This window comes from Paenibacillus sp. J22P90 (assembly GCF_059692195.1).
On the sequence record NZ_JCAUAY010000014.1, the window covers coordinates 57672 to 115342 of the forward strand.

General features: G+C 47.1%; 48 protein-coding genes (2 of these 48 cut by a window edge). 37 read left to right on the forward strand and 11 right to left on the reverse strand.

Annotated features, from left to right (window positions below; all coding sequences use genetic code 11):
- From AC58UX_RS30145 to AC58UX_RS30180, 8 genes are all read left to right on the forward strand, one after another.
- Positions 1–240 carry the 3' portion of a YjcN family protein gene (locus tag AC58UX_RS30145; RefSeq protein ID WP_497259730.1) on the forward strand. The gene continues 39 nt to the left of window position 1, outside the view, so 240 of the gene's 279 nt are visible here — the last part of the coding sequence; the start codon falls outside the window, past its left edge; the stop codon is at positions 238–240.
- A gap of 224 nt (positions 241–464) precedes the next feature.
- A complete protein-coding gene (locus tag AC58UX_RS30150; RefSeq protein ID WP_497259732.1) occupies positions 465–2831 on the forward strand; it encodes a bifunctional diguanylate cyclase/phosphodiesterase in 2367 nt (788 codons plus the stop codon).
- A 27-nt stretch (positions 2832–2858) separates the two neighbouring features.
- Positions 2859–4193, forward strand: a complete 1335-nt coding sequence (locus AC58UX_RS30155; RefSeq protein ID WP_497259734.1) for an ABC transporter substrate-binding protein — start codon at positions 2859–2861, stop codon at positions 4191–4193.
- Positions 4194–4343: 150 nt separating this feature from the next.
- Positions 4344–4871: a hypothetical protein gene (locus AC58UX_RS30160; RefSeq protein ID WP_497259736.1), complete on the forward strand. Its 528-nt coding sequence runs from the start codon at positions 4344–4346 to the stop codon at positions 4869–4871.
- Between the two features lie 12 nt (positions 4872–4883).
- Positions 4884–5390 carry a DUF402 domain-containing protein gene (locus AC58UX_RS30165; protein WP_497259738.1) on the forward strand — a complete coding sequence of 169 codons (507 nt, stop codon included), beginning with the start codon at positions 4884–4886 and terminating at the stop codon, positions 5388–5390.
- Positions 5391–5443: 53 nt separating this feature from the next.
- The gene (locus tag AC58UX_RS30170) at positions 5444–6235 is read left to right on the forward strand and encodes a Nif3-like dinuclear metal center hexameric protein (RefSeq protein WP_497259740.1); all 792 of its coding nucleotides are present in this window, start codon (positions 5444–5446) and stop codon (positions 6233–6235) included.
- A 62-nt stretch (positions 6236–6297) separates the two neighbouring features.
- Positions 6298–6639 carry a DUF1801 domain-containing protein gene (locus AC58UX_RS30175; protein WP_497259742.1) on the forward strand — a complete coding sequence of 114 codons (342 nt, stop codon included), beginning with the start codon at positions 6298–6300 and terminating at the stop codon, positions 6637–6639.
- Positions 6639–6842 carry a hypothetical protein gene (locus AC58UX_RS30180; protein ID WP_497259744.1) on the forward strand — a complete coding sequence of 68 codons (204 nt, stop codon included), beginning with the start codon at positions 6639–6641 and terminating at the stop codon, positions 6840–6842. Before AC58UX_RS30175 ends, AC58UX_RS30180 begins: the two co-directional genes overlap by 1 nt.
- 106 nt (positions 6843–6948) lie before the next feature.
- Here AC58UX_RS30180 and AC58UX_RS30185 read toward each other — a convergent pair whose 3' ends face one another.
- The 3 genes from AC58UX_RS30185 to AC58UX_RS30195 form a co-directional block, all read right to left on the reverse strand.
- On the reverse strand, positions 6949–7479 hold the full coding sequence (locus tag AC58UX_RS30185) for a hypothetical protein (RefSeq protein ID WP_497259746.1): 531 nt from the start codon (positions 7477–7479) through the stop codon (positions 6949–6951).
- A 107-nt stretch (positions 7480–7586) separates the two neighbouring features.
- Positions 7587–8930, reverse strand: a complete 1344-nt coding sequence (locus AC58UX_RS30190) for an FtsW/RodA/SpoVE family cell cycle protein (protein ID WP_497259748.1) — start codon at positions 8928–8930, stop codon at positions 7587–7589.
- Entirely contained in the window at positions 8927–9259 is a 333-nt protein-coding gene (locus AC58UX_RS30195; protein WP_497259750.1) for a PadR family transcriptional regulator, read from the reverse strand. Before AC58UX_RS30195 ends, AC58UX_RS30190 begins: the two co-directional genes overlap by 4 nt.
- Before the next feature lie 296 nt (positions 9260–9555).
- Between AC58UX_RS30195 and AC58UX_RS30200 the strand changes: the two genes are divergently transcribed.
- From AC58UX_RS30200 to AC58UX_RS30240, 9 genes are all read left to right on the forward strand, one after another.
- Positions 9556–10554 (forward strand): ABC transporter substrate-binding protein, encoded by a 999-nt coding sequence (locus tag AC58UX_RS30200; RefSeq protein ID WP_497259752.1) that lies wholly within the window; start codon positions 9556–9558, stop codon positions 10552–10554.
- A 69-nt stretch (positions 10555–10623) separates the two neighbouring features.
- A complete protein-coding gene (locus tag AC58UX_RS30205) occupies positions 10624–11634 on the forward strand; it encodes a FecCD family ABC transporter permease (protein WP_497259754.1) in 1011 nt (336 codons plus the stop codon).
- Entirely contained in the window at positions 11631–12674 is a 1044-nt protein-coding gene (locus AC58UX_RS30210; RefSeq protein ID WP_497259756.1) for a FecCD family ABC transporter permease, read from the forward strand. The genes AC58UX_RS30205 and AC58UX_RS30210 overlap by 4 nt, the downstream gene beginning before the upstream one ends.
- An 11-nt stretch (positions 12675–12685) precedes the next feature.
- Positions 12686–13534: an ABC transporter ATP-binding protein gene (locus AC58UX_RS30215; protein WP_497259758.1), complete on the forward strand. Its 849-nt coding sequence runs from the start codon at positions 12686–12688 to the stop codon at positions 13532–13534.
- Positions 13515–14093, forward strand: coding sequence for a nitroreductase family protein (locus AC58UX_RS30220; RefSeq protein ID WP_497259760.1), 579 nt, complete (start codon positions 13515–13517; stop codon positions 14091–14093). Before AC58UX_RS30215 ends, AC58UX_RS30220 begins: the two co-directional genes overlap by 20 nt.
- A 98-nt stretch (positions 14094–14191) precedes the next feature.
- Complete coding sequence (locus tag AC58UX_RS30225) at positions 14192–14563, forward strand: iron chaperone (RefSeq protein ID WP_497259762.1); 372 nt, start codon at positions 14192–14194, stop codon at positions 14561–14563.
- Positions 14564–14666: 103 nt separating this feature from the next.
- Positions 14667–16247, forward strand: coding sequence for a helix-turn-helix domain-containing protein (locus tag AC58UX_RS30230; protein WP_497259764.1), 1581 nt, complete (start codon positions 14667–14669; stop codon positions 16245–16247).
- A 122-nt stretch (positions 16248–16369) separates the two neighbouring features.
- Entirely contained in the window at positions 16370–17179 is an 810-nt protein-coding gene (locus AC58UX_RS30235; protein WP_497259850.1) for a DUF2935 domain-containing protein, read from the forward strand.
- 136 nt (positions 17180–17315) lie between these two features.
- Positions 17316–18446 carry a glycoside hydrolase family 88 protein gene (locus AC58UX_RS30240; RefSeq protein WP_497259766.1) on the forward strand — a complete coding sequence of 377 codons (1131 nt, stop codon included), beginning with the start codon at positions 17316–17318 and terminating at the stop codon, positions 18444–18446.
- A 9-nt stretch (positions 18447–18455) separates the two neighbouring features.
- On the opposite strand, the gene AC58UX_RS30245 is transcribed toward AC58UX_RS30240, so the two are convergent.
- Positions 18456–20474 carry a Na+/H+ antiporter gene (locus AC58UX_RS30245; protein WP_497259768.1) on the reverse strand — a complete coding sequence of 673 codons (2019 nt, stop codon included), beginning with the start codon at positions 20472–20474 and terminating at the stop codon, positions 18456–18458.
- A 579-nt stretch (positions 20475–21053) separates the two neighbouring features.
- Between AC58UX_RS30245 and AC58UX_RS30250 the strand changes: the two genes are divergently transcribed.
- The 10 genes from AC58UX_RS30250 to AC58UX_RS30295 all read left to right on the forward strand — a co-directional run bounded on the left by AC58UX_RS30250 (position 21054) and on the right by AC58UX_RS30295 (position 38334).
- On the forward strand, positions 21054–22013 hold the full coding sequence (locus tag AC58UX_RS30250) for an ABC transporter permease (RefSeq protein WP_497259770.1): 960 nt from the start codon (positions 21054–21056) through the stop codon (positions 22011–22013).
- Between the two features lie 15 nt (positions 22014–22028).
- Entirely contained in the window at positions 22029–22910 is an 882-nt protein-coding gene (locus AC58UX_RS30255) for a carbohydrate ABC transporter permease (RefSeq protein ID WP_497259772.1), read from the forward strand.
- 112 nt (positions 22911–23022) lie between these two features.
- Positions 23023–24588 (forward strand): extracellular solute-binding protein, encoded by a 1566-nt coding sequence (locus AC58UX_RS30260; RefSeq protein ID WP_497259774.1) that lies wholly within the window; start codon positions 23023–23025, stop codon positions 24586–24588.
- Between the two features lie 122 nt (positions 24589–24710).
- Positions 24711–31004, forward strand: coding sequence for a fibronectin type III domain-containing protein (locus AC58UX_RS30265; protein ID WP_497259776.1), 6294 nt, complete (start codon positions 24711–24713; stop codon positions 31002–31004).
- A gap of 180 nt (positions 31005–31184) precedes the next feature.
- Complete coding sequence (locus tag AC58UX_RS30270) at positions 31185–32975, forward strand: cache domain-containing sensor histidine kinase (protein ID WP_497259778.1); 1791 nt, start codon at positions 31185–31187, stop codon at positions 32973–32975.
- 18 nt (positions 32976–32993) lie between these two features.
- Positions 32994–34082 (forward strand): response regulator, encoded by a 1089-nt coding sequence (locus AC58UX_RS30275; protein WP_497259780.1) that lies wholly within the window; start codon positions 32994–32996, stop codon positions 34080–34082.
- 129 nt (positions 34083–34211) lie between these two features.
- Entirely contained in the window at positions 34212–35555 is a 1344-nt protein-coding gene (locus AC58UX_RS30280; protein ID WP_497259782.1) for a glycoside hydrolase, read from the forward strand.
- Positions 35556–35637: 82 nt separating this feature from the next.
- Positions 35638–35868 (forward strand): hypothetical protein, encoded by a 231-nt coding sequence (locus tag AC58UX_RS30285; RefSeq protein WP_497259784.1) that lies wholly within the window; start codon positions 35638–35640, stop codon positions 35866–35868.
- A 514-nt stretch (positions 35869–36382) separates the two neighbouring features.
- Entirely contained in the window at positions 36383–37096 is a 714-nt protein-coding gene (locus AC58UX_RS30290) for an ABC transporter ATP-binding protein (protein WP_497259786.1), read from the forward strand.
- A gap of 17 nt (positions 37097–37113) precedes the next feature.
- A complete protein-coding gene (locus AC58UX_RS30295; RefSeq protein ID WP_497259788.1) occupies positions 37114–38334 on the forward strand; it encodes an ABC transporter permease in 1221 nt (406 codons plus the stop codon).
- Between the two features lie 56 nt (positions 38335–38390).
- On the opposite strand, the gene AC58UX_RS30300 is transcribed toward AC58UX_RS30295, so the two are convergent.
- Entirely contained in the window at positions 38391–39023 is a 633-nt protein-coding gene (locus AC58UX_RS30300) for a DUF2306 domain-containing protein (RefSeq protein WP_497259790.1), read from the reverse strand.
- A 237-nt stretch (positions 39024–39260) separates the two neighbouring features.
- Between AC58UX_RS30300 and AC58UX_RS30305 the strand changes: the two genes are divergently transcribed.
- The 3 genes from AC58UX_RS30305 to AC58UX_RS30315 all read left to right on the forward strand — a co-directional run bounded on the left by AC58UX_RS30305 (position 39261) and on the right by AC58UX_RS30315 (position 43289).
- Complete coding sequence (locus AC58UX_RS30305) at positions 39261–40547, forward strand: hypothetical protein (protein ID WP_497259792.1); 1287 nt, start codon at positions 39261–39263, stop codon at positions 40545–40547.
- A 5-nt stretch (positions 40548–40552) separates the two neighbouring features.
- Positions 40553–41428 (forward strand): sugar phosphate isomerase/epimerase family protein, encoded by an 876-nt coding sequence (locus AC58UX_RS30310; protein WP_497259794.1) that lies wholly within the window; start codon positions 40553–40555, stop codon positions 41426–41428.
- 367 nt (positions 41429–41795) lie between these two features.
- Complete coding sequence (locus AC58UX_RS30315; RefSeq protein WP_497259851.1) at positions 41796–43289, forward strand: protein adenylyltransferase SelO; 1494 nt, start codon at positions 41796–41798, stop codon at positions 43287–43289.
- A gap of 51 nt (positions 43290–43340) precedes the next feature.
- Here AC58UX_RS30315 and AC58UX_RS30320 read toward each other — a convergent pair whose 3' ends face one another.
- Both AC58UX_RS30320 and AC58UX_RS30325 read right to left on the reverse strand, forming a co-directional pair.
- A complete protein-coding gene (locus tag AC58UX_RS30320) occupies positions 43341–44741 on the reverse strand; it encodes a glycosyltransferase family 4 protein (RefSeq protein ID WP_497259796.1) in 1401 nt (466 codons plus the stop codon).
- A 125-nt stretch (positions 44742–44866) separates the two neighbouring features.
- Positions 44867–45967 (reverse strand): glycosyltransferase, encoded by a 1101-nt coding sequence (locus AC58UX_RS30325; RefSeq protein ID WP_497259798.1) that lies wholly within the window; start codon positions 45965–45967, stop codon positions 44867–44869.
- Between the two features lie 374 nt (positions 45968–46341).
- Here AC58UX_RS30325 and AC58UX_RS30330 point away from each other — a divergent pair, with 374 nt between their 5' ends.
- The 4 genes from AC58UX_RS30330 to AC58UX_RS30345 are packed head-to-tail and all read left to right on the forward strand — an operon-like array spanning position 46342 to position 50103.
- Positions 46342–47334, forward strand: coding sequence for a sulfonate ABC transporter substrate-binding protein (locus AC58UX_RS30330; protein WP_497259800.1), 993 nt, complete (start codon positions 46342–46344; stop codon positions 47332–47334).
- Between the two features lie 38 nt (positions 47335–47372).
- The gene (gene ssuD, locus AC58UX_RS30335; protein ID WP_497259802.1) at positions 47373–48557 is read left to right on the forward strand and encodes an FMNH2-dependent alkanesulfonate monooxygenase; all 1185 of its coding nucleotides are present in this window, start codon (positions 47373–47375) and stop codon (positions 48555–48557) included.
- Complete coding sequence (ssuC, locus tag AC58UX_RS30340; RefSeq protein ID WP_497259804.1) at positions 48526–49308, forward strand: aliphatic sulfonate ABC transporter permease SsuC; 783 nt, start codon at positions 48526–48528, stop codon at positions 49306–49308. The genes ssuD and ssuC overlap by 32 nt, the downstream gene beginning before the upstream one ends.
- Before the next feature lie 15 nt (positions 49309–49323).
- Positions 49324–50103 (forward strand): ATP-binding cassette domain-containing protein, encoded by a 780-nt coding sequence (locus tag AC58UX_RS30345; RefSeq protein WP_497259806.1) that lies wholly within the window; start codon positions 49324–49326, stop codon positions 50101–50103.
- Positions 50104–50447: 344 nt separating this feature from the next.
- Here AC58UX_RS30345 and AC58UX_RS30350 read toward each other — a convergent pair whose 3' ends face one another.
- Together AC58UX_RS30350 and AC58UX_RS30355 are read right to left on the reverse strand one after the other, a co-directional pair.
- Positions 50448–51926 (reverse strand): oligosaccharide flippase family protein, encoded by a 1479-nt coding sequence (locus AC58UX_RS30350; protein ID WP_497259808.1) that lies wholly within the window; start codon positions 51924–51926, stop codon positions 50448–50450.
- 250 nt (positions 51927–52176) lie between these two features.
- Positions 52177–54519, reverse strand: a complete 2343-nt coding sequence (locus AC58UX_RS30355; protein WP_497259852.1) for an immune inhibitor A domain-containing protein — start codon at positions 54517–54519, stop codon at positions 52177–52179.
- Between the two features lie 563 nt (positions 54520–55082).
- On the opposite strand from AC58UX_RS30355, the gene AC58UX_RS30360 reads away from it, so the two are divergent.
- Both AC58UX_RS30360 and AC58UX_RS30365 read left to right on the forward strand, forming a co-directional pair.
- Entirely contained in the window at positions 55083–55565 is a 483-nt protein-coding gene (locus AC58UX_RS30360; RefSeq protein WP_497259810.1) for a GNAT family N-acetyltransferase, read from the forward strand.
- A 20-nt stretch (positions 55566–55585) separates the two neighbouring features.
- Positions 55586–56089 (forward strand): dihydrofolate reductase, encoded by a 504-nt coding sequence (locus tag AC58UX_RS30365; RefSeq protein ID WP_497259853.1) that lies wholly within the window; start codon positions 55586–55588, stop codon positions 56087–56089.
- A 40-nt stretch (positions 56090–56129) separates the two neighbouring features.
- Here the strand turns inward: AC58UX_RS30365 and AC58UX_RS30370 are convergent, their stop codons facing one another.
- Positions 56130–56732, reverse strand: coding sequence for an ABC transporter substrate-binding protein (locus AC58UX_RS30370; RefSeq protein WP_497259812.1), 603 nt, complete (start codon positions 56730–56732; stop codon positions 56130–56132).
- Entirely contained in the window at positions 56711–56917 is a 207-nt protein-coding gene (locus tag AC58UX_RS30375) for a hypothetical protein (RefSeq protein WP_497259814.1), read from the reverse strand. Before AC58UX_RS30375 ends, AC58UX_RS30370 begins: the two co-directional genes overlap by 22 nt.
- Before the next feature lie 121 nt (positions 56918–57038).
- Here AC58UX_RS30375 and AC58UX_RS30380 point away from each other — a divergent pair, with 121 nt between their 5' ends.
- Positions 57039–57671, forward strand: the 5' end (the start) of a protein-coding gene (locus AC58UX_RS30380; RefSeq protein ID WP_497259816.1) for a golvesin C-terminal-like domain-containing protein. 2244 nt of this gene lie beyond the right edge of the window; 633 of the gene's 2877 nt are visible here — the first part of the coding sequence; the start codon lies at positions 57039–57041; its stop codon lies beyond the right edge, outside the window.

Below are 57671 nucleotides of genomic sequence, written 5' to 3' on the forward strand. Positions count from 1 at the left end.
TCACTCCTGTTTATTTATGTGTTTATTTTACCGCTCCCAACAGCGGATTTAGTGGTACGAAGAAATGTTTTGATCGGCTTGCATCCCATCCATGCTATCCGTGCGGAGGTTAAACAGACAGGCAGCACGTCGTTTGGGGGAGCTAAGTTGTACTATGTAGGCGAAATATCGCGATCCAATATTTGGGTGAAGAAATCTTGGTTAGGCTATCGTGTGATAGCGGATGGAACTGGACCCTAGCAAGTGAGGGCTGCCCGATCGGGGCAGTCCTTTTTTTGTTCCAGTGAAATCCTTTTCTAGGAGGACAAAGGTAGGAAAGGCAGTCATGCTAATACATTATTAATTCTTTTCTATAAAGTTACTAAACATTTTAGGTGTATCATGAATTGTGACGATCAAATAGCTGTAAATCGGGATCATACTAAAGTGCAGTATTCGTAGCGTAGACAGGAGTGGACTATCCTTTGATACATATCATATCCAAGCTGGCCAAACAATGGAGGCACTATTTCAAATTGTTTCGCAAGGACCCAAACGTGCAGGCGGTGGGTCTTAAGCTGTTTGTCTGGGCGGTTGGTGGCTCTGCGATTCTCTTCGTTGGCTTCAGCTTTTTCTCCTATTCGCATTCGCAGCAGCTTGTCATAGATAAAATGACTTCAGCAACCAAGCAAACCGTAGCGCAATCAAGAGACACGTTAAATATTATTTTCCGCAATTATGAGGATTTAACGTTCAGTATTTTGACAGACGAGGAAATGCTGAATCAACTCCAGATCTATGGAAGTCAGACAACGAATCAGACCGAGAAATTTGTGGCTAGGAATAAAATTGTGGAGAGCTTCGCGATTCGGTTCTTTAGCAAGAGTGATATTACGAGTATTCATTTGATTCCCCTTGACACGAAGCTCAAAGAAATCACAACGGATACACTCCACGCCGAAACCATTGAATACAACAAAGAAGAGTGGTTTCAGAGGGCTGTTATTGCGAATGGTGAAATCGGATGGCTCGAGACGAAAAGATACGGCTACTCCAATTTAGGCCAGCCTTCATTTGCCATTAACAGACTGATTAAATTGAGTTCGGGAATGAAATATGTACTCCTTATTGAGATCAGCTCCGATGTACTCAAGCGTGCCGTAAGCGATATTCAAAATGGTGAAATGGTCATTCTGAATCCTGATAACCAACTACTAACGAGAACAAAATTGGAAGTAGAAGGGGATTTTTATCATATCCCTAATTTGTTTCAGGACAATCCAATTCATGGTGGACATCCTTCTGCAAGTAAAACGGCCAAGGTCAATGGCGAAATGCAAATGGTTGTTGCGGAGAAAATTGCAGCAAGCGACTGGATTGTACAAGCCGTAATACCAGGCTCGGAATTGTTTAGAGATGCGAATACCATAGGCAATAGTATGCTGATCAGCATGGTAGGAATCGCCATTCTTACCTACTTGTTTAACTACTATTTGCAAAGGCGTCGCAATGCTGCGAAAATCCGATACATGGCCTATCATGATCATTTGACCGATTTGGCAAACCGCAAATTGTTTATGGAGGTTATCGAAAAGGAAATTCAACTCGCTCAGCAAAATAAGCTAACGTTTACCGTTCTGTTCCTGGATTTGGATCGATTTAAAATTATTAATGATACTTTTGGGCATGAGGCTGGCGACAAGCTGCTTATAGAAACGGCCCGTAGACTAGAGAACCTTCTAGATAAGTCTTGTACGATCGCTCGTTTTGGCGGGGACGAATTTTTAATCCTGATGCCGAATGCTGGGAACCCCGAAGCCATATTGTCAACGATTCAGCAAATCACACATCAGATTCAAAAGCCTGTGCCTTACGAAGGGAAAGAGCTCCATGTTTCTGTTAGTATAGGCGTTAGTATGTATCCGCAAGATGGTGTTAATATCCAAAGCTTGACCAAAAATGCCGACACCGCGATGTACAATGCCAAGGAAAGCGGTAGAAATAATCACAAATTTTATAACAGCACGATGGAAAAAAACTCGTATGAAAAGCTTTCTTTAGAAAGAGATTTGCGCAATGCGATAGATCGTGATGAATTGCTGCTGTATTATCAGCCTCAAATTGATTTGAAATCAGGCAGAGTGATTGGCGTCGAAACGCTAGTTAGATGGAATCATCCTAAGCATGGCTTCATCCCTCCCTCCGAATTTATTCCGATTGCTGAGTACTCACGTCTCATTATTCCAATTGGCAAATGGATTCTCTTCACGGCATGTAAACAAAATAAAGCTTGGCAGGATGCAGGGCTTCCTAAGGTGCACGTTGCCGTCAACTTATCGATTCATCAATTCCAAGACTCCGAGATCATCCAGACAGTTGCCGACGTGTTACATAAAACAGGTCTGGATCCACAGTATTTAGAGCTGGAAATTACCGAATCCATTGCGATGGAAGATGTGGAAAAGGTTATTTTTACATTACAGGGACTTCATGCATTAGGTGTGAAAATTTCGATCGATGATTTTGGCACGGGTTATTCGTCCTTAAACTATTTAAAAAACTTTCCGATTCAACGGTTGAAAATTGACAAGACGTTTTTAGATGAGATCGTATCCAGCGAGAAAGAACGCGCTATCGTCGGGGCGATCATTATTATGGCACATAGTTTGAATTTGCAAGTGACAGCCGAAGGTGTAGAGTCTATGGAGCAGGTGGCCTTGCTGCAAGCATGTAATTGCGATGATATTCAGGGTTATATATACAGCCGTCCCATTCCGTCTAGTGAATGCGCAGAACTATTGGCAGAAAGAAGAGTGTATGATACAACTGGGAAACTTTTACAGAATGGCTAACCAATTGAGCGCGAGGGGGAAACCATGATGAGAACGAGACAACGAGAAAGGAAACATTGGATTGTATCAATCGTATTGATTTTACTTGTTATAAGCCTGGTGGCGTGTTCCAGCCAGGAAACGGGGCCGTCACCATCCGCGCCATCCAATGACAACAAAGTGACGCTGCGTATGATCGAGAGCTTAACGAATCCGAATCGAACGGCGATTATAAAAGGACAGATAGCCCAATTTGAGAGTATGAATCCCAGTATTCAAGTGGAGCTCATATCACCTCCCTTTTCACAGGCGGATATTACCATCAAAACGATGCTAAATGTGAAACAAGAGCTCGATATTCTGGAAGTCAGAGATGTGAATGTTGCGGATCTGGCAAGCCAAGGCAATATTGCCCCTTTAAACGAGTACATGGTTTCCTGGGATCAAATAGGCACGCTGACTCGAGCAGCCAAATCGATCTCTGTTGTCGGTGGAAAGTCTTACTTTATCGCGAACGGATTGTACCAACGGCAAATGTTCTACCGGAAGGATTGGTTTGATGCTGCAGGGCTTAAGCCGCCTTCAACGTGGGAAGAAATTTATGAATCGGGTAAAAAGCTGACTGATCCCGCCAAGAATCATTACGGCTTTTCCTTCCGCGGCGCGAAGGGCTCCGTATCCAATTTGGATACGTTGCTACTTGCTTATAATGGCGATTTCGTGAATCTGAATGATGGCCCATTTTTAAATGACGGATCCACCATTTACTCTTCGCTGGAAGCGGTTAAAGCGATGGAAATGTATATGAAATTATATAAGGAAGTCTCGCCGCCGGACTCCATTTACTGGGGATTCCAAGAGCAGGTAGAGGCCTTCACCTCCGGTTCGACAGCGATATTGCTGCAGGATCCAGATGTCATTCAAACGATACAAGACAAAATGCAGCAAGGAACGTGGGCTACAGCACCCATACCTACAGGACCCAGAGGGACCGCACTTGTCAGTGTTGGCGGCGCTGGTTGGGGAATCGCCTCTCATTCCAAACATAAAGCAGAAGCCTGGAAGCTGATTTCATATCTTTCTGACGCCAAGCAAAATACCGAATTATCCAAAAAGTACGGTTTAGTTCCGATTCACACATCCGCGGTATCGGATCCATTTTTCCAAACAGGTCCCTATAAAACCTTGCTCGACATGACACTCAAGCCGGATATATTCCTGCTCTACAAGCCTCCGTTTCAATATCCTGGGAATAGCAATTGGGACAAGGTAGCGATGGAAGCGGGACAAGCGATGTTGTTAGGGAAAGTAACGATTCAGGAGACGTTAAGCAAGATGGATATATTCTGGAAGGAACAGAAGCGCACATCCGGATTGAATTAAATAGCCATGGCTAAAAAGCAGTCTTCCCCTATGGGAAATGATTGCTTTTTTCATTTGCGATTTGCGAAATGCGAAACCAAATAGTATGGTTAGCGTCTATATACGTAGAATAGAAGCAAATGATACATTTGCTGAAAAAGGAGAGCCAAGGTGAATCCAGATCGTAGCAGTTTAATTGCTGTAACTGAAAAATTAAGTGGAGCCGACATTAGCTACTCCTTGGGTGGAAGTGGTTTAATGCTTAGCTTGGGTTTAACCGATGCGGTTGGGGATTGGGATGTCATGGTCGAAGCCCCAAAAGATCAAGTGATGCAAGCTCTACAACACGAGCGAATCGAAGAAAAGAAAAGCGGTGACTATCCATTTGGAACCAAGTACAAGCTGGTCGTGCATAGTGATGGACCCCAAGTGGAGATTATTTGCGGGCTCTCGATCTATACCGATAAAGGCTTATGCAGCCTGTCAGCTAGCCCGAGCTTTACTTGGGAAGGCATTCAAGTTGGCAGTCCTGAGGTATGGTATGCCGCCTATTCGTTAATGAATAGAAGCGAAAAAGCCGCCAAATTACTCGCTTATTTGAAGGAAGTCGGAGCGAATCCACATTTTCTTAACCTACTAGTGAAAGAGCCACTCCCGGATGAAATTATGGGGGGAATTAAGTCTCTAATCGACACATAAAAGGACGACATAATGAACAATCAGATAACGATTCAAGCTTTAAAATATGGCAATCGCCAGCATTATGAATGGAATACAACCTTATTGAAAAAGACGGATTCACATATCGTTGTTTTAGGGGAGTATGGAAGGCAGCTGCATCATTATACAAAAGGCAGTGTATTTACCGTCGAAAATTGGACGATTGAGTTTTTCTCCTTTGATTCGTGGTTCACGGTTAGTGCTGATGTGGTCGATGGAAAGCTAAACGAATTTTATTGTAATATTAACCAGCCGGCCGTGATGAAAGGGAATACAGTTTCCTTCGTCGATTTGGATCTCGATTATGTGCGGCGTGGTGGTGTCTGGCAGGTTATTGATGAAGATGAATTTGCGAGCCATTCGGTTAAATTCGGATATCCCGATGAGCTGATCCTTCAAGCCGAGCAAGCGTTGAGAGACTTACAGGACAAGGTTAGCAAAAAGGAATTCCCGTTTGATGGCTATCTCGACAAGTTTATCGATTGTATTCCTAAGTAAATTCCTAGGTAACGAAGCAATGATTACGAAACTTATGGGAGGTTTCATTTATCATGATTACGGTACAGATGGTGTTAGAACGCCTTATCGAGCCTGTCGGACCCTTGAATAATACCGTGGATACGCTGAAAAGCGGACGCATGGATGTGGAAGTTCGGAAAGTGGCTGTCGTTTTTATGACGACTTATGCGGCAATTAAGCAAGCGGTGGAAGCAGGCGTCGATCTCATCATCACCCACGAACCAACGTATTACAACCACCTGGATGAAGGCGAGTGGCTCAGAGGTAATCCTGTTTACGAAAAGAAGCGTGCGCTCATCGAGGAATCTGGCATTTCTATTTTCCGATTGCACGATTACGTACATAAATATAAGCCGGATGGCATTCTTACGGGGATGTTGAGACAGCTGGACTGGCAATCCTACGCAAATCCAGAGCGGATGAACCTGCTGACGCCGCCTCCAGATGAGGTGCACACGGTGCGCACGATTGCCGCCCATCTGAAAAGTAAGCTTGGCATCGAAAGTGTGCTTGTTGCCGGGGATCCGGATCTGAGTGTGAAGCGTTTCGGCCTGATGCCTGGTGCATCCGGTGGTAACGCTCATATCAAATTCTTGGGGACTCAGGAGATCGACCTGTTAATCGTTGGTGAGACGAATGAGTGGGAGACGAACGAATATGTGAGGGACGCCGCGGATATGGGACTTAAGAAAGCACTGATCGTTACTGGTCATCAGAAGAGTGAGGAAGCTGGTATGTTTACCGTCGTGGAGATGTTGCGGGAAGCTTTTCCTGAGGTTGACGTGGCGTTCATGGAGTGCCGGCTTGCGGTACAGCGGATTTGAAGATTGATGAAATAGAAGCAGTCTAAAACAATCTAACAAACCATCTAAAGGAGAGTATGCGAATGAGCCAGGAAGTCATCGATTTTATTGAAGCTTTAAAGGAACCATGGCAGCAAGAGCTGTCTACACAATTGCGTCAGGTGGTGCTGCAGGCGATACCGGATGCTGCGGAGCGTATACAGTATAAGAAGCCTCATTTTTTAAAAAATGGAAAATACGCCGCCGTTATTTCAACGTCTAAGGACGCTGTAAGCTTCACGATCTTTAATGCCAGCGGACTTTCGTTCCCTGAGCCATTGTTCGATGGTCCTCCAGAAAGAAAGACCTTGAAGCTGCGGCAAGGACAAGCCGTCGATGCTGCACAACTGCAGTCACTGCTAAGTCAGGCGGCTGCGACACTTTAATGACAATTCTCACATTTCTTATCATTGGTTGGATACTCAATTGGTTTAAATTCGAGAAGTTAATCATTCAAGCTTTTAAGGAGCTTTTCAACAAAGATGTATCCAAGGCTACATACTACTTCTTGTTTTTTAGTGTTGGCGTATTTGGCGACGTTGTGCTGATTATCCAAGGTGCATACTATGACTATTTTTTGAATAAATGAGACTAACTCGAGTGCGGCAAGGGGTTTGGAGATAATGGATTTTCACTTGCCACGGCAGTGAGGCCAAAAGCAAAAGAGCTAAGCGATCGCTTAGCTCTTTTTTATGCTACTTCTTCTTACGCTTCTTGCTAGCCAATGTATTTGAAGCTTTTCCATTCCCACCGACAGCGTCCTGCTGCTTTGTACCCGGACTGTCGATGGCTGAGTTCGTCCCGCTCGTGCTGTACTTGCCAGCGCCGCTTGCCACTTGGGTAGCCGAGGCATTCTTAGCATGTTTGGGGAGCTTCACGATTTGATCGTTAATGACAACGACGATTTCTTTGCCTTTGCGACGTATCTCGGAAAGGTATTTGCTTTCAAGCAATCTGCCTTTTGCGCCGCCTTTCACCAATTTGTTCCTCGCTTTGCCGCCAGCCCCAACGCTTTGCTGTTGCTGACTATGCGGAGATTTAATAGCGGCGTTGCTACCAGATGCGCTGCTTCGACCTGCGCCACTTGCGAGCTGCGTCGTGTTAGGAGCATTCGTAAATTGATGGTTGATAACGAATACCAACCTATTAACACCATGAATGGGCGATTGCGCAATGATACGTTTTTTCCCTTTTTCTATAATAATCGTAACGCGGTCTGATTTCATAGCACACAAATCCTCCCTATTGGGTTCTCTCTTAAGTATATGTCCATAGGACAAATTGGTAAGGGATAGTGGCTGAGTGGCTGAAAAAAGAGGTGCGATCTCTAAGCCTATGTAAACTGTGAAGTGCCGAGGTCTTTGCGTCGATAGACACTAAGCATGATGCCGATGGCTATAAATTGAAAAATAACGAGCGAGCCGCTATAGCTAATGAAAGGGAGTTGAAACGAGCTATAGGGAGCCAGTCCCATCGACATAAGGATGCTCCAAATGTACTGTGTGATCAACAAGGTTAATAACCCAGATACTAAAGCTTTTCCGTAGGGATCTCTCACCTTCCGCGAGACGCCAACTGTTTGCTGGACGAACAGCGTGATCATCATCACCAAAGCAATACCAGCCCCCCAACCGAAACAATAGATGAGAAAAGGGAACATCATTTCAGCTTGAAACTCAGGCAACGTGTTGAGGGGAGTTCCAAATCCATGCCCCAACCAACCGGCGGATTGCATCGCTAATTTGGACTGGATGACTTGATAATTCATGCCTAGCGGATCTTCTTGTGGATGTGTAAAAGCGAAAAGACGTTGAGCTTGATAGGATTGATAGCTTAATTTTAAAATAAATAGACCAAAGGCAGCAGCAGCTAGACTGAAATGAGCAATGAGAATGGTTCGCTTCTTTTTCAAAACCAGTAACAAAGTCAAACATCCTATAAAGAAAAGAACGAAATTCGCGATAGAATATGTATTTAAAATGAGCAAACTTGGCAGCCAAACGCTTCCTAAGTTGATCCAACATTTACGGAATAATGTACGCAGGAGGGATTCGTTGATAACGATTCGTTGTGGTGAACTCCAAATTCCAGCTAAAGCGATGAGAAGCAAGTAGGGGGAGAGTGCAGGGATATTTAGTTGGACAGGCCCCCAATTCATATAGCCGCTACGTCCATTCATCACAGGTCCAAATAGTAAAACAAAGCTAAGCAATGTTATTGTAGCCGCAAAGAGGCCCCAGGAGTACCTAGCTAACTTGCTATAGTTGCTAAAGCCAATGATCAGCATCAAGCACGAGCCTGCACCCAAATACACTAGTTGTTTCAGCCCGAAAGAAGTAATATTGGGATGATTGGACAGCGCAGCTTGAGCCGAAAATATAGCGATTAACCCAATCGCCATAAGTATTACGATAATAGCAAGCAGCCCCCAGTTAAAACGAGGCCGATGGGCAAGATGAAACTGCCGCCCGATGACAACCGGCGTTCCCATTTGAACAATCGACTCCTTAACAGCTGCATCCAAATCAACCCCAGTAGTGAGCTTCTCCTCAATTAACTCCTGCAGATGACTTTCAAGCTCCAGCCGAACTTCCGCATGAACCTCTCTGGCTTTGATTTCGCGACAAACCTGCTTCAGGAACGTAGTAATCTCCTCATGATGACGAAAGTTGCTCATACCCCGTCCTCCCCAAGTACACGATCTACTGTATTGCGAAAAAGGGACCATTCCTGTTTCTTTACGCCCAATTCACCCTTGCCTGCCTTCGTGATGCGATAATTTTTGCGTTTCCGTCCTTCTTTCTCATCCCAATAAGCTTCAACATAGCCCTCAGACTCAAGCGTATGCAAAATGGGATAGAGCGTACCCTCCTTTAAGGTGAATACGCCATCGGAGTGTTTCTCCATTTCTTTGGTCATCTCGTAGCCATACATGTCTTTGCGATCCAAGAGGGTCAAGATCAAGATGACCGTGCTACCTTTCATCAACTCTTTATTAATTTTCATGGATAGCTCAACTCCTCTCATGACTATAGAATTACGATGCATCGAATATCTAGGTATAGTATAGTACGGGAAAAGTTTTTTAGCAACATTTTCCACTAAACGCGCATTCAAACTTCACACTATGATAAATTCACGCCATGAATCGGATAAAATCGGATATGTACAATGGTTTTGTACCCACTTATAATTGAGACTGAGAATTATTATCAATTATAAAAATAGGGAGTCAGCATCCGCATTCTAAATAGATGGCTTGTTCATCGTGTGTGCTTTGCTGTACAAGGAGGAAGAAACCGATGAAAGCTTTAAAAATGATGGTCGTGCTGTTACTCGCACTTGCCGTTACGGCGTGTGGCAGCTCAAAAACAACAGGTGGCAATGCGAGCAGCACGAGCAGTGCAAGCGCATCACCAGAAGCCGCTAAAGCTACAGCTGCAGCAGCAGTTGAGAAAACAATCAAGCACGCGATGGGTACAGTTACTTTGAAGAAAAAGCCGGAGCGGGTAGTCGTCCTGTTCAATGGTATGACGGATATTGTTACACACTTAGGCGTTAAGCCTGTCGGTTCGGTTGAATCCTGGGAAGAGAAGCCTTGGTACAACTATTTGAGAGCCAACATGGAAGGCGTTAAAAATCTAGGTGAAGAAACACAGCCAAACGTAGAAGCAATCGTGTCTTTGAAGCCAGATTTGATCATCGGTACAAAAACGCGTCATGAGAAGATTTACCCGCAGCTGGAAAGCATTGCGCCAACGATCATTACAGAAGAGATTTTCGATTGGAAAGCGAATTTGAAATATGCTTCGGATGCTCTTTATAAGGAGCAAGAAGGTGTGAAGATTATAGCGGATTGGGATAAAGGGGTTGCGGAGTTTAAACAAAAAGCAGGAACTAAACTGGCGACATCCGAGGTTTCGATTATCCGTTTTGAGAGAGATGGCAGTGCTCGTTTTTACGCAACAGGGTTCGCTGGAACGATCTTCAAGGAACTCGGCTTACCGCGACCGAAGGCGCAAATTGTTGAAGGTAAAGCTGTAGTCAACATTACTTCAAAAGAGCAAATGTCCCAGTTGGACGGGGAGTATATCTTTGATATCACGCGTCTGAACGCAGAGGAACCAGCCGTAGAGAAATCGCTCAACGATTGGACGTCTCACCCGCTTTGGAAAAATCTAAAGGGCGTGAAGAACGGTAAGTACTTTAAAGTAGATACGATTACTTGGAACTTAGCGGGAGGCTCGATGGCAGCGAAAGCGATGCTTGCGGATCTCTACAAATATTTTGATATCAAATAGTTGAAACACGCAGGAATGAACGATATGTTCATTCCTTTGTGGATTCCGGATTCCAAGGAGATTGTCAGCATGAATCTTATGAATACAAGCGTATGGAAAACCGCCGGGCTGTTCACGCTGGTCCTGATCCTGCTGGGGAGCTTTGTCTCCAGCATTCTTTTCGGGGCGACGCAGTTTGACTGGCATACGGCATGGGCTTCCATCTTTCATTACGATGAGAATATCAATGATCAAATCATTCTTCGCACAACGCGCGTGCCTAGAGCGTGCATTGCTGCTGCCATCGGCGCTAGCTTGGCCATCGCGGGTACGTTGATGCAGACGCTCACGCGCAACCCGCTGGCATCGCCGAGCGTACTCGGGGTCAACGCAGGAGCAACGTTGTTCGTCGTCCTTGCGGCGGTCGCTTTATCGATCTCATCGATGCAAGCGTTGATGTGGATCTCTTTTATCGGAGCGGCAGTCGGCGCCTTGTCCGTGTATATTTTGGGCTCTTTTGGCCGAGATGGCTTGACCCCACTCAAAATCGTGCTCGCAGGCGCAGCCATGACCGCGATGTTCTCTTCTTTTACACAAGGCATTCTGGTATTAAATCAACAAGGTCTGAGTACGGTGCTGTTCTGGCTGACGGGTACGATTGCCGGACGATCTCCAGATATGTTAATCACAGTAATTCCCTTCATGGCCGTATGCTGGGTAGCTGCATGGTTCATTGCACGGGATATGAATTTACTTCTCATGGGTGAGGATACAGCGAAAGGCTTGGGTCAAAAGACGATCTGGGTTAAATCAGCCGCAGGCCTTCTTATTGTCGTACTGGCGGGTTGCTCCGTGTCTGTCGCAGGTCCTATCGGGTTTATTGGCATCGTGATTCCGCATATCTCGCGTTTTTTTATCGGTGTTGATCATCGTTGGGTCATTCCCTATTGTGCCGTGCTAGGTGCGATTCTGCTCATTCTGGCGGATTTGGCTGCAAGATTTATTATGATTCCTGAGGAAATGCCTGTCGGCGTTATGACGGCCATTATTGGTGCCCCGTTCTTTATTTATATTGCACGAAGGGGGCTTATCAAATCATGAAGGGTCACGTTCCAGTTCGATTGCGGCGCGGTGAGATTTCTTTTTTAGTCGAAAAAAAAGCATTCATCATCTCCCTTGCCCTCCTGATCGTTTGCATACTCATTGCGATTGTAAGCACAGGGATGGGCGAGATGTACATATCTCCGATTGATGTTGTGAAAAGCATTATTGGCACGGGTGCTGACGATCACACCATGGTCGTTCAAAAGCTGCGTCTACCGCGCATTGTCATTTCCATGTTAGTAGGCGCTGCGCTGGCTGCGGCAGGTGCGATCATGCAGGGGATTATTCGAAATCCATTGGCATCCCCAGACATGATGGGCGTAACCGGCGGAGCTTCGGTGGCTGCTGTCACATTCCTTACCTATTTCAATGGCATGATCAGCATTCGGTGGCTGCCGGTCTCGGCGATGCTGGGCGCTGCAGTTGTTTCTGTTATTTTGTATTTGCTAGCTTGGAAAAAAGGGGTCACACCGATCCGCCTCATTCTGGTCGGCATCGGGATGTCCTCGCTGATGTCGGCTGCGACGACGATGATGATTGTTTTCAGTCCGAAAAATGATCCTGGCACAGCTTACTTATGGCTGACAGGCTCGGTTTACGCGGCGAACTGGGAAAATGTGATCACCGTTCTGCCATGGACGGTTATCTTGATTCCGCTTGCCTTTCTCTTAGCTCGCCATGTCAATATCGGACAGCTCGGGGATGATGTGGCAGCAAGTGCGGGAAGCGCAGTGGAGGTCAACCGCTTATTATTGCTGCTCATCAGTGTGGCGCTGGCGGGTTCTGCCGTTTCCGTGGCTGGCGCGATCGGTTTCATTGGGTTAATTGCTCCGCATATGGCGCGCAAATGGGTTGGTTCAAGCTTTGACAGCCTTTTACCCGTCTCAGCTTTACTCGGAGGGGCTATCGTGATGTTGGCTGATCTAGCGGGAAGAGCGTTCTTCCTGCCGTTGGATGTGCCAGTCGGTGTATTTACGGCAGCGGTGGGGGCACCCTTTTTCATCTACTTGCTGTACACCAAGCGAAATTCAAGATAGGAGTGAAGAGAGTGCCAACTTTGGAGACCCGAAATTTAAATTTGACCTATGGCAACGAAAATATTATAGAGCAGCTGAATCTGTCGATTCCCAAAGGCAAGATTACCGTATTGATTGGTTCAAATGGCTGCGGGAAATCCACACTCCTGCGTGCGATGGCACGCTTATTAAAGCCTGCCGATGGCCAGATCATTCTCGATGGCAAGCATATCACGGAAATTCCGACAAAAGAGATCGCGAAGCGCTTATCGATCTTGCCGCAAGGTCCGATTGCCCCGGAAGGGTTAACGGTATTTCAGTTGGTAAAACAAGGACGGTATCCGTACCAGAATTGGCTAAAAGCATGGTCGGATGAAGATGAGCGCCAAGTGAATGAGGCCTTAGCGGTTACCAAAACAACCGAACTGGCGGAAACCTCCGTTGATTCCTTGTCCGGCGGCCAGCGCCAGCGGGCGTGGATCGCGATGACTCTCGCGCAAGGGACCCAAACGATCCTGTTGGATGAACCTACCACGTATTTGGATATGGCTCACCAAGTGGATATTTTGGATTTGTTGTTTGAACTAAATGAACGAGAACAGCGAACGATTGTCATGGTTCTTCATGATCTCAATCTAGCTTGTCGATATGCGCATCATCTCGTGGCGATTAAAGATAAATCGGTTTTTGCCCAAGGAAAACCAGAGGAAGTTATCAACTCGGAGCTAGTTCGGCATGTATTTGGTATGGAATGCGACATTATGGAGGATCCGTTCTTCGGTACACCGATGTGCATTCCGAAAGGGAAGGGTCGAAGGGCTGAGAAGCCGAAAGCTAAGAAAACAGAGGAGGAAGTGAAGCATGAGCTCATCCGAAGTTAAACAAGTGGCAACAGTTGCCGATGTGATTAAAGAAAGAAGAACGATTCGCGAGTTCAAGCAAGACCCTGTTTCAGATGCGTTGCTGCTCGAGCTGCTAAATGTAGCCGTATGGGCGCCGAATCATGGGAACAGACAGCCTTGGCGGTTTATTTTGTATAAGGGAGAAGGACGGGAAACATTAGCTGATGCGATGCTCCAATGCTATGATGACGTGGAGATGAGAGCCAAACACGGGAAGCCCAAATGGGAGTACTTCCTGAAGGTACCCGCGCATCTTGTTGTCATTCTGAAGGAAGACACGCGCCAAAAGCAATGGGATGAAGACTACGGTGCCGTCTGCGCCCTCATCCAAAACTTCCAACTCGCAGCCTGGGAGCAAGGGCTCGGTGTCGTGTGGAAAACGAACAATTATAACTATGAGACCGAGTTTCAACAGGTAGTTGGCTTGGAGTCCGATGAGAAAATCGTCGGTGTCCTGCATGTTGGCTACCCAGCATCGATCCCAGCCGTTCAGCCACGGAAGTCGGCGGAGGAGATGCTGACGATTATAGAATTATAAATAGTCATTTACATATGCGCACGAATCACTTTTGGGGATTCGTGCGCTTTTTCTGTTACAATTGGAGATACTAGGAATATTAGTCAGGAGGGAATCATATGGAAGCTTTTGCGGAATATTTAGCGAAGATTGATAACTTACAACATCGGGACCGAACGGAAGAAGTTCTGACTTGGGTTACGAAGAAATTTCCAAATTTAGTGCCCAAAATTGCGTGGAATCAACCTATGTTTACCGATCATGACACATTTATTATTGGCTTTAGCGTATCCAAACGTCATCTGGCTGTTGCCCCTGAGAAGGCAGGTATGCATCAATTCTCTGCTGACATTGTGCAGGCAGGCTATGAACATACGAAGGAGTTAGTACGTATTCCGTGGGATCGTCCGGTTGATTTTTCATTACTGGAGAAAATGATTGACTTCAACATTTTGGATAAGGCAGATTGTTCAACTTTTTGGAGAAAATAACAAGATTAGCAAAAAAACTTTTCAAGTAAATGGAAAGCATTTATACTGAGTTTTATGGTAATGAGAATCGTTATCAATAAAATTCAGGAGGTGGAAGCTTCATATGCTGCCGATTCCGGTTTCAGTTCAGGAATATTCCCTTCTTATGCTCACATCCATACGTAAACGTCGATTCCATAAGCGAAATACGCTGCATAGAAAAAAAATCCCCGGAGATATGCTCATTGTTGTAACCCTAGGCAAAGGCATTCTCTGTGTCGATAATCAGGCTGTGCCAATCAAGCCCAACCAGACTTACTATTTAACGCAAGGCAAGCCGATTGAAGTGATGCTTGAGTCGGATTATTTAGAGTTCTACATTTTGAATGTAAGAAGCGTCTCATTTTCGAAACTGAAGGGTAGCTTTCATTGCACTCCTGCTGCGTCGCAGCCCTCGCTTTTTCCAACAGGCAAGCTTCAAATCAAACAAGTTAAGCAACACGTCGAGGCTATAGAGCAGCTCTATGAAGAAAGTCGATCCAAGTCAATCAAGGATCCCAGAATTCAGCTCAAGTTTCAAAGTCTAATTCATGCGATACCGCAGGAAGTGCCTGCTTCGATTGATAGCGAGGATGCGTCGAAGGGGATTGATCAAAGTATCACGTATATGTACAAGCATTTTTCTCATAAAATCAAATTGGAAACTTTGTCGGACATCGCCGGATTAACGCCGACTTCGTATTCAAGGAGCTTCAAGAAAGCGAAGTCGATGTCTCCGGTTGAATATTTAAATCACATTCGCATTGATTCATCGAAAGAATTGCTGCAACAGCCCGATCCCTCGATCAAAGATATTTCAACGGCGGTGGGCTTCGGGAATGAGTTTTATTTTAGCCGCATGTTTAAGAGCAATGTAGGTATTTCTCCCATGATGTATGTAAAAAGGAGACATTTAAAGGTCGCCGTTGCCTCCTGTTTTGGGTATCTGGATTGTTTGCGGACCCTTGGTGTGGAGGACGCTTTTGCATTGAATGGGTTTCGCCAGTTGGAATTAGGTGTCGAGGAAAATCAAAGGCACATTGGGGTCCAGTTGGCGGGCATGCGTAACTACCAGCCGGAGTTAATTATCGCTGATTACAGACACATTCCGCTTCTTGATCAGCTGAAGCAAATAGCACCAACCGTCATCGTAGATTTCTCGATGGATTGGCGAAAGTACTATATGCGAATAGCGGAATTGGTTGGACGGGAGAAAGAAGCGCAGCAATGCCTCACTCAACTAGCATTAAGAGTCAATTATGCAAAAGACTTTTTAACAAATACGATAGGAAATAGCAGTGTCTCCTTAGTCCGATTATACAATCGGAAAATCCGTGTGCAGGGGCTGGTAGACCACCCCCTTAGTAATCTGTTGTACGGGGAGCTTGGCTTAAAGCCTGGCAGCTGTGTTCCTTTAAATGAAAGAACGAAGGAATTCCCGTTGGAGAGCATGCTGCTTTTTGAAACAGACTATCTATTGATCGATAAGCGTCTAGCTGAATTTGACGACACAGTTCTGAACGCAGGTGTACTGAATGGAACTTCCTGGGAAGCGATGCAGGCTGGGAAGAACAGCCGAACACACGTGATCTCCAATTGGATTCGAATGAGCTGGGCACCGAACGGTCAACATCAGATCATTGATGAGTTGCTCAATTTAGGGTAAATAAATCCGCACTTGTTGTCCTAGTATGGTGAATGTGGCATATATACGACGTCTGCTCATTATACATGGGATAGAAGAACAGCATGGTGAGGAGAGTGCGCGATTTGTCCAATGAGTTCGTAATGCGTTCATTAGATGAGGTTCGGTTCTGGTCACGTATTATGAAGGAACATTCTTTATTTCTCAAGCTTGGTTTTCGGTGTGAGGATACGCTGCTGATTCAAGAAGCCAATCATTATTATACTATTTTTGAGCACATTGAGGGGCGTTCCCATTCGTATACAGAGCTAACAGACCCTGATCAAATTAGGCGATTTAATACGGAAGTCGCTGCGGCTGTTGCCCATATTTGGGCATTCAAAAGGAAAGTTCTCGGTCTTATTATTCAATGCAAGCTCCCAGGCGGCAACAATTTTCCGTTGTTAGTCGACCATACCAGTCGAGAGGCCAACTATTTTCGCAACCGATTACACGAATTGAATACAGGACGATTAGAGCCGCTGCCCGATGCGATTATTGATGAAAATGTGTTTTTCTTGCGCATTATGGCGGATCACGCCAAATTTATTGGTCACTTGCTGGACCCGTCTGAACGTCAGTTAGTGGAACAAGCGCGGAATTTTAGTCATGATTTTGACCAGCTCCTCTTCCAAGCCATTGATTTAAGCGGGATGAGGCCGCAATCCCAAACCGAGCCGCTCTTGGACCAATTCCTCGACCAGAATCGTGTCTCTGTCGTTGCACTCCGTGATTTTAAGAAGACAGCCCGTGAATTAATTGAAGCATGTAAAATCAAGAGCATTATCCATCCCTTGCTGGCGGATCATGTGTTTCGTGAGGCGGAGCGGTTCCTGGCTATTATTGATATGTTCGAACAATGCTTAATTGGGAATCCTGTGCATGGGTTGAGGGAGGAGCATGGGGGACAGTAAACGATTCGATTGACAAGGTCACTTGCAGAAGCAAGTGGCTTTTTCGCAACCAATTTTAAACAGGTCGAGCATTTCTCAAAGCCAGGTGGTATAATAGGTTAAACGTTTTACAAAACCTTGGTGAGGAGAGGCTCAGATGACGACAATTCAGAAGGGTTGGGCTCAAGAAGCATGGGCACAAACAGTAGCAAAAGTAGGTAAAACAAGCAATCGAATTGGTGACGGCTTCCCACATGCGAGTGTTGGTGGAGAGTATAAGCTGGAGCCTGCTTATTGGTGGACGGCTGGCTTTTGGCCGGGGCTGCTGTGGCTATTGTATAGAGATACGAAGGATGAGGGGCTAAAACAATTGGCTGAGTCTTGCGAACAGCAGCTCGATCAAGTCGTAACCGACTACTATCGTCTGGATCACGATATCGGTTTCATGTGGACGCTGACGAGTGTCGCGCGCTATAAACTGACTGGCGCAGATGACTCTAAGCGTCGCGCCTTGCTGGCTGCGAATTTGCTAGCCGCACGATTCAATGTAAAAGGCAGCTACATACGCGCGTGGAACCCGTGGCGCGAGGGTGAAGACAATGCAGGCTGGGCGATTATTGACTGCATGATGAATTTGCCTTTGCTGCACTGGGCTTCGCTGACGACAGGCGACCCGCGCTTTAAAGAAATCGCCGTTCGACATGCGGACATGGCGGTGGAGCACTTTATCCGTCCCGATGGTTCGGTGAACCATATCGTGATTTTTGATCCTGCCACTGGTGAAAAGCTTTCCGTGAACGGTGGGCAAGGGTTTGCGCCTGAATCGGCTTGGTCCCGTGGGACCGCTTGGGCGATATACGGCATGAGCCTCAGCTATAAGTACACAGGCGATGAAAAATATTTGCAGGCAGCGAAGCGTGCCGCGCACTTCTTCTTGGCGAACTTGCCGGAAGACCATGTGCCGCATTGGGATTTCCGCTTGCCGGATGGCATCCCGGCGTACCGCGATTCCTCAGCAGGCGCATGCGCGGCATGCGGCTTGCTCCTGATCGCGGAGCAAGTGAACAGCCAAGAAGCGTCCCTTTACCGCGATGCGGGTGAGCGCATCTTGCATTCGCTTTACACGAACTACGGTGCGTGGGACTCCGAAAACGAAGAAGGGCTAGTCACACATGGGACTAGCCACTACCCTGAAGGTAAGAATATCGATGTTCCGCTTATTTATGGTGACTACTATTTTGCAGAGGGTCTTTCAAGATTGCTTGGGCATGGCGAGTTGTTTTGGTAGTAAGGAACTTTACTCCAATATCGTCGCTTCGCGCGTTCGAATTGTTCGGCGCAGCTTGTTGGCGACGTCGCGTGTGATTTCGCCTTGTTCAAACAGCGATTGCACTTCATCCCGCTCAGCTTGAATGGCGATCCACTGCAGGTCGCGCCGCACTTCCTCGTCGCCTTCAAGGGGCTTCCCGAACGAGTACGGAGCTGTCAATCTCGCCAGCACGTCCTCGTAATGGGTCATGACGGATGCCCTGGCATCGCATGTGCGTTCCGTACGGAGGGAGGAAAGCGCAGCTTCGCACGTTTGCACTTTCAACCCGCGGATCGCTTCCCGATCCGCTTTCGACAAGTCCCGCATCGCTTTGAAGCGGGACTCTTGTTTGGTTAAGAGTGCCTTCAGCTCTTGCCACCAGAAGTTCACCAGCAGTACGAGCAGGTTCGTACGCCCGGACAAGACCATCGACATCTGTTCCAGATTGCTTTGGAACAGAGTCGCTTGCGTCTCGGTGATGTGATCGTTCCGCAGCAGCATGTTCACCGTGCGACGCTCCACTTCGATGGCTTTGAGCCGCATTTCTCGCTCTTCCAGGTCGTCCTTGCTGCGCTGCATGCGACGCACGTCGGCGTCCGGATTTCTGCGCCAGCGTTCGTAATCGGCGATGACGGATGCTGACTCGACCTCATTGTCTTCGGTCGTCGCCGAATGGACAGCGCGGATGGCCGCGCCCATGATAAGCTGTTCTCCTTTGCGCTCGGTGGCCGCGCGCTCCGCTGCTTTGTCCTCGGCAGGCTTCTGCGCGAAGAGCGGCAAAAGTACGCTCGCAGCGACGAGCGACAGCAAGATGACGACCGCTGACAAGAAGATGACGAGGCTTCGTTCTGGGAACGGCGCCCCGTTGTCCAGCAGCAGCGGGATCGAGAAGGCACCCGCGAGCGTCACTGCTCCACGTACGCCGGACAGGGAGGTCATCGCGAGCATTCTGAACGTTATTTTGACGTTGGACGCAGTCTTCTTGCCGATCCATCGACCGCCGTGTGAGAATGAGTACGCCCATAGAAAGCGCAGGGCGATCAGCATGAGGAAGATGACGACTGCGTAACCGATCACTTCTCCGTTGTTCAGCAGCGGATTTTTGAACACCTCGTTGAACACGCTCGGCAGCTGTAGCCCGAGAATGACGAAAACGAGGCCGTTGAGAATAAAGACGATGACAGACCACGTGTTGTCCGACAGCTCGTGGGACAACGGCTTGATGCTCGACATCCGGTCGCGTTCGATCGCGTGCACGACGCCTCCGGCGACTGCGGCCAAGATGCCGGATACGCCGAGGTGCTCGGCGATCATGTACAGCGCGAACGGCGTCAAGAGGTGGACGAGCATATGCATTGTCTCGTCTTCGAGACCCGAACGGCGAAGCCATAACCGGGCGCCGGAGATGAGCAGCGCCGTAACCGCACCGACCACGATGCCTCCGATCGCGATGAGGAGGAAGCTGACGCTTGCGTTCGCCAGCGAGAAGCTGCCGGTGAGCGCCGCGGCGATCGCGAATTTAAACGCGACGAGACCCGACGCGTCGTTCATGAGCGCCTCGCCTTCGAGCAGGTGCTTGAGGCTGCTCGGCAGCCGGATTCGGCCAGCCAGGCTGCCGACCGCGACTGCGTCCGTCGGCGATAGGATGGCTGCGAGGCCGAACGCGACAGGCAGCGGGATGGACGGGATCATCCAGTGGATGGCGTAGCCGATCAGGAACACCGTCGCGAAGACTAAGCCGACCGCGAGCAGGAGGATCGGGACGCGCAGCTTCCATAGCTCGGTCCGCGACACGTGCTTGCCGTCGTTGTACAGCAGCGGGGCGATGAACAGCACGAAGAACAGCTCCGGCTCGAGGTGCATGTGCAGGCCGGATGGGAAAGCAGCGACGCTCATACCGAGCGCTATTTGCATGAGTGGAACGGGCACGAGCGGGAATTGGCCGTTCAGGATGTTGGATATACCAATCAGTGCGAGTAGAATTAAGATCGTAGCAAATAATTCCATCATACTTCTCCTTTAAGTTGCGAATGTGCGTCGCACGGACTTTCATTGCGAACGCTCATGGAGAAATATACCAAAAAAGCTGACCATAAACAACGGACGGGAGAGCTGCCTAAGGGCAGCTCTTTTTGCTTTTTCTCCACACTTACGACCCAAGCTCATTAGCTATTCAAGCACACATCCCCTCCACACTGCGCCCCGACACTACCGCCACTCACCACACGCCTCCCCAGCAACACCAATAGCTGGATTTTCTACATCTAATTTTGCTAGATTTTGCTACTGCATCAGAATAGATGGATTTCCTCCAGTTAATTCGGGCCATTTTTGCCGAAATCATCATTTTGGGAGAAATTAACTGCATGTTTTCCAGTTAAAATCCATATTCGAGCGAAAAGTCAAATATTAGCTGTACCTTTTCCAGTTATTTTCCTAGGGGTCTGCTCACCACCTGCAACGTCGCTCCTCCCCCCACAAAAAGACTTTTACTACAGTAAATCGACATCCACCCTCATTGTTGGTCCCACACCCCCAAACCTATAATAAATACATAAGACAAATAGATAGTGTAGGTGAGAGCAGATGAAATCCGCTACTGTGAATGAGGTTGTCCAGCGGTCAACCGGCGCAACAAAGAAACGAGGATGGTGGAAATACGTCCTAAAGCATCGAGCTTTTTATATCATGCTGATACCTGGACTGTTGTATTTTCTAGTGTTCAAGTACCTCCCCCTCATGGCGAGCTTCATCGCCTTTCAGGATTACAACATTTTCAAAGGCTTCACAGGGAGTGAATGGGTTGGGTTCAAATGGTTCCATCAACTGTTCACGTATGACAAATTCGGACGGTTGCTCCGAAATACGCTGTTAATCAGCTTATATCAAATTGTGTTTGCCTTCCCGCTGCCGATCCTGCTGGCCATCATGCTCAATGAAGTACGAACGATGGCATTCAAGCGGATTACCCAAACGGTGCTGTATTTGCCTCACTTTTTATCATGGACGATCGTTTTCGGACTTACGTATATGCTGCTATCGCCGACACAGGGACTCGTAAATCACGTAATTTCCTCGTTCAATGGTGAAACCATCGCGTATCTTCAGAAGCCGGAATATTTCCGCCCGATCATTATCATTTCAGGAATTTGGAAGGAAATGGGCTGGAACGCCATCATTTTCATCGCTGCGCTTGCGGGCATTAATCCCTCATTATATGAAGCGGCACGGATGGATGGGGCGAATCGGTGGAAGCAGTTTTTACACATTTCGGTGCCAGGCCTGCTGCCGGCGATCATGATTCTATTGATGCTAAAAATGGGACATATCATGGACTCTGGCTTCGAGCAAATTTATCAGTTTTTGAATCCAGCCACGTTTGAGACAGGGGATGTGTTGGATACATACACGTATCGAGCGGGCATCCTGCAAGGTCAGTACAGTATCACGACGGCAATCGGATTGTTTAAATCGGTCATTGGCTTCCTCTTACTCATTATTGCGAACCGTGTGAGTAAATGGACAACCGGTGAAGGGCTATATTAAAGGGGCGATACGACGATGAAAATCAAACGAACACCAGGTGAAATCGCTTTTGATACAGCGAATGTTCTTCTGTTACTGCTCTTTTGCGCTGCGGTTGCCATCCCGTTAATGAATGTAATTGCGGGCTCACTCAGTTCAAATGAAGCCATTATCCATTCCGAGGTGTCACTTTGGCCTGTAGGCTTTAATCTACTCAATTACGAATTCGTTATCCAAAACGCAGTATTCTGGAAATCATTCGGGGTTACGATTCAGATTGTGCTAATTGGAACGGCCATCAATATGCTGCTGACGATTCTTACGTCCTATCCGCTATCCAAAGGGTGGTTGGGCGGCCGCAAGGCAATTCTTCTTTTCATCATTTTTACGATGATTTTCCAGGCTCCGATGGTACCGATGTACATCCTTGTCAAAAGCCTAGGCTTGCTCAACAGTATCTGGTCACTCATTATCCCAGGTGCGCTCAGCGCCTTCAATATGATGCTGTGCATCACCTTTATGCGATCGATTCCGGAAGAGCTTTTTGAAGCCGCTCGGGTGGATGGCATGTCGGAGTACCGGATCGTGTGGCGCATTGTGGCGCCGTTATCGATGCCGATCAATGTCACGCTGATTTTATTTTACGCAGTGGGGCATTGGAACAACTATCTCGCGCCGTTATTGTACATCACTGATCGCGAACTTCAGCCTTTGCAACTGTATTTGTATAAGCTCATCTCGCAATTCGATATGGATTCTGCCGGCGGGCAATCGGTCCTAGAACTGTCAACCGCTGTAACGCCTCAAGGTTTGCAGATGGCTACAATCGTAATCGCTACGATCCCTATCATTATTGTGTATCCGTTTTTACAAAAGCACTTCATTAAAGGGGCGCTCTTGGGTTCAGTAAAAGAGTAGGCGTTCCTTATCTGATTCCATAATGGGGGTGTTTCGGCAAATTCCAGTAATGTCCAGATGAATCTAACAAACTAACTATTTTATAATGAAGAAACTAGGGAGGGTCTATTCTATGAAAGTTAATTTTAAACAATTGGTTACGCTTGCAAGTGTGGTATGTATTGCGGGTGCTACGGTTGCCTGCTCCTCAAATAAAAGCGCCACAACAACGACACAACCTTCCGCTGCACCTGCTGCTAGCCAAAGTGCGACGCCAGCGGCTCCAGAGAAAATTAGCATTTTCGTCTCCAATAACGCGCAACAGATTCCAGCAGGCAAGTCCATGGATTTGACTACGGTTAAATATCTCGCACAAAAAACAAATACAGATCTCAACATCACCTTCCTGCCGCATGAGAACTACATGGATCAGCTCAAATTAAAGTTCGCTTCCGGCGATATTCCTAACGTTCACATGGTGTGGGGCATTGAGACCTCTGATCTGGTTATCAACGGTTTGGCGATGGATTTGAAGCCGTTGATCGATAAATACGGTCCGAATTTGAAGAAAAACATCCCGCAATCCGCATGGGACGCGGTTACATTGAATGGTAAAATTCTCGCGATTCCGCAACTAGCGCAAGGGAATGCACCAGCAGAACGTGTCATCTATGTACGTAAAGATTGGATGGATAAGCTCGGCATTAAGGAGCCGAAGACATCTGCGGAGTTCCTGGATATGCTGCGCGCTTTCCGTGATAAGGATCCGAACGGCAATGGCAAGAAAGATGAAATTGCATTCGCTTCTCGTGAGAAATTTGAGTGGGCAGATAACATTTTCGGGATGTATGGGGTGAATCTGGACTCCAACAGTCTTTACAATAATGAGGTAATGCCTGGCTTTGTGAACCCAAATATGAAAAAAGCTTTGGGCATGCTCAACACGATGTACAAAGAGAAGCTGATCGATACCGAATTCTTGACGAATACACGGGCGATTTGGGATCAAAAAATTAAGTCCGACCTTGTTGGCTCCTGGAACCACGTTGTTTTCGGCGCTTGGGATCCTTGGCAAAAAGAACTTAGCAAATTGCTTCCAGATAAAAAGCCAAACGTGCTCGCTATCGCAACGCCTAGAGGCGAAGGCTATGATGGGAAATTGGGTCGCGTAGAGAAGCCAGTATTGAAAACATTTGTCGTGCACAAAGATACGAAAAACCCTGAAGCTGTTGTGAAAATGTTCGATTGGCTCGTTTCCGAAGAGGGGCAACTATTCACGGAGCTTGGTATTGAAGGGCAATCCTACACCAAAGAGGGGACAACTCTTAAGTACAATGCAGACAAAGATCCTGATTTGAAATGGCGTTCCGCTGTGTTCCAAATGCATGGCTTCCATGAGCAAGCTCAGAAGGTGTTAATTAATAACGATGAAGCTTACAACAAGCTGATTCAAACGATCGAAACGTCCCGTAAAGAAGGTATCCCTAATCCGACTGCAGGTATGCCGCCTTCAGAAACGTTGACGAAGAACGCAGATCTTGGTTACAAAGGCTCTTTCCAAGAGGCAGCTGCCAAAATTATTCTCGGCGAGAAGCCGCTGGACTACTTTGATGAGTATGTTGCTAACTGGAAAAAACAAGGTGGAGATAAAGCAATCAAGGAATTAACCGACTGGTATAACGCAAACCGTAAGAAGTAAGTTTGTCGCATGACTCGTGCCCATCTGAAGCAGGTAGCATACTCGCTCAGGTGGGTGCTCTTTTATTGTTGATGTATTTTATTGATGGAAGGATGAGATCGGTGATGATAAGAAGGGGTAAAATGGGAAGATTACTCTCTCTCCTGTTAATCGGAACGATGCTGGTGGTGCCGTTCCAACCGAAGATTTCCTTGGCCCAGGTGTTGACAGAGGATCAATTGGGGCAAGTAGCTGATAGTGAGGTGCTCGTTTCGGATTTGAAAAAGGCAGGAGCTGCGCTCAATCCTTTGGCTCCGGCATATGGTACTTTTGAATCTGCACCCGTAGAGGGACAATCCTTTACTGAAGCATTGCGTTTTACGACGAATGTGCAACCCGCAAGTACGTATCTCTTACAATATGTTATTCCGATTGAGGCAAGAATTGAGAAAGATGATGTCATTTTGGCAACTTTCTACGCTAGAACAATTAGCTCGACAGTTGAGACTGCTGAGGGTACTTTGGGGTTTGTAATGGAAGAATCAGTAGCACCGAATAGTAAATCCATTAATGAGACGTTGATTATTCCTGCACAGTGGAAAAAATTTATTCTGCCGATTAAAGCCTCTTTATTAATGGAGGCGAATATCCCACAGATTGCCTTACGTCTAGGCTTCAAACCACAGGTGATCGAAGTAGCTAATCTTAAAGTTGTGAATTATAAGAAAGCGGTTACATTTGAAAGCTTACCAAGCACACCTGTTACATATGAGGGTATGGAAGAAGATGCACCTTGGCGTGCAGCGGCCAATGCTCGCATCGAGCAAATTCGTAAAGGTGATCTAACGGTTGAAGTGAAGGACGCAGATGGCCAACCTATCTCGGATGCTCAAGTGCATGTACAGATGACGAACCATGACTTCAAGTTTGGTACTGCCGTCAATGGGGACGTTTTATTCGGAACCGATCAGAATGCAGAAACGTATCGAACGAAGCTGAAGGAAAATTTTAACTCTGTCGTTATGGAAAATGGTACGAAATGGACTTTCTGGGAAAAGGATAAAAGTGAAACGGTTAAGTTATACAATTGGTTAGGTGAACATGGCTTCGATATTCGGGGGCATGTGCTATTATGGGATGGTTCCTCCCGAATGCCAGCGGATATTCCTGGTCTTTTGAGCAATAAAACTTCCTTAGAAAAAAGGATCCAAGATCACTTTCATGAGATCGGGGGCTACTTCCGAGGGAGATTGTACGATTGGGATGTGCTGAACGAGCCTGTTCTCAATAGCATGATTCGCAGTACGTATGCTGATCAGGGTGCACTCATGGCGAATTGGTTCAAAATGGCCAAAGAAGCGGATTCCACGGCCAAATTATATGCGAACGAAACGCAGATTCTAGGCATGGATGCTCCTGTCATCCAGAATTTCTCGTCTATTCTACAATCCATGAAGGATCATGGCGCACCGATTGATGGCATCGGTATACAAGCTCACTTTGGAAGTACGCCGGTTAATCCGATGGCTTTTTATGATCAACTTACACATTTTACACAATATGCACCAGAAATAGCGATTACAGAATTTGATATGAATTCACCAAAGGCAGATATTCAAGGGATGTTTACAAGAGATATCCTTTTGGCTTCATTTAGCCATCCGAATGTGGAATCATTCACCATGTGGGGCTTCTGGGATGGTGCCCATTGGCAGAGTAATGCACCGCTTTTCAAATCAGATTGGACATTAAAGCCATCAGGTGTGCAATGGCGCAATCTGATCTACGGAGCATGGTGGACTGACGTGAATGGAACAACTGATGCGGCTGGTCAGTATCAAACTCGCGGGTTTTATGGGGATTATGACATCACGGTTACGCGGAATGGTACAAGTCAGACGGTTAAGGCTTCTTTGCTAAAAGGTCAAGAGAATAAAGTCTCCGTCGTCTGGGGGGCGCCGTCTCAAGGCAATGTAACACCGAGCTTCGTACCTTTGCCGCTTCCAACGCAAACGGCAGAAATTACAGCACCAGTATGGCCGTATGGCAGTACATTCACCGTTTCGGAGGCGACACCAACATCGGTGACCTTCCATTGGCCAGCAGCGCATGATAATAAGAAGGTGGAAGGCTACCGCGTCTACAAAGACGGCAATCTCATGACACAAACAGCAGCCAATGTGACTAGTTATGATGTGACAGGACTAACGCCAGGTCAATCTTATGTTCTACGTGTCCAGGCCGTGGATGCGAACGGTAATTTGTCAATTGGAAGTCCAGATATGCAAGTTACAGCTAGCTCGCCTGCAGATCAGACGAGACCTGGGTGGAGTAAAGGGTCATATTTAACGGTTTCCAATCTAACTGAAACGGAATCATCGCTTGCTTGGCCGCAAGCTGTTGATAATGATGGTGTAACAGGCTATCGTATCTACGTCAATGGTCAAATTGCTGGTGACACCACCTCGCCTGTGTACACGTTGACGGGATTAACCGAGAACACGCTCTATACAGTTCGTGTGGAAGCGAAAGACGGGGAAGGTAACTTGTCTGCAGGCGGACCAATTGTGACATTCCGAACAGTGGGCGTGACCGATACGACTGCTCCAGCATGGTCGGCTTCTCCCCCAATGAATGCGACTGAATTGACAGCGAACAGTGTGAAGCTGGACTGGAACCCTGCTCAGGATGCTCGTGGTGTAACTGCGTATCGCGTATTACAAGGGAATGAGGAGATTGTGACGCTGCCAGCGACAACGAACTCTTTCCGAGTGGAAGGATTATCACAAAATACCTCATATACGTTCAAGGTAGAAGCTAGTGATCCGAGTAATAATTGGTCGGTGACTGGCCCAGTAACCACGATACAAACACTGATTAATTCTGACAGCTCGGCACCGATGTGGCCAATTGGCAGAATGTTAACTTACAGCACCTTGACCGATAAAACGGTGACATTAAATTGGACGCCAGCTCAAGACAATCTGGGGGTTACCGGTTATCGCGTGTTTAATAATAATACGGTAATTGCCGATGTGTATGGTAATGTTCAGAGTCTGCCTGTTACTGGTTTGGCAGCAGGACAACCGTATACATTCCGCGTGGAAGCCCGAGATGCGATCGGTAACTGGTCCATCCTCGGTCCAACCGTTAATCTTACAACGATTTCCGGTGTAGTGAACACACAAACTGTTCTTTATCCGACTAACGACGCTTTTGTTCAAGATTCAGATAAAGGTGGAAAAGGTACAAATTTCAATACAAATGTATTAAGGATAAAAGGCGACCTGGGACTTGGTAGTACTACAAACAGAAGGGCGTTTCTGAAATTCGATTTATCTACACTTACAGGTAGTGTGACGAATGCCACGGTTACCTTCTCTGTGTATGCGTTAGAAGCGTCGACGCAAGAAAATAATATGAGTCTATATCCGGTGAGTGATTACTATTTCGATCCAATCACGAATGCAACCAGTAGCACAGCTTGGAATGAGTCAGGAATTTACTGGAATAATAAGCCTGATGATTCATCAGCAATAAAAATTGGAACGGTAAACTTAATAAATGCAACAAAAGGTACGAAAAAGCAATTTACAGTAACTGCTCAAGTTGCTGCGGAATTCAATGGCGATAAAACAATCTCCTTCGAGCTTAAAGATGATAAATCATTAAATAGGTTCATGGAAGTTTTTTCAAAAGATACATCGGCAGCAGATGCCGGCAATAGGCCGTTCTTAACCGTTAATACGGATCAAATGCCTGTATCTACCTCAATTCCTACTTGGACCAATGGTACGTTGAATGTGGGCCAACTTGAGCCAAAGTCAGCCAAGTTAACTTGGTCGAGTGCACAGGATTTATTGGGTGTAAATCGGTACACGATTTATCAAAATGGATCGCCAGTCGCAACCGTTGGATCCGATGTGTATAGCTATGAAGTGACGGGGTTAACGCCATCAACTAGTTATACATTCAAAATCGAGGCAAGTAATTCAGGATTAGAATCAACCAGCGGACCATCTATAAATCTAACGACACCAGTTGCGGACAGCTCAGCGCCAGTCTGGTCACCGAATGATGTTTTTACCGCATCAGATGTGACTCGTTTCGGCGTAACCTTAGCATGGCCAGCAGCTGTGGATCAGTATCGTATCTCAGCTTATGACATCTATAATGGAAATAGCGTTGTAGGCTCTGTCTATGGTAATATGCTCTTTTATCGCGTATCAGGTCTTATTCCAGGGACGGATTACGTTTTCCATGTGAATGCACGCGATACATCAGGCAATAGCACTTCGGGATCTATTGTACATGTAACGACACTCGCGCCAGACACGGTTCCACCAGGATGGGGCTTAGGAAGTTTATTGACAAATACGGATATTTCTCCCTTCGGTTTGAAACTGAATTGGACGGCAGCAGCGGCTACGGATGATACAAGCGTTCATCACTATCGAATTGAACAGAATGGATTGGAAATTGCACGGGTTGCACCTTATGTAGGAAGCTACTACGTAAATGGTTTGAACGCTAATAGCGATTATTCATTTGCCGTGTTTGCAGTAGATGATGCGGGCAATCATTCACAACCGCTAGACCTCTCCGTACACACGCTGAAACTAGATACGATTACACCACAATGGCCTGCAGGTTCTCGCATCACGTCTGCAAGTGAGGCAGACCGGGAAACCCTGCACTGGGATGCGGCTGAAGACAACGTAGGGATTAAACAATATATCCTATATAAGGATGGCGTTCAAATCACGCAAGTTGAGGGTAGCACCACAGCATACACCATTATGGGGACTCCGAGTGCCTCAGCTGTCTACAAAGTCGAAGCACAGGACTTCGTCGGCAACGCGACCGTATTCGGACCGAGCACGAATGATCCAGAAATCCCAGTTCCGAGTGATGCTACAGCACCAGGATGGCCTGCGGGAAGCGCACTGACTCACGGAGCCGTAACAACGACAACCGTGCAGCTCTCCTGGAGCCAAGCGATTGATCGCATGGGCGTAACCCAGTATAAGCTGCTGATGAATGGGGAAGTCATTGCAACAACTTCCAACACTTCCTGGCAGGTAACAGGATTAACAGCGAACACAGCGTATACGTTTAAAGTGGAAGCCGCCGATGAGGCGAACAACTGGTCTAGCACTGGACCGAGCTTGCAAGTCCGAACACAAGCTGTTTCTAGCCCAGATGTGCCATCAACGGGTACGCCATCACCCCCGCCTGCCAAGCCAACGATTACCGTCGGCAACGGGGAAGCGCAAATTACGTTCCCGCCAGCAAGCGTAACGACGCAAGCGGGGAAAGTAACCGCAACTATCGATAAGGCAACATTGGAGGAAGCATTCAAGAAAACGGAAGCACAATCAGGTGGAGGCAAACAACCTGTCATCTTGCAACTACCGCAAGTTGCAGGTGCTAACAGCTATGCACTTGAATTACCAACGGAGTATCTAACCCAGCAAGCATCCACACACGGGTTGATCATTTCTACACAACTTGGCACGATTGTCTTACCTAGCAATGTGCTTGCCAATAACACGGAGGCAGCGAAACAATCCAGTATCACGATTAACATTTCGATCGATAAGCTGCCAGCACAAACCGATCTTAAAGGCAAAACAGGTGTCGTCGTGGATCTGCAGTTCACAGCATCCGGACAACCGCTGAAATTCGAGAGCAAGAACACGACAGTATCGGTAAGCATTCCATACGTTCTATCGGCAGAAGAGAAAGCACATCCTGAGCTGCTCAACGTCTGGTACGTGAACACTAAGGGAGAAGCTCAGCTAGTACCAACAGGCAGCTACGATGCTTCAACTGGAGAAATCAAATTCAGCACGAACCATTTCAGTACGTACGCAGTTTCCTACAGCAAGCCTGCATTTGAAGATTTGAATGCCACACCATGGGCGCAAAAATCCATCGAAACGCTGGCTGCGAAAGGGATTATTCAAGGGGTTAGTGCGCGAGCGTTCAACCCGGCTGCATCCATCACTCGAGCAGATTTCACGAAATTGCTTGTCGAAACCTTTGGTTTACAAGCGACGGCGGAGACGCAGTTCACAGACATTCCACAAGGTGCCTACTATGAGCGGGCTGTTAGCATCGCGAATAAACTTGGCATCGTCAATGGGATGGATGATAAGCACTTTAATCCGCAGGCAAGCATCACACGCCAAGATATGTTCGTCATGATCACGAGAGCATTGGCACAAGTCAACAAGTCATTGCCTAAAGCGAATAACGTAACACCATTTACGGACGGAGCTGACATCGCCACTTATGCAGTCGAGGCCATTCAAGCACTAGCCAAGCAAGGTTTCGTGGAAGGCAACGCCGGTAAAGTCAATCCGTTAGGCAGTGCCACTAGAGCTGAAACCTCCGTGATGCTGTACAGATTATTCCAGTACATTTACCAATAATTATAAAACTCTCGAACCGTGCCTATCCGTAGGCACGGTTTTTGTCATATTTTCATACTAAAAAGTACGATTCCTGCAGTAAATAAAACGCTTACCTCATTGCTCTAGTCCCAAATTGGGCATATTATTTAACTACTAGACGCTAAAATCACCATCGCTTTTCACAGGAGGAATATCCACTTGCTCACCATTATGGTCAAGACCCTGAAGCGTTCTCTGAAATGGAGATTGATCTCCATCATCGTGACGATTTTAATTTTTACCGTGTCGACAATCGGCATTTCCAGCTATATACAAACGACAAGCTCTGTTCGAAAAGACATCGATCATCTCAGTATGCAGGTACTCAAGCAGGCGAACATGAACTTAAACCGTTATTATTCGCAGTATGAGTTGGCCTTTCTTATGTTAAGCAACAGTTTGGAAGTGCGGGATTGGATGCGTGTTTCGTCGCCGACCGTTTCTTCGGAGCTCATCCGAACGTACGAGAGAATTAAGGACAATTATTTGAATCGCTTATTTTTGCAATATCCAGAGGTCTTGTCGGTCACCTTAGTGAATCCGAGCGGGTATGAGCAGCACTTCGTCAACACCTACGCGCTCCCTCTAAAATATTCGATCAAAAATGAACCGTATTTCGCGCAAAGCGGCAATTATGAGAAGGTCAAATTTATTACCGGCATTTCTGAAAATTATATCGATGCGACGAATCAGAAAATGAAGATTCCTGTTCTGACCCTATTTAAACAGCTGACTAACGGGTATCTGAAATTTGATATTTCACTAAAACCGTCGCAGAGTGTTATGTCACAAATTGATATTGCCAACTCGGGCGTTGCGGTCGTTATGGACCAGGCAGGTACGATCATTCATCATTCCCTCTCCGAACAAATCATGGGGCATATGGATGACCATATCGTGCAGGCGGTGAAAGATCAACAGGAGGGGTCTGTCTTCGACAAGTCGGGGAAAGAGCTCATTATTTTTCAAACCATTCAGATGACGGGGTGGAAAATTGTTGCGATTTTGCCCTATCAGGAAATTGCCCAAAGTATTAATTATACCCGAAATGTCACGATTGTTATTGCGATTTCGGCGTTGATTATATCGGTGTTGCTCACCTATTTTGCAGCTTCTTCGATCACAAGGCGAATTCTTGGTTTACGTAAAATGATGAAAGCGATGCAGCTGTCCAGCTCCTTCCATTTGCGGGCCGAGGTCGAGGGGATTGATGAGGTGGCTGATTTAAGTATTTCTTTTAACAATCTGCTCGGTCACTTGGAGCAATCGATTCATGATCACGCGGAGACGCGGGTTCTTCAACATCGGGCTGTCATATCGGCATTGCAGTCGCAGATTAATTCCCATTTTTTATATAACACACTCGAAACGATCAATTCCATGGCTGTCATTTCCAAGCAATCGCACATCGGTCATGTGGCTGTAAATCTCTCCAATATGCTGCGGTATACGTCGGATTTTAAAAATATGCAGGTCATCCTCAAAGAGGAAATCAAGCATTTGGAAAATTATTTGACCATTATGAAAGTCAGATTTAAAGATGAAGTCACCTACAGTATCGAGGTACCAGAAGAGCATTTGCAAGCAGTATGTACGAAAGCTCTCCTGCAGCCTTTGGTGGAAAATAGTATCAAACACGGCCGAGAAACGACCGGAGAATCCGTACATATTCATGTTAGCGGGGAAGTTGTGGATGGAGACAAGCTTTTGCTGACGGTTAGAGATAATGGTCCTGGCTTCTCAGTGGAAACGCTGGCTAGATTACGGCAAGAGCAAGCAGATTCGCATGCTCATCAGTATCGGCACAATCAGGTCGGGTTGTCGAATTTGATTTACCGTTTGCATATGTTTTATTCGGGCGAAGCTAAGATTACGTTTTTTAATGATCCTCTTACGGGTGGAGCGGTTGTGGAGGTCTTGCTGCCATTGCACGATAAGCTGGACAAATAGAAAGGGGACCACGGACAGATGAATAGACTTATGATCGTGGATGATGAGGATTTGATTCGGGAGAGCTTGGCGATCCAAGTAGCTGACATGGAGGGAGTCACGGTATCGGCGACGCTACCTAATGGCCGGAAGGCACTGGATTGGTTGAAGGATCATTTTGCGGATATATGTATGACGGATGTTCGGATGCCCCTGGTCGACGGTTTGCAATTAATGAAGGAGATCAATGAGCTCTATCCGTGGATGATTTGTATTGTGATTTCAAGCTATGATGATTTTCAGTATGCTAAAAAGAGTATTGAACTCGGCGCTGTGGATTATGTGCTGAAGCCGATGGATAGCGTCCTCTTGCAAGAGGCCGTGCAAAAAGCGTGCAACAGAGTCCGCAGCACCCGCCGCAACGAAGCGAATCAGCTCCTGCTGCACAAGCTGCCCGTGTATAAGCCTATGCTGGACCGTTGGGTAGAAATGGTGTTGTCCGTTTATTTGCATGGTCAGCCACTGATCATTGTCGATACGCTTGCGATATTGGAGGCATGGGTCGAAGGCCGTTATGAATTACTCAACGAACTGGCGATGGCATGGACGTCGCTTGTCATTGAAGAGCTGAAAAAGCAGGATATCCATGTGAACTACGAGGAAGGCGAAGATTTCGAGCTTGGCGAGCAAAGCTTGAAGCAATCCGATGTGCGGCAGTATTTCCGTCTATGTGCAGTTAGGCGGCTGGAGCAGGCAGCGAATATCCTCATGGATCGTGCGCGCAAAGCGAAAAACTTGCAAAAAGAGAGCGTAGTCGACCAAGTCAAACGGTATATCGAGGTGCATTACGCAGAGAACTGGGGTCTGCAGGAGCTGGCGGACCACGTCGCGATGAGCCGATCGTATTTAGCGAAGCTTTTTAAAGAGCAGGCAGGTATGACGATCTGGACGTATTGCGTCAACGTTAGAATGCGGAAAGCACGCGATTTACTGCTCACTTCCTCCTTGAAAAGCTACGAAATTGCCCTGCAGGTGGGATATGAGAACAGCATTCACTTCTCGCGTATTTTTAAACAATATCATGGCTTGAACCCGATGGAATATAAGGACCGGTTTGGAGGTAATTAGGGCACTTTGGCGGCATTTTCGTCGCATTCGTGCAGTAAATAACCTTTTTACCTCAGTGTTTTGGAAGCGATTTCAGATTATCTTAGAGGGAGGTCAGCACTGGCCAATTTGAGAAAAAGAGGTGCATGGATGATGATTTCAAAAAGAAAGAAGGTTTATGGTGTAATTGGATTAACCGTCGCGATGTTGGTAAGTGCAGCTCCACCGGCTTTGGCAGCAAGTACAGTGACCTTGTATAAGGAAACTACCTATCAGACGATTTGGGGATTCGGTGCCGCAGCCAACCACCCCGTGAATGAGTTGAAAACGAATTATAACGCCGCTACACAAGCGCAGATTCTGGATAAACTGTTTCGAACGGATGCCTCCAATGCGGGCTTATCGATCGTCAGGATGGAGATCAACCCGTATACGGCTGCGCAGGATGCTGTGCAGACGACGTTCATGCCTTCGTCCGGTGTGACCGATTGGAACACGGATCTGCATCAGCGCTGGTTCGCACAAGAAGCGGAGAATCGCGGGATGAACCAGTTTTATGCGGTGCCTTGGAGTCCGCCCGGCTGGATGAAGACGAACGGCTCGCCTAACAACGGAGGGCATTTGAGCACCTCGCAGTACGATAATTTTGCCAACTACATGAAAACGTATGTGAATCAATATCGGAATGTGTTCGGTTTTAATATTAAATGGGTCAGTGTGCAAAATGAACCGGATTTAGCTACGCCTTACGCTTCGGCGCAATATACGACGAGTGAGTTAGATCAAGTATCTGCGAAGGTGGCTGATGCTGTTCACAGCTTGAATCAGGGCGTGTTGGTCGGCGCGCCGGAGGGTTCGAATCGAACCGCTTCGAACAACTATATGACCAATTTTAGTACTTCGACACGGGATAAATTGGATTTTGTCGCGGTGCATGATTACAGCACGTATGTCGATGTGAATCATTTTGGGAAGCCGTTGATCGCGACTGAGGTTAGTAATTTCCAAACCGCCAACGATCCGAGCATCACGGATGGGTTGAAGTGGGCGAATATGATTGCTGCCGATTTGAAGCGAGGCGAGCGGGGCTGGTTGTATTGGTGGGCGGTGAATCCTGCTGCCAGCACATCAGGTGAAGGGCTCATCAATTTAGGCGCGAATAACGCGTTCACCGTGAATAAAAGGCTGTATGTGATGGGCCAATTCAGCCGCTATCTGCGGCCGGATGATACTCGCATCCTGGCGGCTTCGAGCGATAGCAACCTTGTTGCAATCGGGGGCAAGAATGGCACGGGTCGCGCATCGGTCGTGCTGATAAATAATAGTACGTCTGCAATTACGACGACGATCAGCGGTCTAACGATGGCTAATGTGTCTGGAAGACGAACAAGCGCCACCGAGGATTTAGCTAAATTAACGGACATCGCTGTGACCGGCGGAGAGATTACCGTAACGTTACCGGCTAAGTCTGTGACAAGCTATGTGGAGTACTAAGCGGATAGTAGTTTAACCGCAGCCTGATTTGGGCATCCTTTTACTAGAGTGATAGATTCTAGTGAGAGGTGGCGTTGAAGCTATGACAACGGAAGCGTTGAAGATCGGTAAACCCGTCATTCCTAGCAAAATCGCAGAATCCATAGAGAGCCTGCGAAGTGAAGGCTGGGCCGACGACGATTTTTTTAACTTTGCGCGCTATGATGAGGAGTCTGCTGAGGCTCGTATGTTATATCACTATTTTCGGAATAACCGCGTGACCTTTGCGGCGGCAATCATTAATAGCTACAGTGTGCATGAGGTGCAGCAGTAGGCGTGGTAAAGAGGAGACCCTTACCCAGCATGGCTGGGTGAGGGTCTTTACTTACACGATCAAAACGCTTTGATGTCATGTTATGTGACTATAAAAATCTAAAAACCTTATTTTTATCACTTTCATAATTTTAATGTAATAATACTTGACACATAAAATCTCTCCCCTTATAATTCAATTAACCGCACAACGTTGTGCAACTAATATACGAGGCAATGGCGCCTATCCTACCACAGGATAGGCGTTTTCTGTCTTTTTGAAAGGGTGAATACGATGATGAAACGCATGAAGGACGTTGTTTTGTTTATCCAATGTCTGCCTGTTGCTTTGAGATGGTACTAAGCGTTCATGTTAGGTTTCACTACGTGTAAGCTCATATTGCTGTAAGCGGCCTCTAGAGGCGATCACTTATTACCAGGTGACCGCTTTTAGAGGTTTTTATCTTATCTTCATACTTTGGGCAAACTTTCATGATACGATGTTGCCATTGTGTATGTGATTGGAGGAAAGTGGAATGTCAGACGAACGGTTAGCCGTATTAAATGTACATATTGATCAAGCCGGGTACGATGAGGTGCCGGATATTATTAAGGGAATTCAGTTCACGGTGAGGCAAGGTGAGCTTGTAGGATTGTTAGGACCGAACGGCGCCGGCAAAAGTACGACAATTAAGAGCATCCTCGGCTTACTGAAGGATTTTAAAGGCAAAATCTCCTTTATGGGTGAGAGCAAAAGCTACGCCTATATTCCCGAGCACCCGATTCTGTATGATGAATTGACACTTTGGGAGCATATGGAATTCGCCGCTTCGGTGTATGAGCTGGATCGCACGGTGTTTCTAGAGAGAGCAGATGATCTGTTGCACCGCTTCCGTCTACTTGATGAGAAGCATCAATTGCCTGGGAAATTTTCGAAAGGGATGCAGCAGAAGATCATGCTCATTCTTGGCTTTTTGTATAAACCGGATGTGTACATTGTGGACGAGCCGTTCATAGGCTTAGACCCGAAGGCGATTAAGGATTTCTTGGGGATGCTGGAAGAGGAACGCAAGCGTGGCGCAGGTATCCTGATGAGTACCCACGTGTTAGATACGGCGGAGCGGATCTGCAGTTCATTTGTGCTGCTTTCGGGCGGCAGATTGGTAGCAAACGGTACATTGCAAGACATCCAACAACAATGCGACATGCCGGATGCCACCTTGTTCGACTGCTTCCATTCTTTATTATGAGAGGGGGCGAGAGTGGGTTGAACAGCAGCTATCAGGTTTTTACACGTAGAGTTCGCTCAGACATACATTTCCAGATTCGGGCGTTGCGTATGGCAGTCGATTGGGTGATCGCGATTTATTTTGTCATTCCGCTGCTGATCGTTGCGGGCTATCATTATTATGCGTGGTACATGACGCCGCCTGCATGGTTAAGCGGGATTTCGATTCATACGGTGGCAACCCTTTTCTATATTTTCACATGGTTGGGTACCCTGCGTTACTTTGTGGAAGAGGGAGATCAGCTATTTCTCAGGCAAAATGAAAGCTGGTTCCGACATCTCATGCATCTCGGCTATCGGTATTCGGTGGTGCTGCAAGGGATTACTTCGTTGCTGGCAACGCTTCTTTTTCTGCCATTATTAGTGCCTGTTTATGCGTATAGCGTCACGCAGGTCATCTGCTTCTGGCTGCTGACGTATGTGGTGAAGCTGAATATTGGCCTCATTCGCCAACTGCTTGCACTTCGCTTTCAGAGATTCGTACTCTGGCTGCTGCGCATTGTGGTATTTGCAGGCGGGTTCGTCTTATTTCAACTATTAGTCACGGAAATCGCGGAACAAACTCTCATTAGCTGTGCTGCCATAGGGCTAGGCCTGCTAACCTTCATCCTTCTAACCCGGACGCGGCTGCGTGAAAAAGGGACCTTCTTCGCAGATGTCGCAAGAGAGCGAGATGCGCGGATGCGTATCGTCTCCTTGATGTTAATTCGTGTAATGGAGCGGAAAAGAAAGCCGACACGCAGGTACCCGCTTTTATTCAGCAGATCCCAGCGATTGATCAAAGGCAAGGGCGCTGGCAATGGGATTGCGGAGCTGTTAGTGAAATCCTATTTCCGCAATGGTCTACAATGGCGACAATCGATTCAATTTGTGATCGTCATCAGCGGAGCCTTGTTTATTTTGCCTGGTGCGATAAAAATTCTCGTCTGGGTCCTCGCGGCCATCCTACTCGTCTTCTGGCGGAAATCGTTCTGTAAGGATGAGCTGACGACACCGTTTTTGTCACTTTTTCCAATTCAAGATCCGATGAAACACCAGGCGCTTCAAACCGCCATTCCCATCCTAGTTCTGCCGGCACTCGTAATTATTAGCTTAGTTGCAGGCATCTCGATGTTCACTTGGTGGGGGCCGATTGTGATGATCGGAGCCGCGGTGCCGTTAGCTTACGGAACTTCATCGGTGTTTACGAGCTGGTACTGAGTAGTACGAGCACAGGGAGTTAGCAAGGTTAGCCAAGCACGATGGCTAACCTTTTTTCATTTTCGAGGTCGCAACAGGTACCATTCCACGACTAACAGATTTATTAACAAACCAATCCAAACGTTAATGTTCAAAATATCAGCGACCATTTGCTCCCTACCACCTTCGGGAAGTTTGAATCCATGCATAGCCAGATATAGCAAAATGCAAACCGGCACGATCACTCTGGAAGTGGTAGCGACTAAGGTGACCGCATAGCTGCGAATCATCCAGCTGCGATGCTGCGGGATTTGTCCTTTGACCGCATAACGGAATCCTTTCCAGGTCGTGATGAGCCACAGCACACTAAGAGCGAGGAAAGCCATAGCTTTCGTAAAATTTTCCGCGTAAAAGCTTAAGACGAGACCCAGGATGCCGCTGCCCATCACACTGCTCACATAAATGCGGCCTAAAGCCCGATGCCATGCGGGATAACTTGCTCGAAAGCGTGCGTGAAACTGAAATAATCCGCTGATCAGCCCGATCAGTGCAAGTGCAATATGAAGCGTGAGCACCGTGTAGTGCAGTGAGAAATCCTTATTAATTAAAACTCGGCTATTCGCAGGATTTAAGGTGATATAAGGGAATATCGCCACGACCGCCACCGCAATAATGATGACAATTGAGATAATTCCTAGCTGTTTACTCATAGATAGCCCCCGTTTGTTTACTCACTCCTCTCTCATAGTACAACTTAAATCTAAATAGGCGCTTATCTAATTATTAAAATAAACTAAACAATCGGAAGTAACGAGGAAATACTCTCCTGGGAATTATGTATTTTAGTGCAAATTGTTATGTCATTCAATGCATGTATCTAAATGCAGATTACCACTATGATTAGGTCATGAGTAACAAAATAGTGCAAAGATACTGGAGGAGTATATATGTTGCATCCATTTATGGGAATCCAAGATTGGGATCGTATCGGAATGTCTGTAGAGGAATCAGCCAAAGCATTACAACGTATTGCCTATGTAGACCGTCAATTGATGCGGATCGAGGCCGGTCATATGGCTGCTAGACCTGAATATGAAATAAAAGGAGCCCTTGCGCGCTTAAGCTCGCAGGATGCGGAGTACCATGATCAATTCCGTACTCGGATTAAGCAGCTGCGCATGAGCACCGTGGCATTCGATAAATGCCCAGATGTAGCGCTAAACGAGCTGATGCAAACGGTGCTGAACTCGGGGACGACTTTGTGTTTGTTGACAGCGCTTTTTGAAGTGGTGAAACCGGCACAAATTGCGGCGATCCATGCTTATCGGGGCAAAGCGCAGCCGTTGGTGGATGAGCCTACGCTGCATATATTGAAGCATCAACTTATTGATCGCGAGGAGCAAATGGATTGGGGACGCAATGCGCTTCAGTATTTGTTGCAAACCGCATCCGAAGCTGAGAAGGAACAAGCGGGGCACTGGAGAATGTATGTGGAACAGCTCCTTGCAGCCGCAGGGGGGATTACGGGATGGGAAGAACGGATTCCTGTGGATCCAGCTGTTCGGTTCGTAACGGAGCCTTTCGTTATGCCGCACACGAGTACGAGAGACAGTCGTTTTCAGTCACAAGTTGTGAAAATGCAAGGGTTTGACATACCAGACAACGAGGAAGGTCGTTTCATGCAAATGATGCTATCTCGCTATTTCGAGATGTCTCCTGCGGAAGGCGTAGCTTATGTTCATTTCACAACAGAGGGCAAGCCATGGCAGTTCTATCGCGACACGGCTAGACATATGTGGGATGAAGTGCGTCATAGCTGGTTTGGCGAGGCAGCGCTTCGGGTGAAGGGGTACGATGTGTATCAATTCCCAAACTGGACGGGGTGGTACGATATGACAGCACAGCTGTTCGAGGGCACCGAAGCATACTCGCATCTGACGATCGCCATTGAAAAGGCGGCCATGAAGTATCCGCCAGGTAAGCGCGAGGAGTGGGAGTTTTGCCGAGATGTTGCGAAGGATCCGCTCATGACGACGTTTCAGGATTTTGACTGGGCAGATGAAGTTGTGCATGCAGGGTTCGGCCAGCGTTGGATGATTGAAGATGTTCATGGCGGGGATGCGCGTGCGGCGCAAGAGGAAGCGGAAAGAACGGTACAAAAACGCGCTGTGTACATGCAGGCGCATGGTGATATAGCCAAAAACAAACCGGCAGGCAGCCTAGGAGGATACTGACGAAGATGACGACCAAGTTTGATAACGCACGTGTTAATGATGGCTCTAATCTTCCTCCACGGCTGGAAATCCAACAATCCATGTGGGCGATGATGGCGCTGGGGCCAGATGGGACGGAACTGCCGCTAGAAGCGAAGTTCGAGCGAATTGCGAACGCTGGCTTTACTGGTATTTTAGGGAGAGTTCCTGAGGCTGAGCATCGAGAATTGTGGAAAGGGTTGCTGGGCCAATACGGGTTCAGCTTCGGTACACATTGCTTTCCGTTCAGCGGCGGCGATTTAGCTGCGCATATGAAGCATGCGAATGATATCGATATGCTGTATGTGAATGCGCAGGTGGCAGATTCGTTTACTGTGGGGGATGAGGCCATTGGGCTCCTGGCTGAGCTCGGTGCCGTGACGGCTGAACACCAAGTTCCTTTTTATGTCGAGACGCATCGGGGCAAAATTACACAGGATTTGATCCGCACCGTACGATACGCGCAAGCGCTTCCGGACTTGCGTTTTACGCTCGACATCTCCCACTATGTGCTAGCAGGGGAAATGACGGAGAGACAAGAAAAAGCAGAGCTTTTACTCGACACGGTGCTGCAGCGCACGTCCGTCATTCATAGCCGAATTTCCTCAGGTGAGCAAATTCAAGTAAGTGTTGGCTACTCCGATGCGATGCTGGGGCGCTTTGAGCAATGGTGGACGCAAGCGATGCGCTATTGGCTGCAGGGAGCTAAGCCGGGCGATGTGCTGCCGTTTGTTTGCGAGCTTGGACCTGCGCCATATGCGATCATCGGGGCGGATGGCAAAGAGCTCTCCAACCGTTGGGAGCAGGCGTTGTTGCTGAAAAGCATCGCGGAAGCTTGCTGGAAACGAGCCTCTGGCGAGTAGGGATAAAGGTTGAACGAGGAGTGATCCTTGTTCAACCTTTTTTTGTCTATAACATGGAGAAGACGCTCGTTAGCAAAAATATCGTTATGAAAACATCTTAATTGCTCGTCTGGTAGAGAATTCAGAAGAATAGAGTTATGGTAGAGTGTTATTTTGATCTAAACGGCCGCATTCCGCTCATTTTGATCGAAATAGCGTTATTTCGTAGCGCTACTTTTTCCCAGAAGATGCATGTGGAGCAAATAGCGTTATGGCAGAACCTTATAACGTTGAGGGATAAGGTGTCATCTGCGCAGAAAAGGTATAATATAGGAGTAGGAAGTAAATGACAAGTGAAACGCGATTTCTGCAAGAAAAAGGAGCTGCAATGACAGATAACCAAGCTAGTACACATACAGGTTGGAACTTTGACAACAGTTATGCGGGTTTGCCGCAAGCTTTTTTTACGAAGCTGGACCCGACGCCTGGACGCTCACCGAAGTTAGTTGTGCTTAACGCTCCATTGGCAGCAACCCTAGGGTTAAACGCCGAAGCGCTGCAAAGTAAAGAGGGCGTAGCTGCCCTTGCGGGCAACCGTATTCCCGAAGGGGCGGTACCGCTGGCGCAAGCTTATGCGGCGCATCAATTCGGGCATTTTAACATGCTCGGGGATGGCCGGGCTATCTTGCTGGGTGAACAGATCACGCCGTCCGGGGAGCGGGTGGATATTCAGCTCAAAGGCTCCGGCAGAACGCCGTATTCCCGTAGAGGCGATGGCCGCGCAGCCCTTGGACCGATGCTGCGTGAATATATCATCAGCGAAGCGATGGTCGGGCTTGGCATTCCATCGACGCGCAGCCTAGCAGTGGTGACAACGGGTGATGTTGTGTACCGTGAAACCGAACTTGCTGGCGCTGTGCTGACTCGCGTAGCCGCTAGTCATATCCGCGTAGGTACCTTTCAGTATGCTGCACAATATGGCACGGCAGAGGACTTGCAAGCCCTAGCGGATTACACTATGCAAAGGCATTATCCCGAAGTTGCCGCGCAAGCGGAGGGTGACTCAAGCACAAACCGCTATCACCACTTCCTTCAGGAGGTGATCAAGCGTCAAGCGGATCTAATCGCCAAATGGCAGCTTGTTGGTTTTATTCATGGCGTGATGAATACCGACAACATGGCGATCAGCGGGGAAACCATAGACTATGGTCCATGCGCCTTCATGGATGCTTACGATCCAGCAACGGTGTTCAGTTCCATCGATACTCACGGTCGCTACGCCTATGGAAATCAGCCGCGCATTGCCGTATGGAATCTTGCAAGATTTGCTGAGACGCTTTTGCCGCTGCTGCATACGGATGAAGAGCAAGCAATCAAACTGGCCGAGGGTGCTTTATCCGAGTTTTCAACGAGATATCACCAAACATGGCTCACGGGAATGAGAGCGAAGTTAGGGATCTTTGGGCAAGAGGAAGCGGATATGGCGCTGATCCAAGAGCTGCTTAGCCTAATGGAGAAGAACAGTGCGGACTATACGAATACGTTCGTTGCCTTAACTTTTGATAAGCTGGACGACGCAGCTCTGTTCGGTACCCCAGAATTTGCTTCATGGCGGGAGCAATGGCAGGCGCGGCTGGGCAGGCAGCAAGAAGACAAAGTTGCCTCGCAGCAGTTAATGCGCAGCAGCAATCCTGCGGTCATCCCGCGCAACCACAGAGTGGAGGAAGCGCTGGAAGAAGCTGTCGAACATGGTGACATTAGCGTGATGGAGCAATTGCTAGCTGTGCTAGCCAATCCTTTCGCGCACACGGATGATCAGGCAGAGTACGCCGCATTGCCTGCGCCATCTGCCTGTGCCTATCAAACCTATTGCGGGACCTAAACGGAAAAGGAGCTAAGACGCATACTGCGCTTAGCTCCTTTATTTTTATGTTCATTTTTTGTGTCTTTTGGCTTTAGCCAGGGAGACATTCTTTACTTTGGTTGTCTTTCGAATTATTCGCGTTCTCTTTTTAATATTGCGGGCTTTTACGACTTTCCCTCTTATCTGCTTTAGTACAAGCTTTCGTTTGTTGCGCGATTGTGTGGAGCGTTTTTTAAAACGAATTATTTTCCTCTTGCTTTTAGTTCTCTTTGTTGGCAGGAATTTGGCGTTTTTAGATGGATTGCCCCGCTTCGGGCGAGGCTCCGTAGATACGGCTCTGCCTATGGCAGGAGGGGGTACGACGGGAGTTGATTCAGCAGAACAGGGATGAGCTGCATAGAATTCAGCAGGAATGCTTATCTCTCTCACATCTGTTGCCTTCAATTCGAATAGGCCGATCGCTCCGCCATCGGCTGCCATAATCTGTTGGCACACATGATAAGTATGCTCTGCAACCTTGTTCCATTGAAACTGTTTAGCCCTATTCAAACCGCGGGTTTTGAGCTTCCGTCTCAAAGAATCATCAAACAAAAGCTTATTCAATCCTTTGCTTATATCATTAATGTTATAAGCATCTACGAATACGACTGCGTCACCCCCTACTTCAGGCATACTCGTCTCCGTAGAAGTAAGCACTGGAGTACCACACTGCATAGCCTCTAATACGGGAAGACCAAAACCCTCATAGAGCGTCGGCATAGCTAAGGCTTTAGCCCCGTTATACAGGCGCAGGACTTGCGATTTGGAAATTCTGCCCGTAAAGCAAATACGACATCCGGGGATTCCGCTTTCCTCAGCTAAATTTCGCAGACGTTGGCATAAAGCTCCATTAGGAGTGTCATTGGCAAAAACAATCTGCCAGGGCTCCTCTTTTTCTCTCACAGTCTGCGCAAATGCACTAATTAGCCTATACCCGTTTTTTCGGAAATCACTCGGAGTAAAAGCAAGTATATAGGGAGCATGTATGTCAAAAATGTGGGAGAATCCCCCAAGGTCGACATGATCCAGGGGGAAGAACGAATTGTCGCACCCTGCAGAAATATTGGTCATCTTTTTCGAAGGAAAGCCAAGTCGAACCAGATCCTGACGGGTATACTCCGAATTTGTAAATAGATGATGCATCTGCTGAAGCATTTTTAACTGCTGCTTGTAAAATAAACGGGCTTCTCCCGTAGAAAGATAGAAATCTCGGTATTCCCAAGGAATGATATCGTGCACTAGAGCCGTCCACCTAACCTTAGGCAGCTCCCCGCTCCAAAACACATCCGGGAATGGAACCATGATAGGATGCGGGAAGTGAAAAAAATCGAGATTATTTTTTAAAATGAATTGAGATAGTTGTTCCACATAAAGCTCCCGAGTCATATTCCGGAAATCAGGCTGGAACATGAACAATTCAACATCAGGCAATTGTGCCAGATGTGTCATATGCCCAAAGGAATAATTTCCGATGCCGTGAAACGCACAATCATCCTGGGCGTACATCATATCTACGCCAATCCGCATTCACAATCACCTCGATTCTACGTTATCGTTCAGGTTCCGGCAATTTGCTTTAAAGCATCAATAAACGCATAGGCGGTACGGTTCCAATTCCAATACTTAGCTATTTCCCTTGCTTGTTTTCCTTTGTTTTTCGCTTCCTGCCGACGTACATAGACCCTGCGCATTAAGTTTTGCAGCGCTCCCTGATCAGGTTCTGCCCAAAATTGATCCTTACCGTACAAATTTGTATAATGCACATTTCCAGCAGGAACTAATTTGTAGGGAAGTAAATAGCCGCTGTCGGGGCTCAAAAAGTCAACAAGACCGCTCCAGCCGGTTGCAATTACGGGGACACCGCTAGACATGCTTTCTAATACAGGTAATCCAACCCCTTCTCCACGGGTGGATAGAACAAAGCAATCTGCTCCACGGTACATAGCTGCCGTTTCATCTGAAGTCATAACGCGGGTCACGATGTTCAATTTGGGAAGCCGTGTTTTTCTGATGGATTGGATGATGGATTCGTAGCTATCTTGGTCGGGTTTTTGCTGAGTTTCCATTCCATGTGTTTTAATAACTAGCGCTACTGGTTCATCTGCTTCAAATTCCTCCAGGAAAGCTTTCATCAGGACGTCGGGGCCTTTTCTGTAGGACCAGCCGAAAACAGAGAGGAATAGGAATGTGTTGTCGCTCTCTCCGAATCTTTCCTTTACGCCTTCCGATGTGTAGAGATTGGAATCTACGCCATAAGGGGCAATGTAAAGCGGAGTGCGGACTCCTGCATCCCAGAAAGCTTGCTTGTTAAATGAATTGGGTAATATGATTGCATCGAATTTATTGCAGTTGTTCGCCATAGGAGCGGGAGCTTTATTCGTTTCCCACATGGAACAATTGACAATCTTCCGGTAAAGCCTACGATCCTCATCCGTTAAATCGGTTCCAACTTGTAATAAAATTCTATCGTCCTTGTAAGGTTTGTTTTCCAGCTGCCGCAGCCGAGTTTCCATAGTAGGATCCAAAAATTCGTCTCTTCTGCCCATTGCTTCCAGCTTAATATCCGCACCTGCTTGATCCATAGCCAAAGCGATTTGCCGGGCACTATTCCCATATCCGGTAGCTTCATAGAAAACATGTCGAATTACAATCTGCACATAGATCCTCCATTTCCATATAAATCTTTAATGAAGCTTGATCGACTTCAGGGTCTATATAGACTATGTTAGAATGTGGAATCGGTATGGTCAGGCATCCATATTGCCGCCCAAGCTGAAACGAGATCTCCGACTGTGGCAAAAATATGCTTTAATTCTCACATAGGAATGGCAGAATATTTTTTCAATAAAAAACTATTGACGTATCAAACAAATGTTGGTAAATTAAAACCAAGTAATCTTATCAGAATAATATTGTATCGACCGGACCACCGGAGACACATGCTGAACTTCCATTAGGGAGAGCTGTGTCTCCTTTTTGTATTCCTTCGGTACGAGATAAACAAACAATTATAAATAAGGGGGGCTTTATCATGAAAAAAAATCTAATCACGAGTCTTGTTCTATCCACTTTACTAGTTTCGGTGCTTAGTGGTTGTGGAGCGGGATCCAAGGCGACAACGGGCTCAGCCGATACGAAGGCAACTGCAGCAGCAAAAACAACAACACTTCGCATTGGCTATCAGAAATACGGCACAGTGAACTTCCTGAAAGCGAACGGCGAGCTGGATAAAGTGTTGAAGGAAAAAGGGATCACCATTCAATGGACGGAGTTTCCTGGCGGCCCTCAGCTGCTAGAAGCGATGAATGTTGGCAGTATCGATGTCGGACATACCGGTGAAGCACCGCCGATTTTTGCACAGGCTGCTGGAACGCCTCTTGTTTACTTAGGGCATGAACCAGCAAGTCCGGCTAGTGAGGCGATCCTGATCCCAGAGAAGTCAACGATTAAATCCGTTGCTGAACTGAAAGGGAAGAAGGTTGCCTTAAACAAAGGCTCTAACGTGCACTATCTGTTAGTGAAGCAGCTTGAAAAGGCTGGTTTGAAATATGAGGATATTGAAGTAGCCTTCCTTCCTCCAGCTGACGCTAGAGCAGCCTTTGAGAAAGGCAGCGTAGATGCCTGGGTAATCTGGGATCCGTTCTTCTCTGCAGCAGAGACGTCCGCCAAAGCCAAAATTTTGGCAGATGGCAAAGACACAGTTTCCAACCATGAATTTTATTTAGCTACCCGCACGTTTGCGGAAAACAACAAAGATACGGTCAAAACCATTTTAGATCAATTGGCGAAAGTGGATACGTGGTCCAAAGATCATCCGAAAGAACTGGCCGAGACGTTGTCGCCACAATTGGGCATTGATGTACCTTCCCTGGAACGCGCAGCGAAACGCAGAACGTACGGCATTCAACCAATTGATGATGCATTGATCAGTGAACAACAGAAAATTGCCGATACCTTTTTCAAACTTGGCCTAATACCGAAAGAAATAAAAGTTAAAGATGCCGTATTGCCAGCTACGAAATAGGTTCGAGCTACTCATAACGAATAAGGGAGACGATGAAGATGGAAGTATTCTGGTTTATTCCGACACACGGAGACAGCAGATACATTGGAACTACGAAAGGGGCGCGCGCCGTCGATTATGGCTACATGAAGCAGATTGCGCAAGCGGCAGATCAGTTAGGCTATGGCGGCGTACTGCTGCCGACAGGAAGATCCTGCGAGGATGCATGGGTTACGGCATCTTCCCTGATTCCTGCCACAGAGCGGCTGAAATTCTTGGTCGCGATCAGACCAGGTCTGATGTCGCCGACCCTTTCGGCCAGAATGGCTTCCACCTTCGATCGCATATCGAATGGCCGTTTGTTAATCAACGTCGTGACCGGTGGTGACGCCAAAGAGATGGAAGCGGAAGGACTCTTCTTGGACCACGATGCCCGCTATGAGTTGACCGACGAATTCCTGCATATCTGGCGGAAAGAGCTTGCTGGTGAACAGGTTGATTTCGAGGGTGAACATCTGAAGGTTAAAGGCGGCAAGATCGTCTATCCGCCAATCCAAGCGCCGTATCCGCCACTCTATTTCGGTGGTTCTTCACCTGCTGGCATCGAGGTCGCAGCGGATCATGTGGATGTGTATTTAACGTGGGGAGAGCCTCCAGCTCAAGTTGCGGAGAAAATCAAAACGGTTCGCGAAGCCGCAGCGAAGCGCGGACGTACCGTGAAGTTTGGCATTCGTCTACATGTGATCGTGCGTGAAACTTCAGAAGAAGCTTGGGCAGATGCGGAGCGGTTAATTTCCCATTTGGATGATGAGACGATTGCTTCTGCACAAAAAATATTTGCCAGCATGGACTCTGTCGGCCAACGCCGCATGGCAGAGCTGCACAATGGCGATCGGTCCAAATTAGAAATCAGCCCGAATCTGTGGGCAGGCATCGGTCTTGTACGTGGCGGCGCGGGGACAGCTTTAGTAGGTGATCCAGAGACGGTTGCCACGCGCATGAAGGAGTATGCCGAGCTAGGGATCGAAACCTTTATCTTCTCCGGCTATCCGCACTTGGAGGAAGCTTACCGGACAGCGGAGCTGCTTTTCCCGCATTTACCTTTGAAAACGAATGAGAAGCAAACGAGTACAACTGCTAATTATGTTAGTCCGTTTGGAGAGCTGATCGCCAACACAGAGTTGCCGAAGCCCGCGAAGGGGGTTCGGTCCGATGAAAGCCAACCTGTCAAAGTCTCTGGCTAAACAGCTGCTTCCCTGGGCGCTTCCGATTGTACTCATCCTGCTATGGCAGTTACTGGGGCAGTTAGGCATCATTTCGACGAGAATTCTATCGACACCTTCCGCTGTATTAGCAGCCGGCATTCATTTGGCAGAGAAGGGGACCTTGTTTGAATATATCGGTTCCAGCTCCAAACGAGCTTTTATCGGCTTTGCCATCGGAGGCAGTATCGGATTCGCTCTGGGCTTGATTAATGGACTTTTTCCTATCCTTGAAAAGATTACGGACACATCCGTCCAAATGCTGCGGAATATTCCGCATCTGGCGATGATTCCACTCGTCATTCTATGGTTTGGCATCGGTGAGGAAGGAAAGCTTTTCCTAGTTGCGTTAGGTGTGTTCTTTCCTATCTATTTAAATACGTTCCATGGCATTCGATCTGTAGATCCAGGTTTAATCGAAATGGGCCGCGTTTACGGGCTTCGTCACTTTCATTTATTTCGCAAAATCATCGTTCCCGGTGCGCTTCCTTCGATTCTAGTTGGCGTACGGTTCTCGTTAGGCATTATGTGGATCACCTTAATCGTCGCAGAAACGATTTCATCCAGCTCCGGGATTGGGTACATGGCGATGAATGCCAGAGAGTTTTTGCAAATGGATGTGGTAATTCTCAGTATCATTGTGTATGCTTTGCTCGGTAAAATATCTGACTATATCGCCAAGATATTGGAACGCGCTTGGCTTCAGTGGCATCCGAATTTCTTAAAACCATAAAGGAGAGTGAGCACAATGGCGGAAAGTAAGGGCATTCGATTGCAAGTGAAGCAGGCTGCCAAGGTTTTTGGTCAAAAGCAAGTGCTGCAAGGGGTCGAGCTTGACGCAGCGCCTGGTGAATTCATTGCGATTGTTGGACGCAGCGGCTGTGGCAAAAGTACACTGCTGCGCCTAATCGCTGGGCTCGATAAACCCTCGAGCGGGCAAATCGAAGTCGATGGCCAGCAGCTGAAAGGCATCCACTCCGATACGCGCGTGTTGTTTCAGGATGCCCGGTTACTTCCGTGGAATCGTGTGCTCGCGAACGTTCAGGTTGGTGCGAGAGATGGCTCACGCGAGAGAGCGGAGCAGGTTCTGGCGCAAGTTGGGCTGTCCGACAGAACGAATGAATGGCCAGGCGTGTTGTCAGGGGGACAGCGCCAGCGTGTTGCTTTGGCCCGTGCTTTGGCCGGGCAGCCACGTCTGCTGCTGTTGGATGAGCCGCTTGGCGCACTGGATGCGCTGACACGCATCGAGATGCAGCAGCTGATCGAACGGCTTTGGTACCAGCAGAAGTTTACGGCTTTGCTCGTGACGCATGATGTCTCCGAAGCCGTGCAGCTCGCGGATCGTGTCATTTTGATCGAAGAAGGCCAGATTGCCCTTGATGTGAAAATTACACTGCCGCGACCTCGTGTGCGGGACAGCGGGTTTGCCTATTTTGAGCAATTGATTCTGGATCGCATTCTGGTTAAGGAGCACAATTCTGCCCTAGCAGAAATCGCAGCGGCCGACAAATATGCTTACACCATATAAGGCGTAGGAAAAAGCACTTCAAGGCACTAGTTGCCTTAGAAGTGCTTTTTTTTGAGGATTTATATGTTTTGTTTTTCAGGGGTAAGCTAAGCTTACCCCTGAAGGCTCGTTTGGCTAGGTGGCAAAAATGCGAAAGAGCAACCTTTTCAGTAGAATTCAAATAAACGTTTTAAATAAATGCAAAAGAGCATCCTTTTCGCTCCAAAAGGTCCAAAAAGAGCTGAAAAGACAGAAATTGATGCCTTTTCGCATCAATTTCAGTCGAAATCGTTGATTTGATAGAGAAAAGTTGCACTTTTGCAATTCTCAGCTGACGGAGAGTATGATGGTTGTCGTTCCCCAACCTACAGCTGGCGAGTACTTGACGACTGCACCTCAGCTGCGGCACGCTTTTCAATCACGATCGATAGTACTAGTAGACATAAAAGACCGCCAACAATGAATAGGGGATACCAAGCTGGTGCAAACGTCCCAATTTCCATAATGGCTATCATGCCTATCGTGGGTAAGAGTGGCTCTCCATAAGCTTTCCACCAATCCAGCGGAAACTTTTCATAGTAGAAAAATCCTATCATCGCGAGCGCGGAGACGGCCCATCCTCCCGTGTAAATCCAAACTGCCAAGACAGGGCTTTCAGCCGCAACGAAGGGAACGATCGCAACGACGAAAATGCCGGCCACGATCATGACCCAGAAATTCGACTTTGTTTTTCCAATGCCAGCCAAAATGCTCCCGCCAAGCCGACCCACGGAGGAGAATAAGACGCCTAGAGCCATTAACCGAATATACATGGCGGAGTCTCCGGTATTGAAGCTCTCACCGAATAGAAAGCCGTTGATTTGATCTGGGTATAAGCAAATGAGTGCTGTTAGCGGGTATAGAAAAATGTTGTTATACCGGACACAGCTCGTCCCACGGTGCCGGCTTTCCTTCAGATCCTGTGCGCTTTCAGCTACGAACGGAAAAGTGACGATCATGAAGGCCCACGTAATAATGCCGATAAATCCTGTTATTCTAAACCCATTGGATAAATAACCGACAGCGACAACCGAACTGGAACCGACCATCATGACCAAAAAGGGCTGTTGAAACGCTTTGGCAATGTTTCCGGCCCAGGAAGGAATGCCGTATGCCATCATGGTTCGCACCTCTTGGAGAGGGATATTCCCGAGCCATTTTGGATTATGCACACGTTCAACTTTCCAACCAATAAAAAGAGCAGTCAGGATCGCTCCCACGCTCATCCATATCGATATATTTTCAAGAAGGTTCAATTTGCCGAGCGGCCATATGACGCCAAGTACCATACCCGAGGTAGAGAGGGTCGTGGTGATGACCATGAAGAAGGCTTGAACGGCGAAATCACGATTGCCTGAGAACGATGCGACGCCAATATTAATCATGGAGTTGAACATGAACATGATCGAGCTTAGGATCAGGGCTCCTTTTAGCTCAGGCAGCTGATAATAATTGGCTAGGAAAGGAGCTAGCAGGGCTAGGATTAGTCCGAAAATGACACCAAATAGCGAGCTTCCGAAGAAGGCAACGCGGAAATTGGTCTGTATCGCTTGCTCCGGCTTTCTTGAAAATGTATAAATCAAGGAGGAGTTAAAGCCCACATTGAGAAACAAGGAAGCCATTCCGAAAATTTGCAGCAACAGATTCACTTGACCAAATTTGGTGGGATCGTCCAAGACGCGAGCTAGAACAATGCTTCCCACGGTTTGCAGCATTTGATTGATGAAGAGACCGAGCACGATGATGGAGACATTTCGAAGCAAAAAACGCTGCGTTTCCGTTAGTGTGACACTCCGATTCAGCATGGGGTAGCCTTCTTCCATGTAGTTGTTATCCAAAGAGTAGCAGACGACTCTGTGATTGACAACCGAGGAATTGGAAGATAAAAGGAGATATGAAGAGATAATTAAAGGTTACCTATGTCCTCTGATGAGTCAAAGAGAAATACAGGGATTGCACAATTAGGATGACTGGAAAATAGTCTCTAAACAAAAACACCCCTTAGGCATATTTGGATGTAAACTTCCAATGACTGCGATAAGGGGTGGTTTTTATTTATTTATGAATCCAAATGAGTCCAGCGGAATTATCTTTTGCTTCGCCAACAACTCGGAACTTCAAGCCATAAGTCGGCACTAGGCGTCCGGCATCTGGAATCAATGCGTTCATATAGCTCTTCGCATCAGAGAACTCCTCAACACCTTGCAAAGATTTATACGTGTATTCGCCTCTGGTTGGATTATTGATGTACCATGCTGGCGTTTTATCCAAAGAGAAAGCAGCATCCGCTACTTGATAGCGAGTCGTTTGTGCGACTGAATCTTTGCCATCTTTCTTAAAAATCATCGCATCAGCGTGCGAATCCACGACGCCAAGGAAGCCTTCTCCAGGGTGAATACCGGTCCAGTTGTCCAGATAGCTATCATCTGCATACCAAACGACAAGTCCTGTATTGTATTTGACGCCACGGCTAAAGGCAAGCGCTTTATCGGAACCCGCATAGTTTCGCCATTCCAGATAGTAATAGTGCTTCTTAAATTCTGTGCCATTTGAGACGACAAAGCCGTCTAAGCTAAATTGTGGCGTGCCCTCTGCATCGTCAGAGAATACGACCTGGCCATTGATCGTTAATTTGGCATTATCCATCGCAAAACCATTCAATGCAAGCCCGCCGTCCGTGACGTAGTCGAAGTGGAGGGTTACTTTTTTACCTGCAAAATGGCTTAAATCGTAGGACTTATCTACCCAAGCGCCATTGGAAGATTCTGCGCGTGCGTCGCCGTTCGTGTCATTGTCACCAATCACATCCAGCGTTACTTGTTCGTTGTAGGTTGAAGCTGTAACCGTTAAGTAATCATACTCAAACTCGACATCATAAAGGGTTTTGAAATCAAAAGATGCCGTCTTTGCTTGGGTTAAATCAAACTCAGGCGTTGAAAGTGTGGTGTGAAGATTATCACCTTTTGTACTGTAGTAATACTTAGCTCCGAACGCTGGTTGAATGCCAGCCACTGCCTTATCCGGCAAGTTTACTTTGACGATACCTGGGTTTTTGGACTTGGTAACACTCTGATCAATGATGGCGGCCTTGCCTAATTTCGTAATGTCAGTTGAGTCAATTTCAGTCACGTTGGCCCAGTTGCCGCCCATTGTTTTCTGGAAAAACTCTTTATTTTGAGGCGAAAAAGAACTAGGCGTTGTTCCTGCAATATTCCCGTTCCAGCTGCCACCACTCATGACGGACCAAGAAGCAATAGGCTCTCCTTGACCGGTATACTGGGTATCATATTCATCTGGCAGCCCTAAGTCATGACCGAACTCATGAGCAAATACACCAACTGCACCATCCTCGGGCTGAATCGTGTAATCATAAGCAGCCATTCGACCATTCCAATAGTCAACGGCAGCCGTTGTTCCCGGAATCGCATACACACCGCTTAACGTCCAACGGTGCGACCAAATGGCATTATCCCCTAGTTGCCCACCGCCAGCTTCTTGACCTGTACCCGCATGAATAATCATGAGGTGGTCGACGAGACCGTCGGGTTCATTTTGATCGCCATCTCCGTCCAAATCATATAAATCAAACTTGTCATAATCAGCTAAATTAAGGCCTGTTGCCACCGCAGCATTCAGTGCATCTTTTACAAGATCGCGAGGCCCCTTAGGGTTTAAGTTGTCATGACCCCCAGCAGGATTGTCATCCCCGTATTCCACAGCTTTGCCCGGAACAGTTAACCAATCGGAGACATAGCCATTCACCGTATAGCTGCCGCCAGACTGCTCTTCATAGTACTGTTTGAACGTTTTGATCTTGGAGCCATCGAATAAGGTGAAGTCTTTATCGCCAAACATCAGCTTCTGGTAATGATCACGATTAAAATCTTTGGCGAACATGAACCCAGGTTCTTGTTTCACCTGATTATGTTTGAAGTCTGAGAACTCGGTCAAAAGAACAAGGACTTTATCCTCACGTACTGGACCGTTGTAGGAATCTTGTTTGGCTGTTGGGATCGGAATGCCATTGGGGAGACCATTCTTTAAATCCAGATGGCCTTTGTTCAACTGCGATAAAAGCTTATCTTTCTGCTTCGCGATAAATGCCTTTGATTTTTTGTCAATCTCATTGTTTTGCTTGTCTGCTTTGGAGGGGGTTGGTTTGTTGTTCTTTGCGGAAACGTACGATTTGACAGTCTTGGCGATTTGATCAGGAGTTGCCGTTTTACTTAACAGCCCTCTGTCCATTAACCCTTTGGCCAATCGATCATCATCCACGATATTAAAATCTACAGGTGGTGCTTCGAGTGCCTCTGCGTAATCAGAACTTGCTGCGAATGCGGTTGTTGCTGTTGAGAAAAGTCCTGCGCTTAAACTTGTTGCTAGTAAAACTCTAGTCATCTTCGAGGTGTAATTTTTCAATAATGAAACCTCCTGCAAAATAGAGTATGTAACCAACCTTTGTTTTTAACCAGTGGTTATTTCAATTAAATACTAGATACTAGGAGTCTAGTAAGTGCTTTTGGTCCTGCTTAAATTGTCCCATAAATTTCCTGATTCTAAGTGGGAAAATGTTCGGATATTGTCGTCTTAACAGCGATTCTGTCGCCAGAATAAATGGATGGAAAACATTGTCGATAACCGTTTTAGTAGGTTGATAGAGTGGTGAAAGACGAAAAAAAGGAAACGACTGTCAATCCCTCGAAATTGTATGACTATAAGTAGGAAGAAGATCCTAGGTGCAACGAGTAGGCGAGAAGGACGCTTTAACGCCCCATTGGGGCGTTAAGACAGGTCGATTGCCGGATGGCAGGCGAGATAAGACCCGTTTGTGGTCTTAACATGCTCGCGCGGCTCGTAAGAGGCGAGATAGGACATTATTAACGCCATTGTAAGTCAATTTTATCGACTTACAGGGCCCACTTTAACGCCCCAATTCTACTTTTTTAAAAGGAGGAATTCCCATGTACACATGCCGACCTGCAACCACAGACGATTTCGGCACAATTAGTTCCTTTCCTCGCAACGCCGAAGAACTGTATTTTATGTCACCGCTGTTTCAATTTCCCCTGACTTCTGAGCAACTCATGGAATCAACTAAAACAAGACTGAAGCAAACTGTCGTGGTCGACGAGAATGGTCAAGTATACGGGTATTCGAACATTTACGGGTATGTGGAAGGTGAACGCTGCTGGCTGGGTAATGTTATTGTTTCGTCAGAAGCACGGGGCACGGGAGCAGCAGAATTCCTCATCCAAACGATGATTACGCAAGCTAAAGATGAGCTGCAAGTAAAAGAGTTGCATCTTATTTGTCATAATGTTAATACGCGCGCGTTGCTCTTTTATTCGAAGTTAGGTTTCAAGCCCTATCAGATTGAGAAGAAAACGAATCATGAAGGACAAACGATAGCCGGGATATGGATGAATTTGCTTTTGACTACTTAAATAGACAAGGTCGTGACGCCATGCAAGTTTCAATCATCGTAGCCATGGACAAGAACCGTGTAATCGGGAAAAATAACGACATTCCATGGAGACTGCCAAAAGAGTGGCAGTACGTAAAATCAACGACGGTGGGGCATTCGATTATTTTAGGGCGAAAAAATTTCGAGTCCATCGGCAAAGCGCTCCCTGGAAGGCGAAATATTATCCTGACGAGGGATGCCTCCTTTTCTGCTCAGGGGTGTGAGGTAGCTCATTCTATATCAGATGTTCTGAAGATGTGCCAGGAAGAAGAGGAGATCTTCATTTTTGGCGGGGAAGAGATATATCGTCTCTTTTTACCCTACGCGGAGAAGCTGTATGTAACCAAAATTGATCATGAATTCGAAGGAGATACGTTCTTCCCAGAGATTGACTACTCGGAGTGGAACGAGATTTCCACCCAACAAGGAATCACAGATAAGGCAAATCCGTATTTGTATGATTTCTATGTGTATACAAAGAAAAGCCTGTATATCCCATCGTAAGAATGGGTCATACAGGCTTTTCCATTGTGCGCGTAAGCTTTTATTTCACTGAGAAAAGTTTGGACATATAATCCAACCCTTTAACTTGCCCCATGGCAAGTGGTCCCAGAATTTCGGTATCGACCACGAACATTTTCTTGTTTTTGACGGCAGATAGGGAGTTCCAAATCGGGTTAGCATTGAGCGAGTCTAGTGTAACTTCACTCGTATTTGTATAGTCTTTTCCGATGAAAATGTACTCAGGATTCAATTCACTAATGCCCTCCAGCGAGATATTACCGACATTCTTCATCCCCTCAAAAGGTTTAAATCCGAGCTTCTCGTAATAAATCGCCATCCGTGAGCCGCTCCAATACGTGAAGGACTTCTGCCAAGGCATGATGAACAAAGCTGTTTTACCTTTGGTCCCAGACTTCTCCAGAGTGGCGGCAACCTCGGTTTGCTTGCTGAGGAACTGATTCACATAAGTCTCGGCAGCAGCCTCTTCCCCTACAGCAGTAGCAACTCCGCGTATGGTTTCTTGCCAATTTAATGTGGCTTTCACTGTGACAGTTTTGGCGATTTTATTCAATTGCTCAAGTTCCTTCTCATCAGCATCCGAAGCGATAATGAGATCGGGATTCAACGCCATGATTTTCTCCAATTGGTTTCATTGAAAATGAACGAGCCGCTTCCTCTCAAGATAAACACATACCCAGAAGTTGGTGTACGACGTTCCTTGGTATAGGAATGATAGGTACTATTCGCCGGTATCACAGCTTTAAACACGCCAGCAACCGTTACGATTCGTCCCGTATAATGTGCAGCGAGTGCATTGATATCCAACACAAGGGTCACCTCTTTTTCTACGTGGATGCAAAATGAAATACCGTTCCCTTGAATATACGCGCAAATCCGTCATATGACTAGGTTGAGAAGGGATTCCTAGCTCATAGGAGGTGTTAGGATTGTGCCGAAACTTAGTCGAAAGGTGAATGCTTATCTTATTTTAATCTGCTTAGCTACTCTAATCCTCGGGGTCTTTCCAGCAGGGAAAGGCGTGTTTGCGGCGTCGATTTTTAGTGACAATTTCGAAGATGGGAATGCCACAGGGTGGACGGCATCTAGTGGAACGTGGTCTGTTGTGACAGATGGGACGTACACGTACAAACAGTCGAATACGGGGTCAACGGCAGAAGGGGTAGCCTATACGGGCAATACGAGCTGGGCGAATTATGCCGTTTCTGCGAGTATGAAGCTGCATACGATGAATGCCACGGCTGCATCAGGCGTCATCGCTCGCTATACAGATGCGAACAATTATTATTTGCTCCGTATTCACGGCACGAATGGACTGCAGCTCTATCGCAAAAGCAGTGGGACTTTTACACTTCTGGGCACGTATGGATTCGCCATGGATGTGAACACGTGGCACACGTTGAAGCTAGAAGTGAATGGATCCGCCCTGAAAGGTTATTTGGATGATATGACGACAGCCAAAATCTCGGTAACCGACTCGACGATTACACAAGGCGGAATTGGGCTTCGTACGTATGGTCAGAGCGCTAGCTTCGACGCTGTGGTGGTTGACGACGGGACGACA

Bases quoted from the DNA above. Each gene is read 5' to 3' on its own strand.
- AC58UX_RS30190 (WP_497259748.1), bottom strand. From the start codon at position 8,930: ATGAGCAACTTTCGTCATCATGAGGAGATTACTACGTTCCTGAAGCAG.
- AC58UX_RS30185 (WP_497259746.1), bottom strand. From the start codon at position 7,479: ATGAAATCAGACCGCGTTACGATTATTATAGAAAAAGGGAAAAAACGT.
- AC58UX_RS30330 (WP_497259800.1), top strand. From the start codon at position 46,342: ATGAAAAAAAATCTAATCACGAGTCTTGTTCTATCCACTTTACTAGTT.
- AC58UX_RS30365 (WP_497259853.1), top strand. From the start codon at position 55,586: ATGCAAGTTTCAATCATCGTAGCCATGGACAAGAACCGTGTAATCGGG.
- AC58UX_RS30250 (WP_497259770.1), top strand. From the start codon at position 21,054: ATGAAATCCGCTACTGTGAATGAGGTTGTCCAGCGGTCAACCGGCGCA.
- AC58UX_RS30345 (WP_497259806.1), top strand. From the start codon at position 49,324: ATGGCGGAAAGTAAGGGCATTCGATTGCAAGTGAAGCAGGCTGCCAAG.
- AC58UX_RS30195 (WP_497259750.1), bottom strand. From the start codon at position 9,259: ATGAAAATTAATAAAGAGTTGATGAAAGGTAGCACGGTCATCTTGATC.
- AC58UX_RS30230 (WP_497259764.1), top strand. From the start codon at position 14,667: ATGCTGCCGATTCCGGTTTCAGTTCAGGAATATTCCCTTCTTATGCTC.
- AC58UX_RS30220 (WP_497259760.1), top strand. From the start codon at position 13,515: ATGAGCTCATCCGAAGTTAAACAAGTGGCAACAGTTGCCGATGTGATT.
- AC58UX_RS30170 (WP_497259740.1), top strand. From the start codon at position 5,444: ATGATTACGGTACAGATGGTGTTAGAACGCCTTATCGAGCCTGTCGGA.
- AC58UX_RS30315 (WP_497259851.1), top strand. From the start codon at position 41,796: ATGACAGATAACCAAGCTAGTACACATACAGGTTGGAACTTTGACAAC.
- ssuD (WP_497259802.1), top strand. From the start codon at position 47,373: ATGGAAGTATTCTGGTTTATTCCGACACACGGAGACAGCAGATACATT.
- AC58UX_RS30310 (WP_497259794.1), top strand. From the start codon at position 40,553: ATGACGACCAAGTTTGATAACGCACGTGTTAATGATGGCTCTAATCTT.
- AC58UX_RS30360 (WP_497259810.1), top strand. From the start codon at position 55,083: ATGTACACATGCCGACCTGCAACCACAGACGATTTCGGCACAATTAGT.
- AC58UX_RS30265 (WP_497259776.1), top strand. From the start codon at position 24,711: ATGGGAAGATTACTCTCTCTCCTGTTAATCGGAACGATGCTGGTGGTG.
- AC58UX_RS30355 (WP_497259852.1), bottom strand. From the start codon at position 54,519: ATGACTAGAGTTTTACTAGCAACAAGTTTAAGCGCAGGACTTTTCTCA.
- AC58UX_RS30290 (WP_497259786.1), top strand. From the start codon at position 36,383: ATGTCAGACGAACGGTTAGCCGTATTAAATGTACATATTGATCAAGCC.
- AC58UX_RS30245 (WP_497259768.1), bottom strand. From the start codon at position 20,474: ATGGAATTATTTGCTACGATCTTAATTCTACTCGCACTGATTGGTATA.
- AC58UX_RS30280 (WP_497259782.1), top strand. From the start codon at position 34,212: ATGATGATTTCAAAAAGAAAGAAGGTTTATGGTGTAATTGGATTAACC.
- AC58UX_RS30350 (WP_497259808.1), bottom strand. From the start codon at position 51,926: ATGCTGAATCGGAGTGTCACACTAACGGAAACGCAGCGTTTTTTGCTT.
- AC58UX_RS30285 (WP_497259784.1), top strand. From the start codon at position 35,638: ATGACAACGGAAGCGTTGAAGATCGGTAAACCCGTCATTCCTAGCAAA.
- AC58UX_RS30235 (WP_497259850.1), top strand. From the start codon at position 16,370: ATGCGTTCATTAGATGAGGTTCGGTTCTGGTCACGTATTATGAAGGAA.
- AC58UX_RS30275 (WP_497259780.1), top strand. From the start codon at position 32,994: ATGAATAGACTTATGATCGTGGATGATGAGGATTTGATTCGGGAGAGC.
- AC58UX_RS30180 (WP_497259744.1), top strand. From the start codon at position 6,639: ATGACAATTCTCACATTTCTTATCATTGGTTGGATACTCAATTGGTTT.
- AC58UX_RS30300 (WP_497259790.1), bottom strand. From the start codon at position 39,023: ATGAGTAAACAGCTAGGAATTATCTCAATTGTCATCATTATTGCGGTG.
- AC58UX_RS30240 (WP_497259766.1), top strand. From the start codon at position 17,316: ATGACGACAATTCAGAAGGGTTGGGCTCAAGAAGCATGGGCACAAACA.
- AC58UX_RS30210 (WP_497259756.1), top strand. From the start codon at position 11,631: ATGAAGGGTCACGTTCCAGTTCGATTGCGGCGCGGTGAGATTTCTTTT.
- AC58UX_RS30205 (WP_497259754.1), top strand. From the start codon at position 10,624: ATGAATCTTATGAATACAAGCGTATGGAAAACCGCCGGGCTGTTCACG.
- AC58UX_RS30200 (WP_497259752.1), top strand. From the start codon at position 9,556: ATGAAAGCTTTAAAAATGATGGTCGTGCTGTTACTCGCACTTGCCGTT.
- AC58UX_RS30260 (WP_497259774.1), top strand. From the start codon at position 23,023: ATGAAAGTTAATTTTAAACAATTGGTTACGCTTGCAAGTGTGGTATGT.
- AC58UX_RS30225 (WP_497259762.1), top strand. From the start codon at position 14,192: ATGGAAGCTTTTGCGGAATATTTAGCGAAGATTGATAACTTACAACAT.
- AC58UX_RS30175 (WP_497259742.1), top strand. From the start codon at position 6,298: ATGAGCCAGGAAGTCATCGATTTTATTGAAGCTTTAAAGGAACCATGG.
- AC58UX_RS30155 (WP_497259734.1), top strand. From the start codon at position 2,859: ATGAGAACGAGACAACGAGAAAGGAAACATTGGATTGTATCAATCGTA.
- AC58UX_RS30305 (WP_497259792.1), top strand. From the start codon at position 39,261: ATGTTGCATCCATTTATGGGAATCCAAGATTGGGATCGTATCGGAATG.
- ssuC (WP_497259804.1), top strand. From the start codon at position 48,526: ATGAAAGCCAACCTGTCAAAGTCTCTGGCTAAACAGCTGCTTCCCTGG.
- AC58UX_RS30255 (WP_497259772.1), top strand. From the start codon at position 22,029: ATGAAAATCAAACGAACACCAGGTGAAATCGCTTTTGATACAGCGAAT.
- AC58UX_RS30165 (WP_497259738.1), top strand. From the start codon at position 4,884: ATGAACAATCAGATAACGATTCAAGCTTTAAAATATGGCAATCGCCAG.